The sequence below is a fragment of the Leptolyngbya sp. CCNP1308 genome (assembly GCF_034932455.1).
In the GTDB taxonomy this organism is placed as follows: domain Bacteria; phylum Cyanobacteriota; class Cyanobacteriia; order Phormidesmidales; family Phormidesmidaceae; genus Nodosilinea.
This window is the reverse complement of sequence record NZ_JAYGIH010000080.1, coordinates 1-57,327: the sequence shown is the minus strand read 5'-3', so window position 1 is coordinate 57,327 and position 57,327 is coordinate 1. Positions and strand designations below refer to the sequence as shown.

At 57.5% G+C, this 57,327-nt stretch carries 52 protein-coding genes and 1 tRNA gene (1 of these 53 only partly in view); 30 read left to right on the top strand and 23 right to left on the bottom strand.

What is annotated here, in order from left to right:
- On the bottom strand, positions 1-763 hold the 5' portion of the coding sequence (locus VB780_RS24330) for an SDR family oxidoreductase (protein WP_323353774.1). The gene continues 182 nt to the left of window position 1, outside the view; 763 of the gene's 945 nt are visible here — the first part of the coding sequence; the start codon lies at positions 761-763; its stop codon lies off the left edge, out of view.
- A 79-nt stretch (positions 764-842) separates the two neighbouring features.
- Complete coding sequence (locus tag VB780_RS24325; RefSeq protein WP_323353773.1) at positions 843-2,492, bottom strand: alpha-amylase family glycosyl hydrolase; 1,650 nt, start codon at positions 2,490-2,492, stop codon at positions 843-845.
- Between the two features lie 336 nt (positions 2,493-2,828).
- Between VB780_RS24325 and VB780_RS24320 the strand changes: the two genes are divergently transcribed.
- A complete protein-coding gene (locus VB780_RS24320; protein ID WP_323353772.1) occupies positions 2,829-3,428 on the top strand; it encodes a biotin transporter BioY in 600 nt (199 codons plus the stop codon).
- Positions 3,429-3,432: 4 nt separating this feature from the next.
- Complete coding sequence (gene lspA, locus VB780_RS24315) at positions 3,433-3,912, top strand: signal peptidase II (RefSeq protein ID WP_323353771.1); 480 nt, start codon at positions 3,433-3,435, stop codon at positions 3,910-3,912.
- Positions 3,913-3,972: 60 nt separating this feature from the next.
- On the opposite strand, the gene VB780_RS24310 is transcribed toward lspA, so the two are convergent.
- From VB780_RS24310 to glgA, 6 genes are all read right to left on the bottom strand, one after another.
- Positions 3,973-6,504 carry a glycogen/starch/alpha-glucan phosphorylase gene (locus VB780_RS24310; protein WP_323353770.1) on the bottom strand — a complete coding sequence of 844 codons (2,532 nt, stop codon included), beginning with the start codon at positions 6,502-6,504 and terminating at the stop codon, positions 3,973-3,975.
- Positions 6,505-7,440: 936 nt separating this feature from the next.
- Positions 7,441-8,073: a uracil phosphoribosyltransferase gene (upp, locus tag VB780_RS24305; RefSeq protein WP_323353769.1), complete on the bottom strand. Its 633-nt coding sequence runs from the start codon at positions 8,071-8,073 to the stop codon at positions 7,441-7,443.
- Between the two features lie 106 nt (positions 8,074-8,179).
- Positions 8,180-8,539 carry a BON domain-containing protein gene (locus VB780_RS24300; RefSeq protein WP_323353768.1) on the bottom strand — a complete coding sequence of 120 codons (360 nt, stop codon included), beginning with the start codon at positions 8,537-8,539 and terminating at the stop codon, positions 8,180-8,182.
- Positions 8,540-8,780: 241 nt separating this feature from the next.
- Positions 8,781-10,052, bottom strand: a complete 1,272-nt coding sequence (locus VB780_RS24295; RefSeq protein ID WP_323353767.1) for a URC4/urg3 family protein — start codon at positions 10,050-10,052, stop codon at positions 8,781-8,783.
- 2 nt (positions 10,053-10,054) lie between these two features.
- Complete coding sequence (locus VB780_RS24290; RefSeq protein ID WP_323353766.1) at positions 10,055-11,365, bottom strand: GTP cyclohydrolase II; 1,311 nt, start codon at positions 11,363-11,365, stop codon at positions 10,055-10,057.
- A gap of 105 nt (positions 11,366-11,470) precedes the next feature.
- On the bottom strand, positions 11,471-12,958 hold the full coding sequence (glgA, locus tag VB780_RS24285) for a glycogen synthase GlgA (RefSeq protein WP_323353765.1): 1,488 nt from the start codon (positions 12,956-12,958) through the stop codon (positions 11,471-11,473).
- Positions 12,959-13,077: 119 nt separating this feature from the next.
- Here glgA and VB780_RS24280 point away from each other — a divergent pair, with 119 nt between their 5' ends.
- Positions 13,078-13,653, top strand: coding sequence for a Uma2 family endonuclease (locus tag VB780_RS24280; RefSeq protein ID WP_323353764.1), 576 nt, complete (start codon positions 13,078-13,080; stop codon positions 13,651-13,653).
- Between the two features lie 11 nt (positions 13,654-13,664).
- On the opposite strand, the gene trxA is transcribed toward VB780_RS24280, so the two are convergent.
- Positions 13,665-13,988, bottom strand: coding sequence for a thioredoxin (trxA, locus tag VB780_RS24275; protein ID WP_323353763.1), 324 nt, complete (start codon positions 13,986-13,988; stop codon positions 13,665-13,667).
- A gap of 403 nt (positions 13,989-14,391) precedes the next feature.
- On the opposite strand from trxA, the gene VB780_RS24270 reads away from it, so the two are divergent.
- Complete coding sequence (locus VB780_RS24270; protein ID WP_323353762.1) at positions 14,392-14,718, top strand: RNA-binding protein; 327 nt, start codon at positions 14,392-14,394, stop codon at positions 14,716-14,718.
- A gap of 126 nt (positions 14,719-14,844) precedes the next feature.
- Here VB780_RS24270 and VB780_RS24265 read toward each other — a convergent pair whose 3' ends face one another.
- Positions 14,845-15,915 carry an adenosine deaminase gene (locus VB780_RS24265; protein ID WP_323353761.1) on the bottom strand — a complete coding sequence of 357 codons (1,071 nt, stop codon included), beginning with the start codon at positions 15,913-15,915 and terminating at the stop codon, positions 14,845-14,847.
- Between the two features lie 314 nt (positions 15,916-16,229).
- On the opposite strand from VB780_RS24265, the gene VB780_RS24260 reads away from it, so the two are divergent.
- From VB780_RS24260 to dprA, 5 genes are all read left to right on the top strand, one after another.
- On the top strand, positions 16,230-17,564 hold the full coding sequence (locus VB780_RS24260) for an adenylosuccinate synthase (RefSeq protein ID WP_190631408.1): 1,335 nt from the start codon (positions 16,230-16,232) through the stop codon (positions 17,562-17,564).
- A gap of 49 nt (positions 17,565-17,613) precedes the next feature.
- Complete coding sequence (locus VB780_RS24255) at positions 17,614-18,228, top strand: 50S ribosomal protein L25/general stress protein Ctc (protein WP_323353760.1); 615 nt, start codon at positions 17,614-17,616, stop codon at positions 18,226-18,228.
- Positions 18,229-18,439: 211 nt separating this feature from the next.
- Positions 18,440-19,975 (top strand): AAA family ATPase, encoded by a 1,536-nt coding sequence (locus VB780_RS24250; protein ID WP_323353759.1) that lies wholly within the window; start codon positions 18,440-18,442, stop codon positions 19,973-19,975.
- A gap of 42 nt (positions 19,976-20,017) precedes the next feature.
- Positions 20,018-20,305, top strand: a complete 288-nt coding sequence (locus VB780_RS24245; RefSeq protein WP_323353758.1) for a hypothetical protein — start codon at positions 20,018-20,020, stop codon at positions 20,303-20,305.
- A gap of 54 nt (positions 20,306-20,359) precedes the next feature.
- Positions 20,360-21,499 carry a DNA-processing protein DprA gene (gene dprA, locus VB780_RS24240; RefSeq protein WP_323353757.1) on the top strand — a complete coding sequence of 380 codons (1,140 nt, stop codon included), beginning with the start codon at positions 20,360-20,362 and terminating at the stop codon, positions 21,497-21,499.
- Here the strand turns inward: dprA and VB780_RS24235 are convergent.
- Entirely contained in the window at positions 21,496-22,077 is a 582-nt protein-coding gene (locus VB780_RS24235; protein ID WP_323353756.1) for an FHA domain-containing protein, read from the bottom strand. The two genes, dprA and VB780_RS24235, sit on opposite strands and share 4 nt — an antisense overlap.
- Before the next feature lie 415 nt (positions 22,078-22,492).
- On the opposite strand from VB780_RS24235, the gene VB780_RS24230 reads away from it, so the two are divergent.
- Complete coding sequence (locus VB780_RS24230) at positions 22,493-23,968, top strand: 1-acyl-sn-glycerol-3-phosphate acyltransferase (protein WP_323353755.1); 1,476 nt, start codon at positions 22,493-22,495, stop codon at positions 23,966-23,968.
- On the opposite strand, the gene VB780_RS24225 is transcribed toward VB780_RS24230, so the two are convergent.
- Together VB780_RS24225 and VB780_RS24220 are read right to left on the bottom strand one after the other, a co-directional pair.
- Positions 23,922-24,497, bottom strand: a complete 576-nt coding sequence (locus tag VB780_RS24225; protein WP_323353754.1) for a DUF1802 family protein — start codon at positions 24,495-24,497, stop codon at positions 23,922-23,924. The two genes, VB780_RS24230 and VB780_RS24225, sit on opposite strands and share 47 nt — an antisense overlap.
- 23 nt (positions 24,498-24,520) lie before the next feature.
- Complete coding sequence (locus tag VB780_RS24220; RefSeq protein ID WP_323353753.1) at positions 24,521-25,303, bottom strand: HAD family hydrolase; 783 nt, start codon at positions 25,301-25,303, stop codon at positions 24,521-24,523.
- Between the two features lie 103 nt (positions 25,304-25,406).
- Between VB780_RS24220 and aspS the strand changes: the two genes are divergently transcribed.
- The 3 genes from aspS (at position 25,407) to VB780_RS24205 (ending at position 29,419) form a co-directional block, all read left to right on the top strand.
- Positions 25,407-27,200 carry an aspartate--tRNA ligase gene (aspS, locus tag VB780_RS24215; RefSeq protein WP_323353752.1) on the top strand — a complete coding sequence of 598 codons (1,794 nt, stop codon included), beginning with the start codon at positions 25,407-25,409 and terminating at the stop codon, positions 27,198-27,200.
- Between the two features lie 80 nt (positions 27,201-27,280).
- On the top strand, positions 27,281-27,853 hold the full coding sequence (locus tag VB780_RS24210; RefSeq protein WP_323353751.1) for a Uma2 family endonuclease: 573 nt from the start codon (positions 27,281-27,283) through the stop codon (positions 27,851-27,853).
- 120 nt (positions 27,854-27,973) lie between these two features.
- Complete coding sequence (locus VB780_RS24205; RefSeq protein ID WP_323353750.1) at positions 27,974-29,419, top strand: ammonium transporter; 1,446 nt, start codon at positions 27,974-27,976, stop codon at positions 29,417-29,419.
- Between the two features lie 75 nt (positions 29,420-29,494).
- Here VB780_RS24205 and VB780_RS24200 read toward each other — a convergent pair whose 3' ends face one another.
- From VB780_RS24200 to VB780_RS24180, 5 genes are all read right to left on the bottom strand, one after another.
- On the bottom strand, positions 29,495-30,202 hold the full coding sequence (locus VB780_RS24200; protein ID WP_323353749.1) for a GvpL/GvpF family gas vesicle protein: 708 nt from the start codon (positions 30,200-30,202) through the stop codon (positions 29,495-29,497).
- Positions 30,203-30,353: 151 nt separating this feature from the next.
- Entirely contained in the window at positions 30,354-31,961 is a 1,608-nt protein-coding gene (locus VB780_RS24195; RefSeq protein WP_323353748.1) for a hypothetical protein, read from the bottom strand.
- A gap of 104 nt (positions 31,962-32,065) precedes the next feature.
- Positions 32,066-32,653 carry a 3-isopropylmalate dehydratase small subunit gene (leuD, locus tag VB780_RS24190; RefSeq protein WP_323353747.1) on the bottom strand — a complete coding sequence of 196 codons (588 nt, stop codon included), beginning with the start codon at positions 32,651-32,653 and terminating at the stop codon, positions 32,066-32,068.
- A 727-nt stretch (positions 32,654-33,380) separates the two neighbouring features.
- A complete protein-coding gene (locus VB780_RS24185) occupies positions 33,381-33,611 on the bottom strand; it encodes a hypothetical protein (RefSeq protein WP_323353746.1) in 231 nt (76 codons plus the stop codon).
- A gap of 184 nt (positions 33,612-33,795) precedes the next feature.
- Entirely contained in the window at positions 33,796-36,963 is a 3,168-nt protein-coding gene (locus VB780_RS24180; protein ID WP_323353745.1) for an EAL and GGDEF domain-containing protein, read from the bottom strand.
- Between the two features lie 409 nt (positions 36,964-37,372).
- Here VB780_RS24180 and VB780_RS24175 point away from each other — a divergent pair, with 409 nt between their 5' ends.
- The 7 genes from VB780_RS24175 (at position 37,373) to VB780_RS24145 (ending at position 43,032) form a co-directional block, all read left to right on the top strand.
- Positions 37,373-38,860 carry a tetratricopeptide repeat protein gene (locus VB780_RS24175; protein ID WP_323353744.1) on the top strand — a complete coding sequence of 496 codons (1,488 nt, stop codon included), beginning with the start codon at positions 37,373-37,375 and terminating at the stop codon, positions 38,858-38,860.
- A 108-nt stretch (positions 38,861-38,968) separates the two neighbouring features.
- Entirely contained in the window at positions 38,969-39,520 is a 552-nt protein-coding gene (locus VB780_RS24170; protein WP_323353743.1) for a DUF3122 domain-containing protein, read from the top strand.
- A 499-nt stretch (positions 39,521-40,019) separates the two neighbouring features.
- Positions 40,020-40,334 (top strand): DUF6464 family protein, encoded by a 315-nt coding sequence (locus VB780_RS24165; RefSeq protein ID WP_323353742.1) that lies wholly within the window; start codon positions 40,020-40,022, stop codon positions 40,332-40,334.
- Positions 40,335-40,590: 256 nt separating this feature from the next.
- Positions 40,591-41,226 carry a peroxiredoxin gene (locus VB780_RS24160; protein WP_323353741.1) on the top strand — a complete coding sequence of 212 codons (636 nt, stop codon included), beginning with the start codon at positions 40,591-40,593 and terminating at the stop codon, positions 41,224-41,226.
- Between the two features lie 123 nt (positions 41,227-41,349).
- Entirely contained in the window at positions 41,350-41,832 is a 483-nt protein-coding gene (locus VB780_RS24155; protein WP_323353740.1) for a flavin reductase family protein, read from the top strand.
- 108 nt (positions 41,833-41,940) lie between these two features.
- Positions 41,941-42,294, top strand: coding sequence for a phenylpyruvate tautomerase MIF-related protein (locus tag VB780_RS24150; RefSeq protein ID WP_323353739.1), 354 nt, complete (start codon positions 41,941-41,943; stop codon positions 42,292-42,294).
- Positions 42,295-42,441: 147 nt separating this feature from the next.
- The gene (locus tag VB780_RS24145) at positions 42,442-43,032 is read left to right on the top strand and encodes a hypothetical protein (protein ID WP_323353738.1); all 591 of its coding nucleotides are present in this window, start codon (positions 42,442-42,444) and stop codon (positions 43,030-43,032) included.
- Positions 43,033-43,083: 51 nt separating this feature from the next.
- Here VB780_RS24145 and VB780_RS24140 read toward each other — a convergent pair whose 3' ends face one another.
- Both VB780_RS24140 and VB780_RS24135 read right to left on the bottom strand, forming a co-directional pair.
- Positions 43,084-45,054 carry a DNA polymerase III subunit gamma/tau gene (locus VB780_RS24140; RefSeq protein WP_323353737.1) on the bottom strand — a complete coding sequence of 657 codons (1,971 nt, stop codon included), beginning with the start codon at positions 45,052-45,054 and terminating at the stop codon, positions 43,084-43,086.
- Positions 45,055-45,137: 83 nt separating this feature from the next.
- Complete coding sequence (locus tag VB780_RS24135) at positions 45,138-45,569, bottom strand: hypothetical protein (RefSeq protein ID WP_323353736.1); 432 nt, start codon at positions 45,567-45,569, stop codon at positions 45,138-45,140.
- Positions 45,570-45,838: 269 nt separating this feature from the next.
- Between VB780_RS24135 and rnhA the strand changes: the two genes are divergently transcribed.
- The 6 genes from rnhA (at position 45,839) to VB780_RS24105 (ending at position 52,810) form a co-directional block, all read left to right on the top strand.
- A complete protein-coding gene (rnhA, locus tag VB780_RS24130) occupies positions 45,839-46,333 on the top strand; it encodes a ribonuclease HI (RefSeq protein WP_323353735.1) in 495 nt (164 codons plus the stop codon).
- 129 nt (positions 46,334-46,462) lie between these two features.
- Positions 46,463-47,614, top strand: a complete 1,152-nt coding sequence (gene gshA, locus VB780_RS24125) for a glutamate--cysteine ligase (RefSeq protein ID WP_323353734.1) — start codon at positions 46,463-46,465, stop codon at positions 47,612-47,614.
- A gap of 220 nt (positions 47,615-47,834) precedes the next feature.
- Positions 47,835-48,326: a tRNA (cytidine(34)-2'-O)-methyltransferase gene (locus VB780_RS24120; protein ID WP_323353733.1), complete on the top strand. Its 492-nt coding sequence runs from the start codon at positions 47,835-47,837 to the stop codon at positions 48,324-48,326.
- Positions 48,327-49,139: 813 nt separating this feature from the next.
- A complete protein-coding gene (locus VB780_RS24115; RefSeq protein WP_323353732.1) occupies positions 49,140-51,317 on the top strand; it encodes a peptidoglycan DD-metalloendopeptidase family protein in 2,178 nt (725 codons plus the stop codon).
- A gap of 195 nt (positions 51,318-51,512) precedes the next feature.
- Positions 51,513-51,584: transfer RNA gene (locus tag VB780_RS24110), tRNA-Met, on the top strand.
- 194 nt (positions 51,585-51,778) lie between these two features.
- Positions 51,779-52,810 (top strand): site-specific integrase, encoded by a 1,032-nt coding sequence (locus VB780_RS24105; protein WP_323353731.1) that lies wholly within the window; start codon positions 51,779-51,781, stop codon positions 52,808-52,810.
- Between the two features lie 81 nt (positions 52,811-52,891).
- On the opposite strand, the gene VB780_RS24100 is transcribed toward VB780_RS24105, so the two are convergent.
- Positions 52,892-53,113, bottom strand: a complete 222-nt coding sequence (locus tag VB780_RS24100) for a hypothetical protein (RefSeq protein WP_323353730.1) — start codon at positions 53,111-53,113, stop codon at positions 52,892-52,894.
- 52 nt (positions 53,114-53,165) lie between these two features.
- On the opposite strand from VB780_RS24100, the gene VB780_RS24095 reads away from it, so the two are divergent.
- Together VB780_RS24095 and VB780_RS24090 are read left to right on the top strand one after the other, a co-directional pair.
- Positions 53,166-53,486, top strand: a complete 321-nt coding sequence (locus VB780_RS24095) for a hypothetical protein (protein WP_323353729.1) — start codon at positions 53,166-53,168, stop codon at positions 53,484-53,486.
- Complete coding sequence (locus VB780_RS24090; protein WP_323353728.1) at positions 53,479-53,709, top strand: type II toxin-antitoxin system HicB family antitoxin; 231 nt, start codon at positions 53,479-53,481, stop codon at positions 53,707-53,709. The genes VB780_RS24095 and VB780_RS24090 overlap by 8 nt, the downstream gene beginning before the upstream one ends.
- Here the strand turns inward: VB780_RS24090 and VB780_RS24085 are convergent.
- Positions 53,706-53,990 (bottom strand): hypothetical protein, encoded by a 285-nt coding sequence (locus VB780_RS24085; protein ID WP_323353727.1) that lies wholly within the window; start codon positions 53,988-53,990, stop codon positions 53,706-53,708. The two genes, VB780_RS24090 and VB780_RS24085, sit on opposite strands and share 4 nt — an antisense overlap.
- A 37-nt stretch (positions 53,991-54,027) precedes the next feature.
- A complete protein-coding gene (locus VB780_RS24080) occupies positions 54,028-56,469 on the bottom strand; it encodes an AAA family ATPase (RefSeq protein WP_323353726.1) in 2,442 nt (813 codons plus the stop codon).
- A 319-nt stretch (positions 56,470-56,788) separates the two neighbouring features.
- Here VB780_RS24080 and VB780_RS24075 point away from each other — a divergent pair, with 319 nt between their 5' ends.
- Both VB780_RS24075 and VB780_RS24070 read left to right on the top strand, forming a co-directional pair.
- Positions 56,789-57,028, top strand: coding sequence for a helix-turn-helix transcriptional regulator (locus VB780_RS24075; RefSeq protein WP_323353725.1), 240 nt, complete (start codon positions 56,789-56,791; stop codon positions 57,026-57,028).
- Positions 57,029-57,098: 70 nt separating this feature from the next.
- A partial coding sequence (locus VB780_RS24070) for a hypothetical protein (protein ID WP_323353724.1) occupies positions 57,099-57,327 on the top strand: 229 nt, incomplete at its 3' end.

Below are 57,327 nucleotides of genomic sequence, written 5' to 3'. Positions count from 1 at the left end.
CTAGCCCCGGTGACAGCCGCTGACTCCAGTCCAGCAGTCGTCCCACGTCCCCCACGATAAAGTCTCGAACCGGGTGCTCGGCGGTATAGAGAATAGCCTCGGTGACCAGGCGAGCGTCATAGTAAGGGGGAATGCCCGAGGGCTTAACGCCTATCTTGCTGCGGGCGTGGTTATAAAACGGGGTGTTGATCACCGCTGGCTTAATACTGGTGACATTGATGGCGTAGCCCTCATGCTCAAGCTCCACCCGCAGAGATTCAAGAAACCCCTCTAGGCCATGCTTAGCGGTTGAGTAGGCACTCTGTAGGGGCAATGCCCGCCGCCCCTCCATTGAAGAAATCGCAATTAGGGATCCGCCCCCCGCCTGTTTGAGGTGAGGCAGGGCTACCTTCGCCCCGTAGATTTGGCCCATAAGCGTGACATCAATTACCCGCCGAAACTCCTCTATGGTGACGGTTTCAAAGGGGGCGACCATGCCAGCGGCGGCACAGTGAACCCAGGTGTCGATGCGGCCAAAGGTGGTAATGGCAGTATCTGCGATCGCCTTTACCTGATCAAACTCGGCCACGTCGGCCACAACGGCGATCGCCTCTCCCCCCATCTGCTTAATCTGCTCCACCAGCGACGCCAGCCCATCCTGACTGCGCGCTGCCACTACCACCTGAGCACCCCGCTCGCCCAGCGCCAGTGCGGCATCGCGACCAATGCCGCTTGAAGCCCCTACCATCACCACTACCTGCTGATCAATTGGCTTAAGCTGCATGAAAAATCTCTGTTATTGGGATGTTATTAAATGACTGCCCGACGAATTTTCACGACCCATGCAGGATTGCCACAGCCGCTTAAACAACCAGCACTTTGGCCTCGTATTCCGGTAAATCTGTAGTCCAAACCCCATCATTGACCTCAACATCGTAGTCATTCGTCCATTCGTGCCAGGTGCCGTTGTGGGGAAAGTTGCGAACGTTGTAATCAGCCAAATACTGCCCTGAAAAGTTGACTACCACCACCACTCGCGATCCTTCATCGGTCCAGCGAATATAGGCCAGTACCTTAGCCTCTGCGTCTTCGTAGAAAAACTCGACGTCTTCGGTGCGCAGAGCACGGTTGTTTTTGCGCAGATGAATCAGACCTCGGTAGTACTTCATCAGGTCATAGTTGCGATCGTTGTCTAGCAGTGACCAGTCGATCTTGGCTGGCTCCAAGGTTTTGGGGTTATAGGCTCCAAACTCCTCCCCCATCCAGATTAGAGGAACGCCCATAGCGGTCATCACCAGCACGGCCCCCAGTTTGGCTCGTTTAAAAGCAGCTTCATCAAAAATTTCGTGGTTGGCAAGCTGCACCATAAGGCGATCGTGATCATGGTTGCTAAGATAGTTGATGGCGTTGACTGCGCCTAAATAGCCCGACCGCTTAGCATCAACCAACTCTTTGATAGTCTCTATATCACCCTCATTCTCTAACAGCAGGGGGCGAATCTGATGGAGGAAACCATCGCGCCAGCAGGCATCTAAAGGGCCTTCTAAATTAGTGGCATCGGGCGATTCTGGAATCAGTTCACCGATGTTATAAAATGGCTTAGGCTGAGCTAGTTGAGTAGTCTCTTGGGTCAGCTGGCCGATAAAGTCAAAGTGGCCCATCTGGCTGACAGCATCGAACCGAAAGCCATCGATGTGATACTCCGAGATCCAAAAGCGCAGAATGTCTTTAACAAACTCCTGGGCGGGGTACAGGTCTAGGTGTTCGTCGTAGTGGTCATAGTCAAATTCCGGTCCCCAGTTTTGTTCAGGATCCTTAGGTTCGCGCCTGTACCAATAGCTATAGTCAATTTTAGTCAGCGGAGCCTCAGAGCCCGAGTGGTTTAGAATAATATCTAAAATAATGCGAATGCCTCTGCTGTGACACTCATCCACCAGGTGTTTAAAGTCTTTAGATTTACCGTAGGTCGACTCAGGAGAAAAGTAGTGGTGCGTATTGTATCCCCATCCATGCTCGCCTGGGAATTCCTGAATTGGCATTAGCTCAATAGCGTTGATCCCTAGTTCGCAAAGGTAGTCGAGTTTTTCGATGATGTGCTCAAACTTCCCGCGTGGGTAGGAGTCATCTTCTCCCCCCGAAAAGTCACTCACTAAAATTTCGTAAATGATCAGTTCATCGTTTTGCGGTAACCCTTTTTCGTCGTGGTGCCAAACATAACTGTCGACAATGGGTTCACCACCTTTGATCTGCACAATGCCAAACTGGTGGCCCTCATCCACATGCTTAGCCTTAGGATCGATGACATCAATCCACTCATTGACTTCTAGGAAAAAGCTTTTAGATTGAACTCGAAATTTGTAGTTATAGTCACCATCGTCTAAATCCACCGAGACACGAAAATAGCCATCTTTTCCTTTCTCCATGGATACATCTTTCCAGTCAGTGAAGGAGCCGATTAAAACTGCACCCTCGCTGTAGGGAGCAAACAGCTCAAACTCAATAGAGTTGGCCATGGACTGTGCCTTTTTCTTTTTAATGTGAGGGTAAACCTGTTTTTTTTCACCTATCCCTGGGCAGAAACAATCGACAAGCTTCCTTGAAGCTCACTGATTTGAGGTGCCGTCACTTCCCAGACTGCAGCTGTAGGAGACACCATTACCCGGCATGGTGTGCCAAGGTTAACTGGGCCATTGGTATCTTCTTCAGCAACTAGGTACAGCGTCTCGAACAGGTCTAGCAATGGGTGTGCGACGACAGAGAAAATTCTTTCGGTTGACTCGTGCCCAGGCTGGCAAACCCTGCTAAGGTGATTGTCTAAATTCTGCTGCCAATCGGTGAAGACATCGCTAGTGCTAGCACCCTTTGAACTACTGTGGGCCTTAATCGGGTTGGTTCTCACCATTGTGGCCACCTGGATGGAAGCCTTTACCCTCAACGCCCCCTGGACTTGGGGGCAGTCTGGCATTGGGCTGCTGTCGCTGGGGGTGAGTTTTCAGGTGGGGGCGGTGCTGCTCACCGGCTGTGTAGGGGGCAAAAATGCGGCGGCGCTATCACAGATTGCCTACCTGGTGCTGGGGCTGGCCCTGTTTCGGGTTTTTGAGTTTCCGGTGTTCACCCAGGGGGGCGGACTAAGCTACGTGCGCGAGCCGGGTTTTGGCTACCTAATTGGCTTTGTGCCCGCTGGGTGGGTGTGCGGCTACCTGGCCTTTCAAAACCCACCCAAGCTGGAGACGCTAGCCCTTAGCAGTCTCAGCGGGCTGGGCATTATCCACGGGCTGGGCATTCTTTACCTGACTCTGGCCTCCCTGCTAGGCTGGTTGCAGACCGTATCGGCCTCCTACTGGGAGCTGCTGCTGGGCTACTCGATTTTGCCGCTGCCGGGCCATCTGGTGGTAGTGTGTGCGGTGGCGGTGCTGTCGCTGGTGCTGCGGCAGCTGTTGTTTTACTAGGCCCATGAGATTGCGAAATCGTTGGTTTTGGATCGCCGCTGGGATTGGGCTGGCCCTCGATCAGCTGACTAAGTTTTGGGTGGCCCAAACCTTTGAACTCACCACCCCGCCCGACTCGCTACCGATCTGGCCAGGGGTGTTTTACTTCACCTATGTGACCAACAGCGGCGCGGCTTTCAGTCTATTTAGCGACAATGGCGAGTGGCTTAAGTGGCTGTCGATGGCCGTCAGCCTGGGATTAATTGCCCTGGGCCTCAAAGCCCGATTGCCCAACCGCTGGGAGCAGGTGGGCTACGGGTTTATTCTCAGCGGAGCGTTGGGCAACGGCATCGATCGCCTGCTGTCGGGCGAAGTCATTGACTTCCTAGACTTTCGCCTGATTCGCTTCCCGATTTTTAATGTGGCCGATGTCTGCATCAATATCGGCATTGTCTGCTTGCTGGTGGCGGCGCTGCGGGAACCACCGAAGCGGGGAGAGGCATAGAGAGTGGGTGGTGAGGTGAGTGGGTGGGTGACACTTACCCCCGCCTACCCCCTCACTCATCTACTCCCCAGCCACCGGCACCGCCTTCACTTTCCAGATCTCGCGGGCGTAGTCGGCGATCGTGCGATCGGCGGAGAATTTGCCAATGCGAGCAGTGTTGAGAATGGCCATGCGTACCCAGCGATCGCGGTCTTCGTAGGTGCGGCTGACATGTTCTTGGCACTGCACGTAGGCGGCGAAGTCGGCCATCACCATGTAGGGGTCATCCACCAGCAGCGAGTCGAGAATGGGCAGGAACAGGTCGGGGTTCTCGGGGGAGAACAGGCCGGATGCGATCGCATCCAGGGTGCGCTTCAGCTCGGGGTTGGTGTCGTAGTAGTACCAGGGGTTGTGGCCCACGGTCTTACAGGCGGCGACCTGCTCTGTGGTCAGACCAAACAAGAAGAAGTTGTCGGCCCCGACTTCCTCGCGGATCTCTACGTTAGCGCCGTCGAGGGTGCCGATGGTGAGCGCCCCGTTGAGGGCAAACTTCATGTTGCCGGTGCCCGAAGCCTCCATGCCAGCGGTTGAGATTTGCTCTGAGAGGTCAGAGGCCGGGAACAGGCGCTGGGCCTGGGAGACGTTGTAGTTAGGCAAAAATACCACCTTCAGCCGCCCAGCCACAACTGGGTCATTGTTGACCACATCGGCCACGGCGTTGATCAGCTTCACTACCAGCTTGGCCATGGCGTAGCCGGGGGCCGCCTTGCCGCCAAAGATCACCGTGCGCGGCACGACGTGATCCCCAGGGTTTTGCACCATGCGGTTGTAGAGGGTGACCACGTGCAGCACGTTCATCAGCTGCCGCTTGTACTCATGGATGCGTTTGATCTGCACATCAAACATTGAGTCGGGGTTGACCTCTATGCCCACGGTGTCGTGGATGTAGCGGGCCAGGCTCCACTTGTTTTCTTGCTTTATGGCCTGCCAGGCGCGGCGAAAGGCCTCGTCGTCGAGATGCGCTTCTAGCTGCTTGAGGTCGTCGAGGTTGGTGATCCAGCTGTCGCCAATGGTTTCAGAGATCAGCTGGGCCAGGCGGGGGTTGCACTGCAACAGCCAGCGGCGGGGGGTAATGCCGTTGGTCTTGTTGCTAAACTTATCGGGCCACAGCTCGTAAAAGTCTTGCAGCACCTCCTGCTTGAGCAGCTCGGTGTGTAGGGCGGCAACTCCATTGATGGCGTGGCTGCCGACGCAGGCCAGGTTGGCCATGCGCACCCGGCGCTCGCCGCCTTCTTCGATCAGCGAGAGGCGCTCGAGGCGATCGGGGTCGTTCGGGTAGCGCAGCTTCACCTGAGCCAAAAAGCGGTGGTTGATTTCGTAGATGATCTCGAGGTGGCGGGGCAGCAGCTTGCCAAACAAGTCCACCGACCACTTTTCTAGCGCCTCGGGCATCAGGGTATGGTTGGTGTAGCCAAAGGTGCGCTGGGTGATTTTCCAGGCGGCGGCCCACTCAAAATTGTGCTCGTCGATCAGCAGACGCATGAGTTCGGCGACGCCGATGGCTGGGTGAGTGTCGTTGAGCTGAATGGCGGCAAATTCGGCCAGGTTTTCGAGATTGCTGTGATCGCGCAGATGCAGACGAATGATGTCTTGCAGCGAGCAGGCCACGAAGAAATACTGCTGTTGTAGACGCAGCTCTTTGCCCTGGCGGGTTTCATCGTTGGGGTAGAGCACCTTGGTGATGTTCTCGGAGATCATCTTGTTGGCTACGGCCCCAAAGTAGTCGCCAGCGTTAAAGGCATCGAGGTCGAAGGCTTCGCCAGCTTCGGCTTTCCACAGGCGCAGCAGGTTGACGTTGTCGGTGCCGTAGCCGGGCACGGGCACATCGTGGGGAATGCCAATCACGGTCTGAGCCGGAATCCACCGCACCTGGTAGTCGTCGTCACCGTCTTTTTTGTAGACCTCGGTGTGGCCACCAAACTTGATCTCAACCCGATAGTCGGGACGGGCAATTTCCCAGGGGTTGCCGTAGCTGAGCCATTTGTCGGGGGCTTCGACCTGGTGGCCCTGGCGAATCAGCTGGGTAAAGATACCAAACTCATAGCGAATGCCGTAGCCGATCGCCGGCAGATTCAGTGTCGTGAGCGAGTCCATAAAGCAGGCGGCGAGGCGACCTAGCCCGCCGTTGCCCAGGCCCGGCTCCGCTTCGCGCTCCAGCAGCTCGTCTAGGTCGAGGCCGCAGTCGGCCAGGGCGTGGCGCATGGTGTCATACAGGCCCAGGTTGATCAGGCCATTGCCGAGCTGGCGGCCCATGAGAAATTCTGCCGACAGGTAATAGACATTTTTGGCCTGGGCCTGAGCGTAGGTCTTGGCCGTACGAATACGCTTTTTCAGCAGCTGGTTACGTACGCTGTGGGCCAGGGCGGTGTAGTAGTCGTGGGCGTTGGCAAACTGCTCGTCTTTGCCCTGCACCCAGTGCAGGTTGTTGACCAACGCCTGCTGAATTTGACTGACCTGCGCTTCAGCATCGAGCGCCACATCTGCCGTCCCCAGCGACAGAGGCACCTCTGTCGTCGTAGTTGATTCGGGCAGACGAATTGATTGCTTAGCCATAGGAACCCTTAATACTGTAGTGATTCACACAAGAATTCGCTGGCAGCCCGTAGGCTCGAAGCAGGTGCCGCGATGGCCATAGCCCCTGGGGGCGATCGCATTGCCTGGGCAAATTAACCCAGGGCAAGCAGCGGCCATTACGTTAACAACTTAAGTCTCAATGACTTGAGACATTTACACCACATTTTTACCAACAAACCCAAACATGGATTGGTTCACTCACCAGCGCTGGGCCAACGAATTGACCCCTCACCTGACGGGAGTGAACTCATTTTAACTGGCCGCGAATAAAACTCTGTTGCCTAGCCAACACAGACCAAGTGCTGGACGAAAGAAAAAAGCCCGCTGCCCGCCACACAAGTTTCTTAAATTGGCAGCACAGTTCTCGGCAGACTATGTTGGCGATCGCCCCAATGCCACTAGCCACGGCATTCGCAGAGTCCTTAAAAGAATGTTAAGGACAGCATTATGAGTGGCTGATTTAGAAGTATTAAGTTAGGTGAATTAGTGCGTCAGAGAACATATTTTGCGACGGCAAAATTCTGTATCCCTTGCCCCGAGGTGATTTCGTCTGTAAAGAAAATGTTATGAAGAATTCTAAATATTGCTAGAACCGCTTCACGTTGCTTAACGCTATGCTTTCACGGCCTTAGAGATGGTCATCGGCTAATGAACAGCATACCTGTGATTATCTTAACCAATTTATTAACTAAGTAAATTTCAGATTAAACAGTTCAATTAATAATGTCAGCATTTTCAGATAATAAATACTGATTCATTTAAGATAAAGTCCACCTCAAAACCTGCGCCCAAAAGCGTGGCTTTACGGAAGCAACACAAACAGTTATTTCAACGCAAGGGAAAGCGGGAATTCGGCTGCATCAGTCAAGTCAGGTTCAAGGGCACGCTGGTCTTGCCAGCGCGTTTGGGTTGCGGTTACTTGGTGCCAAATAGGCGATCACCCGCATCCCCCAGTCCCGGCAAAATGTAGCCGTGCTCATCTAGCTTTTCATCGACGGCGGCGGCGTAGAGGGGCACGTCGGGGTGCTCGCGGTGAAAGTGGGCCACGCCTTCTGGCGCAGCCAGTAAACAGAGGAAGCGGAGCGATCGCGGCCTAGCCTGCTTAAGGGGGTACAGCGCCGCCACCGCCGTATTGCCCGTGGCGATCATGGGGTCTACGACGAGAACATCCCTGTCCGATAAATCGTCTGGCACCTTGAAGAAGTACTCAATCACCCGCAGGGTTTGGGGATCGCGGTAGAGGCCAATGTGCCCCACCCGCGCCGAGGGCATGAGTTCTAAAATGCCGTCGAGAATGCCCTGCCCCGCCCGCATGATTGAAACCACCACCAGCTTTTTCTCGGGAGCCAGTACCGGAGCTGCCATGGTGGCCATGGGCGTTTGAATCGTCTCCAACTTCAACGGCAGATCTCGTGTGACCTCGTAGGCCATCAGCAGGCTGATCTCCTTTAGCAGGGTGCGAAATTTTGCGGTGCTGGTCTCGGCCCGCCGCATCAGGGTGAGCTTGTGCTGAATCAGCGGGTGATCGATCAGGTGGAGGTCGGGCATGGGGAGTGGGGGTAGACAGATACAACTGAGCCTCGGCAGTGGAGCGCGATCGCCCTCTCACCGCCGAGGCTAGACTAACAGCTACTGCGTTTGAGCAGGCGTCAGATTATCGAACGTTGATACGGTTGACGATGGTAAAGTCTGGAGCCGTTTGCCGAGCTACGTCTTCTGCCAGGGTGCTTTGCTCGGCTTGATCGACCGTGCCTTCCAACACAATCGTTTCGCCTTCGTCATCGGCGTCTAGGTCAAACGATCCCAGGGTTTCATGGTTGTCCAGCGCATCTTCTACCCGATCTGCAGTGTCATCGGCGCTTAGGGTTTGGTTGGCCGGGGCATCTTGGGCTGCTGGTGCGCCAGGGGTTGTTGGCTCAGTTTGAGCAGTATTGGGTTGGTTGCAAGCGGCTAACCCAAAAAGGGCGATCGCAAAAAGAGCAGAACCCTTAGCCAGTAAATTCAAAGATTTCATCGTCAACCTCAATACGCTTTCAATAGTAAGCAGAGCGTCCGAGTGAATCTTCCAAAAAATGGAATTAACACTGCAAACCCCGCTTCTCTTCCCATAGTTAGCGATCGCCAAACTTTTAGTAGGTCGCTAGAGGCTGACTTTAAGTTTCTTTTTCCTATACCTTTAGACCGATTAAACCCGCCTAGGCGGGCCGCAACAGATGCATCTACATCGCAAGCAAGAATAGCGTCACCGCCCACCATTAAAACACTGTGCCGTCGCTGACCAGGTGCATCGGTGGAGCACCGCCGGGACGTTTTTCTGCGGCAATCTTCCGTCCCGCCGTCCAAGTGCCGCCCTGGAGAATTTTGGCCAGCGGTAGCGTCTCGGCATCCATCCTCAAAATCTGGCGGGTATGGGCGGCGAGGTCATCGAGCAGACAGAGGGTGAGGGCGCGCCATTCGACAATCAGGGGCGAACCTGGGGCATGGGCTGTTTCAGCGGCGGCGGGCTCCTTCAGGCTCAGCACGCCGCAATCTATGAACAATCCACCATTGCGGTATTCTGCCAGGCCAGTGAGCTGATCGAGGTCAGTGATCGTGAGGCCCAGGTCTTGCAGGGGTTCCAATAGCGAATAGGTGAGCCACTGAGAAAGCTTGTGGAAGGGCACCAGGTTACTGCCGGGGCCGGTATCCAACAGTTGGGGATGGGGCCACACGTCGCCCAAGTTCACCCCCGCCAGCTCCACCCGACCCGGCCAGATTGGGCCTAAGCCCTGGAGAATTGTGTGCAAAAGAGTGGTGGCTGAGAGCCGGTTGTCCATCACTTGGGTCAGCCAGTAATCGACCAAATGTCCGGGGCGGGGCAGGGCTGTACCAAACAACTCTGGCTGTTGTTGTAGGGTGTGGCCAAGCTTTTGCAGCAGCGAGACTCGTCCTTCCAGCCCTAATAATAGATTGTCGTCATTAACCTGAAACGCTCGGGCCAGGAGAGCCGCGGTGCATTCCGTCAGTCCATGGGCGTCGGCCTGCCAGGGATGCTTAGTCTGACTGGAGAAAAGACCCGAGGTGAAGCTGTGGAAGCTGGCGATCGCCAACCCCTCTGACCTCGCGAACTCCAGCCCCGTCCCCGGCTCCACGTATCGCCATCGACTGCCCGCCCCCGCATCCAGCAGTACGCTGGTAATGGCCAGATCCACCTTCAGCCGCGCCTGCTCTAGTGAATCCAGCCCTGATAACTCGGGTTCTAGGAGATCTAAGCGCGATCGCCCCGCCACCTCAAAATGCCGCCAGCGCGAGTGGAACGGTATCTCGCCATCGGGATACTGCTGCCGCATCACGTCGAGAACGTAAGCGGCCGTAGCAGGCATCGCTTCGGGGTGATAGTGCCAGTGCTGGAGCTGATCTTGCTCGGCCAGGGCAACGAGGGCGCGGGTGCGATCGCGAATCGCCTGCGGACTGTGTAGGTAAGCGATCGCGGCCTCCGCCGTAGGGTGGGCACCGCCCACCATCCCATCCCCGCCTAAAGTCACCATCCCTACTCCAAACCCCGCCCTTTGATCTGGGCCAAATCCTCTTCTGTCGGCGCAACCTTGTTGGTGTAGTAGCCCGCCGCCTTCTTTGCCTCAATCTCTACCCGCGCATCGGGCGGCACGAGGTCGTCGGGAATCGGCACCCGCTCGACAATCTCAATGCCCGATCGCACCAGGGCGTTGTACTTCATGTCGCTCATCGACACGAAGCGATCGATGCGGGTCACCCCCAGCCAGTGCAGCACGTCGGGCATCAGCTCTTGGAAGCGCACGTCTTGCACCCCGGCGACGCACTCGGTACGGGCAAAGTAGGCATCGGCGCGATCGCCCCCCTCCTGGCGCTTGCGCGCGTTATACACCAAGAATTTTGTCACTTCCCCCAGGGCGCGCCCCTCCTTGCGGAAGTAGACGATCAGCCCCGCGCCCCCGGCTTGGGCCGTAGCAATACATTCTTCCAGACCGTGCACCAGGTAGGGGCGACAGGTGCAGATGTCAGAACCAAACACGTCCGAGCCGTTGCACTCGTCGTGGACGCGCACGGTCAGAGGGCGATCGGGGGCAGTAATTGCTGCTAGATCGCCAACGATGTAGACCGTAATGCCGCCGATGGGGGGCAAAAACACCTTCACATCAAACCGCGTCACCAGCTCAGGAAACATGCCCCCGGTCTGCTCAAATAGGGCGTAGCGCAGATCTTCTTCACTGACGCCCAGGCGCTGGGCCACCCCCGGCAGATACCACACCGGCTCCACCGCCGCCTTGGTAACTACCAGGTCACCCCCCGGTTTCACGATCGCGCCATCTTCTTTAATACGTCCCTGGCGCACCGCCTCCAGCAGCTCGGGCATTTGAATGTGGGCGCGGGTAACGGCGATACTAGGGCGCAGGTCGATGCCTTCGGTCAAAAGCGATTCATAGACCTCTCCCACCAGTGCCCCAAAGGGATCCAGCGAGACAATCTTCTCGGGGTCGGCCCAGCTGGGGTGGGGGCCAATAGGAATAGTAGGCGCTGTATTGGTAAAGTCGGGCTTGTGGTCAGGATCCAGCACACCGCTGGCCACCGCCAGAGCGCGATACACCGCGTAGGATCCCGAGTGGGTGCCAATGGCGTTGCGGTGGTTGGGATCGGTAACCGTCGCCACGATCGCCCCGCGTTGGAGGGGATCCCCGTGGCCCCACTGTACTGGGCTGCCCTTCAGCCCCGACCGATTGGAATGAGAGGTGAGCACAATGTGGCGGCGTTTGGGCAAGTCTCCCACCCAGGGTCGGCTGGGTTGGGCCAGGTTTCCTGCCGCCGAACCGTTACCATCGCTCATAGGTGCCTCGTGGAACAGAAGTCACTAATCTGCCACACTTTTCTCCCTGTAAACCGCTCACGAGTGACAGACAGCAATGCCGTCCGTCCCTTTTGCCTCGCCAAACTATTTTGGCAGGGAAGATTTGTTGGGTAAAGGCGCACTCACCGTCGCCGCTGGTGCCTCTTGGGGAGAAGGTGCGACCGGGGTTAGCTCAGGCTTAGGTAGCTGGTCTTTAAAGTCTAGCCCCAGCATTTCGCTGTAGAGCTTGACATAATCGACCGCTGATTTGTCCCAGCTAAAGTCTTGCCCCATGGCCCGCTGTTGCAGTTCCCGCCAGGCATCTTTGTGGCGATAGCCCTCCCAGGCGCGAATCAGACAGGTAAATAGATCCAGCGGCTCGTAGCGATCAAAGCAGTAGCCAGTGCCCGTATGGTTTTCTGGGTCGTTGTGCTGCACCGTGTCCACTAGGCCGCCCGTGCGCCGCACGACTGGGATGCAGCCGTAGCGCATGGCGATCATCTGGCTAATACCGCAGGGTTCAAACCGCGAGGGCATGAGAAAGGCATCGGCCCCGGCGTAGATGCGGCGACCCAGCCCCTCGCTGTAGAGCAGGTAGGTGGCCATGCGGCCCCGGTAGCGGCTGGCCATCTGCCAGAGCTGGGTTTCGTAGTAGCGATCGCCCGTGCCCAGCAAAATAAACTGCGCATCGGTGTACGACAAAAACCGATCCAAAATTTGCAGAATTAAATCCAGCCCCTTCTGTTCCACCAGGCGGCCCACCAGGCCCACCAGAAAGGCCTTCGAGTTGACCTCTAGGCCCAGCTCTTCTTGAATCGCCACCTTATTGGTGCGGCGGTTTTCGAGGCTGTCGGCGGTGAAGGTTTTGGTGATGTAGCGATCGGTGGCGGGGTCGTACGACTCGTCGTCAATGCCGTTGAGCACGCCGGTCAGCTTGCCGCTAATAAACGACAGCAGCCCCTCCAGCTCTTCGCCGTAGGCCGGGGTTTTGATCTGCTCGGCGTAGGTGGGCGACACGGTGTTGACGCGATCGGCAGACTGCACCGCCGCCGCCATGGTGTTGTGCCCCTGCATGTACCACGGGCACCAGGTAATGCGCTCTAGCTCCCAGCGCCACGGCCCCTGGTAGGCCAGGTTGTGGATGGTAAACACCGTGCCAATATCGGGTGACTGCTGCATCCACACCGGAATCATGCCCGTGTGCCAGTCGTGGCAGTGAATAATTTGGGGCTTCCAGTAGTTCCAGGCAAACTCGGCCGCGCCGTTGGCAAAGAAGGTAAACCGCCAGGCTTCATCGTCGCCGCCATAGACTTTACGGGGGTCAAAGGCCGGGTGGCCAAACAGATACACCGGCACGTCCGACTCGGGCAGGGTGGTTTCGTACACCGCAAAGTCGTTAAACATGGCGGTGCCTTTCCACACCGGCTCTTCAGGAATATCGACCTTATCCGGCAAAAAGCCGTAGTAGGGCATGAAGATGCGCACGTCGTGCCCCATCTTGCGCAGCACTTTGGGCAGGGAACCCACGACGTCACCCATACCGCCGACCTTAGCCAGGGGTGCCGCTTCCGCTGCTACAAAAAGAATTTCCATATCGCCCGCCCTGCTGTTGGATCAATCGGTTGTCCTCAGTCTACGGGGGTGTGGGCGTTATGCCTAGATCTTTGACCCTTGGCAATACTCCATAATGAGGTATGCGTTCAGCCCTGCCGATGACTGCCCTTACCCTCGATCTCAGCTCGGTCATTCGTCTTACCCACGAGCAGTTTGAGCAGCTAGCTCTGGCCAATCGCGATCTGCGTCTAGAACTCACCGCCGCCGGAGAACTGGTGCTCATGCCCCCCACGGGAGGAAATACGGGCCGCCGCAATAGCGACCTAACTACAGACATCACCCTTTGGAACCGTCGCAGCAGGCTGGGGGTAGTGTTTGATTCATCGACGACCTTTCGCCTGCTCAACGGGGCAGAGCGCTCCCCTGATGTGGCTTGGGTCAGCCTAGCCCACTGGAACGCGCTCACCCCAGCAGAGCAAGACTCGTTTCCGCCCCTGTGTCCTGACTTTGTAATTGAGCTGCGCTCTAAGAGCGATCGCCTCCAGCCGCTTCAGGCCAAGCTAGCAGAATACCTAGCCAATGGCTGCCGTCTAGGCTGGCTGATCAACATTCAGGATCGTCAGGTCGAAATTTATCGACCTGGCATGGATCGAGAAATTCTCAACGCTCCTCAAACCCTCTCTGGGGAAGGGGTGCTGCCAGAACTAACGGTGGCGATCGCAGAGCTTTGGTAGGGGTAAACGCCCTAGCCCAGATACTTAGTTAGGGTTTCACTATATTCGTCGTACTTTTTCGCCCCTACCAGGGTCTCGGCCACATCGCCCTGCTGAAAGAACATCACGGCGGGAATGCTGCGAATGCCGTAGCGTTTCGCCACCGCCTGATTGGCATCTAGATCGAGCTTGAGGACTTTGACGCGATCGCCGTATTCGTCAGCCAGCTGATCCATCAGCGGGGCCACTAGCTTGCAGGGGCCACACCAGGCGGCGGTGCAGTCGACCACAAACAGTGATTCCGCAGTCAAAAGCGCATCGAACTCAGTTTCGTTTTCAATGTAGGCGGCGGGCATAGATGAAATCTCAGTTAAAGGCCCATTCTCCCATGGGGATGGTTCAGGAAACGAGTTGGTACCCACTGCCCTTCCCCGAGGCAAGGTGGGTTAACGCGGTTATATAGCTGACCTGGAACCGGAATTTACCCAGAGTCGTCGCCACCAAAATAATACAAAACTTTACAAGTAAAACGCTAGATATACGGTCGTACGGTGCTTTCCAACCCACAGCTAGTTTTCATTGGGCGATTTGACGTTCTGAGGCTCCACCAGCTTTTCAAACGTGCTAGGGTATCTCCAGAGATATAGAGATCGGTTAGCAGCATTTGTTTCTAGTACTAACGAATTTTCCCGTTTTTCCATTGACAGACTCCTCTCCGAAATTTTGCTCTGCACATCCTTTAATTTTTGGAGACAAGATATGTCAATCTACGTAGGCAACCTGTCCTATGACGCTACCAGCGAAGACCTCACCTCTGTGTTTGCAGAGTATGGGTCTGTCAAGCGGGTTCAGCTTCCCACCGATCGTGAAACCGGGCGCATGCGCGGCTTCGCGTTTGTAGAGATGGCTGCCGATTCTGAAGAAAACGCCGCCATTGAAGCCCTAGATGGTGCTGAGTGGATGGGCCGTGACCTCAAAGTTAACAAGGCCAAGCCCCGCGAAGATCGTGGCGGCGGCGGCAACTTTGGCGGCGGCGGCGGCGGTCGTCGTGGCGGCGGCGACAGCTTCTCCCGTGGCGGTTACTAAATTTAAGCTTGTGGTCTGGTTCTAGTAATTAGACTGTTTGCAACGAAGGGGTTCAGGCATGTATGTCTGAACCCCTTTTGATTATCTATTTTCCGGCTTTGGATCATCCCTTAACTTCAGTTGGCCCTAGGACAGCGCCAGCACCTCTTGGCTAAATTCGTTATCGGCAGGATGCTCACGGGGTGGCACCTGTAGCATATCGGTCAACAGCGTGGCGGGAGGCTGGCGGTGGGGCCAGGCAAAGGCATGGCGAAAAGCCGCTTCCTGGCAGGCTTGTAACTCCTCAAAGCCAATGACATCGTGGGTAAGCAGATTTTCGTACTCAAAGGGCAGGCGCACGTTGTGCAGCCCGGCGTTGTCGGTGCAGATGGCGATATCGACCCCGGCTTCAAAGCAGCGATCGAACACGGTCTTGAGCTGATAAATTTCGTCCAGAGTGCCGGTTTTGAGGTAGGTCGTGGGGCACACCTCCAGGCACTGTCCGCGGGCCGCCACCTCAGGCAGCAAATCCGGGTGCCGCAGCGGAATTTGAATGCCGTGGCCAATCCGCATCAGGTAGGGCAACAGCTTGGGGTGATCGCCATCGACGGTCTCGTAGAGATGGCCGGTGGTTTTGAGGCCTAGATCCTGGGCGCGCTGGTAGAGTTGGGTAAACTCGTCGATGCGATCGCCGTACTTCGCATCACCGCCTGCCACATCCACCGCACACACGTACTGGGGATATTGCCCCGCCAGTTCCACAATGGCCTGGTTCACCTCGTGGGGCAGCCGCGAGTGCATACAGAGAATCTGCCTGGTCACAATGGGGTACTCAGGCTGCTGGCTGGCTCGGCCCACAATTTCCACAATCTCGGCCATCGCTTCAATGCGCTGGTTCTGGGTCAAGTGTTCGGGGGTGCGCAGGTAGGGGGTGTAGCGCAGTTCTAAGTAGGCCAGATTCTCAAAAATGTAGGCTCCCCGAATCAGGCGATAGATAAAGTAGGGCAAGGCCTCGTGGGTTTGCACGCTTTCCACTAGGGTGTGCAGCTCTAAATATTCTGCGAGGGTGTTGCGGGGTCGAGTATAGAACTGTTCAAACGCCGGATAATCGGCAAACTGGCCCGAGAGATCGGGGCGATTGCGCTCAAAATAGCGCCACAGCACTCGGGGTACGACAGAACCGCCCAGGTGGCGGTGTAGTTCAGCATATAGACTCACGGCAACCTCCGCCTTGGTTAAGATTTATGGGTGGGCTACTAGCCCGTGACGGGTGCTGGCCGCCTTTCTCCAGAGAGTGAGAACGTCAACAACCATCGCAAATCTGTAGAAAATCTAAAGAAATGTAAACTGAATATGCTTATGTTCTATCGCATATTTCACTCATTGGGTATACGGTTAAACACATTTAATTTGCTGGAGGTTTGAGCTTTAGATCAAAATGCCCCTAACTCAGACCACGAATTTTGAGTTGACACAATGACATTTACCTAGTGATAATGGGAATTTGTGTGAACTTTAGAGCCTGAATTCCCTTGGCAAACGTTGTAGTGATTGGGGCCCAGTGGGGCGACGAAGGTAAGGGCAAAATTACCGATTTGCTGAGTCGTTCGGCAGACGTAGTTGTGCGCTACCAGGGTGGGGTAAACGCCGGTCACACCGTCGTTGTTAAAGATCAAACCTTCAAGCTGCACCTAATTCCTTCCGGCATTCTCTATCCCGACACCGAGTGCGTCATTGGCAGCGGCACCGTTATTGACCCCAAGGCTTTAATCGGCGAACTCGACAAGCTGGTCGAGCTAGGAATTTCCACCAAAAACCTCTTCATTTCCAATGCGGCCCACGTCACCATGCCCTACCACCGCCTGATCGATCAGGCATCGGAAGAGCGTCGGGGCAACCACAAAATTGGCACCACCAAGCGCGGTATTGGCCCAACCTACGCCGACAAGTCTGAGCGCATCGGCATTCGCATCATTGACCTGATGGACTACGCCCGCCTGCGCAAACAGCTAGAGTGGACGATTCAGTACAAAAACGGCATTCTCGAAAAGCTGTACGACCTCGCCCCCCTCGATCCAGCGGCGGTAATCGACGAATATATTGAGTATGCGGAGCGGCTGCGGCCCCACATAATTGACAGCTCGCTCCACGTCTACCAGGCCATTCGCCAGCGCAAAAACGTGCTGTTTGAAGGGGCTCAGGGCACTCTGCTCGATCTCGACCACGGCACCTATCCCTACGTCACCTCCTCTAACCCGGTGGCGGGCGGAGCCTGCATCGGCACCGGCATTGGCCCCACGGTAATCGATCGGGTGATTGGGGTGGCCAAGGCCTACACTACTCGCGTTGGGGAAGGCCCCTTCCCCACCGAGCTGACCGGTGACATGGGTGAGTTGCTCTGCGATCGCGGTGCTGAGTTTGGCACCACCACCGGTCGCCGTCGCCGCTGCGGCTGGTTTGACGCCGTAATTGGCCGCTACGCGGTGCGTATCAACGGCCTCGACTGCCTTGCTGTCACCAAGCTCGACGTGCTCGACGATGTGGATGAGATCGAGGTGTGCGTGGCCTACGAGCTAGACGGGGAGCGCTGCGAAGAGCTACCGGCCAGTGCTGAGGCCTTTGGCCGTTGCAAGCCGATCTACAAAACCATGCCCGGCTGGAAACAGCCCACTGACCACTGCCGATCGCTCAGCGACCTGCCCAAAGCCGCCCTAGACTACCTCAAGTTTTTGGCGGAGCTGATGGAGGTGCCGATCGCGATCGTGTCGCTCGGGGCCAGCCGCGACCAGACTATCATCGTAGAAGACCCCATCCATGGGCCGAAGCGCGCACTGCTCTACGAGAATGGTGAGTCCCAGGTGGCCTAGGGCTTGGCAGCGTTTGTTTTCTGAATTTATTTTTAACGGGGGATTTTCCATGCAACTGACTATTGAGTGCAAATCGCGCGATCCAAAAGCTAAGCCCAACGCCCTGCGCCGCGAGGGGCTGCTGCCAGTGGTGCTGTATGGCCACCAAGGCACCGAGTCGGTGTCGCTGACTGTCGACCAAAAAGATGCTGACCTGCTGCTGCGCAAGGCCGCCGTCAACAACACCATGATTGACCTGGCCATTCCAGACATGCCCTGGAACGGTAAAGCCCTGCTGCGGGAAGTCCAGGCTCACCCCTGGAAAAACACCGTCTACCACCTCAGTTTCTTTGCCGTTAAGGCCCAGGACGAAGTGGAAGTTGGTGTGGTGCTGAACTTTGTGGGCGAGCCCACGGGCGTAAAAAATGACGGTGGCGTGCTCAATACCGAACTCAACGAAGTTACCGTTAAATGTAAGGCCATCGACATTCCCGAGGCAATTGAGGTGGATGTGTCTGGGCTAGCAGTGGGTGACTCACTTACCGTGGCTGACTTGATACTACCCGAGGGCGCTGTGGTAGCTGGCGACCAAACTCAAACCATTGCTACGGTTCTCCAGGGGCGCATGGCTGAGGCTGGAAGCGAGGGTGAGGGCGAGACTGAGGTGGTGATAGCGGCAGAATAGGCTGGTTAGCACGAGCTTTCCATCACGAGGGGCTAGGAAGCGGATTCCTTGCCCCTTTTATAGTGTTCATACCAAATCCCGAATGAATACCCTCGAGTTGTAGGGGTGTAGCATGCTACACCCCTACGGGGGTCCTGATTATGAATCGGGGTTTATCAAATCGGATTTCGTATTAGACGGTACTGTTTAGACAGTTTTTGGCAGGTAGGATATGGCCGATTTCACCCTCCCCGAGTTGATTCAGCAGATGTGTCAGCCGGAGTTTTATTCCCACTCGGTGGTTGAGCCGATTCGGCTGCTGCAAACCCACGTATCCTACGTGCTGCTGACCGGCGACTACGCCTACAAGGTGAAAAAGCCGGTGAATTTCGGCTTTCTAGACTATTCCACCTTGGAAAAGCGGCACCACTTTTGTGAAGAGGAACTGCGGCTTAACCAGCGGGGAGCCGGGGCGCTGTATTTAGAGGTGGTTGCCCTGGGCCAAACCGGAGACACCTATCACCTGGGCAGCGGCACAGCTGTGGAATATGCCGTCAAAATGGTTCAGTTCCCGCAGGATGCGCTGCTCAGCGCCCTATACGATCGCAGTGAACTCACCGAATCCCTAATGGTAGAACTCGCGGCGGCCGTAGCCGACTTTCACCTGGGGGCCGAAACCAACGACCACATTCGCACCTTTGGCGCGGTGGAACAGATTCGCCAGGCCTTTGACGAAAACTATGAGCAGACCACTGGCTTTATCGGCGGCCCCCAGACCCAGGCTCAATTTGACGAGACCAAGGCCTATACCGACTCTTTCTTCGCGGCCCACAGCGGTTTGTTTGAACGGCGGGTCGAACAAAACTGGATTCGCGCCTGCCATGGCGATTTGCACCTCAACAACATCTGCCTCTGGCAAAATCAGCTCTACCTATTTGACTGCATTGAGTTCAACGAGCCCTTTCGCTACGTCGATGTCATGTACGACGTGGGCTTTGTGGTGATGGATCTGCTCTCTAAAAACTGTGCTGCTCTGGCCACGGTGTTTTTGAATCACTACGTGGAGCGCACGGGCGACTGGGAAGGGGTGCAGTTGCTGCCTCTTTACATTAGCCGCCAGGCCTACGTGCGGGCCAAGGTGACCTCATTCTTGCTCGGCGATCCGTCGGTGGATGAGGAGACTAAGCGCAAGGCGGCTGAGACGGCAGCTGGCTATTACCGGTTGGCCTGGTCGGTATGCCAACCCCGCAGCGGGGCTGTTTACCTAATGGCTGGGCTATCCGGGTCGGGCAAGTCTACTACCGCTCGGCAGCTGGCGAGCCACATCAATGCCATTCACCTGCGCAGCGATGCGGTGCGCAAGCACCTGGCCGGGGTGCCCCTAGACCAGCGGGGTGACGAAAGCCTCTACACCCCAGCGATGACCGAGAAAACCTACGATCGCCTCCTCACCCTGGGCATTGCCCTGGCCCAGGCGGGGTACCCGGTAATTCTCGATGCCAAGTACGATCGCCAGACTTTGCGCCAGACCGCGCTCGAGACTATTCAACAAGTCGGACTGCCCCTGACAATTCTGCACTGCACGGCTCCCCCGGAGGTATTGGAGCAGCGGGTGCGCGATCGCGCCGGGGACATCGCCGATGCCACCGTGGCGGTGCTCCAGCGCCAGCACATGGAGCCCTTTACCGAGGTAGAGCAGCCGCTGGTGCGGGCGATCGACACCACCCAGGCGGTGCCCCAGCAAATAGCCGCTATAGTAGGGGCTTAGGCGCTTGCCTAGCCTCACTAGCGCCCCAAAAAGGAGGTACCGGTGGCCGACAAAATTATTCCACCAGCGCTAAAAATTTGGCTGGCCTTTTTATTTTTATTCTTGCTACTGGGCTATGGGGTGGTACCCAGTATTTTGCTGGGCGCGGTGGCTGGGTTTGCCGGGGGCACCATCAACGCCTGGTGGATGACCCCCGGTGGTGAACCCACTACCCCCCTAGAACTGCCGGCCCCCCTGCGCCAGCTCAACCCGAGACGGCTGCCCTTGGGCAACCTCTTGAGGCGCGGTGGCACCCAGCGGTTGCCTCGGTTGCCTCGGGCGCGTCGGTAGGGCGAGCAGGGCAATACGGGCATACTGAGCGGGAGATTCTTATTCCCGTCCGGCATGGCAGAAAGAGCGTATTGGCTGGCCTGGGCTCAGGCCTATGGGCTTGGCCCAATTTTGTTGAAGCGGCTGTGCAGTCACTTTGGCACCTTATCTATCGCCTGGCAGGCTGACGGAGCTGACCTGCTGGAGGTTGAGGGCATTGGTTTAGGGCTGGGCTCCAAACTGCTGGAGTATCGGCAGACGGTTTCCCCGATAGAACTGCTGGCCAGCTACGAACAGCAGCACCCCAACTTTTGGACTCCGGCAGATGCTGAGTACCCGGCTCTGCTCTACGAAATCACTGACCCGCCGCCGCTGCTGTTTTACCGGGGTCAGGCGGAGTTGATTAGTGCGCTGCCCATGAGGCCTTCGGTGGGGGTGGTGGGCACACGCAACCCGTCAGACTACGGTCAGCGCTGGACCCGCCGCCTCACCCAACAACTGGCAGCCCACGACGTGATTGTGATCTCGGGGCTGGCCAAGGGGGTCGATCGCTATGCCCACCACCAAGCCCTAGAGAGTGGTGGCCTCACTATTGCGGTGCTGGGGACGGGGGTTGATCAGGTTTATCCCTTGGGCAACCGTGACCTTCACGATCGCATTGCCCGCCACGGGCTGCTGCTGAGTGAGCACCCCAACGGCACCCCGCCCGATCGCGCCCACTTTCCCCGCCGCAACCGCATCATTGCCGGGCTCAGCCGAGCGGTGGTGGTGGCCGAAGCCCCGGCGCGATCGGGGGCACTCATCACGGCCCAATTGGCCAATGACTATGGCCGCGATGTGTTTGCCCTGCCGGGGTCGCTCGATAACCTCAACAGTGAGGGCTGCCTGGAGCTGATTAACCAGGGTGCCCAGATGGTTTTAAATGACATGACGCTGATCGTCGCCCTCGGACAGATGCCCCAGATTGGTGGTGAACCGGCGGGCGATGTCTCGCCTGGAAAGAGCGATCGCCCGCCGGTCAGTCCTCCGGTGCTGCCGCCCTTATCGCCAGCCATGGCCCAGGTGTTGGCCACCATTACCGACGAACCCACGGCCCTCGACAGTCTGGTGCAGCAGCTGGCCCAGCCCACCGGAGAGGTGCTGGCCACCCTCGTCCAGCTAGAGCTGATGGGTCTGGTCATCCAGCTGCCGGGCATGCGCTACCAGCGCTGTTAGACGTCATCCCACACCGATTGGTCGCAGCGCTGCTGCAAAAACTCAAACCGCAGGCTGCCCAGCTTCACCAGGTCGCCGTCTTGCAGGTAGTGGCGCTGGGCCGGGGCTAGGCGGCGGCCATTGACCCAGGTACCCCCATCGCTGCCCAGGTCGGCGAGGAAGAATCCATGCAGTGGGTCAAAGTTGAGGGCCGCATGGCAGTCGGCAATTCCCGGTTGGGGCAGGGCCACGGCGCAGCGGCGACCCTGCCCCAGCAGCCAGCGGGTGCCGCACAGCGTGACCTGAATGGCGCGATCGGCGTTGATATTGGTGCTGAGAAAGGCGCGATCGTCGGCCACAATGCCCTGCACGTACCATGTGGTGCGGTAGCAGTGATTTTGGGCCGTCAGAATTGGGTCAATAATGTCGGCGACCTGCTCTAGGTCGTAGCTCAAGTTGCGAAAGAGAGTGTCTAAGAGCCAGGGGGGAGAGGCGATTTCCGTTGGGCTCGCTTCGCGAATCGCGCTGTCACCTGGGCTTTTAGGCGCAGTACTAGACCGCTGCTCTGAGTCGGCAGAAAAGAAGGGGGAGGAAACCATAAAAAACCGTCGTTTTACCGCTAACTACGTCTCTAGAACAGGTCATCCACTAACCGCAGCAGCCTGGGCCGTAGCCTCGACTGTAGGGGACAGGGTTGGTGGTGTACCTGGCTTGTGCACCCGCACCAAAGCTCCAATGAACCTTGCAGCTTTGGGCGTTATAGAGAAACTCCTTAGGGACTGTGAGAATCACACGTGACGATTTTCCTCAAGCGCCTGACCCGGTCGGGTTTGGCTGCTGCCATTAAACTGGGTTTCTACAGCAGGCACAATGCTAGAGCTAGGGTTGCTTATAAAAGCTTTATGATTTATCCGCAAATTCACTGAGGGGCTTTAATCGCCTCACAAAGGCGCAGGGTTTTTCACGCCGCTGCTATATCATCGGGGTGTTCTCACCGTCCTCGGGGATGAATTTGTGGTTAACCCCTCCCCCCGCGCCCAGCCCCCCCTGAGCTTCATTCCCCCCGCGTTGGATACTCGGGTGCTGGCCCTAATTCGCCTGGCGCTGCCCTACTGGATGCGGTGGCGCGAGCAGATTCAGCAGGTGGAGGTGGTCAACCCCGACGGGCTGGTGCATCTACTAAAAGCGTTTAATTCTGGGGAAACCCGCTTTCTGCTGGCCTTTCGCCACCCTAGCCCGCTCGATCCCTACTGTTTGGCCCATTTGATGTGGCGCGCGGTACCTCAGCGGGCCAGGGAGTTGGGCATTGAGCTCAAGCGCCCGGTACATGCCCACTTTATCTACGATCGCGGCATCCCGCTATGGGCCGGTGGCTGGGTGGGGTGGGTCTATAGCCGCCTGGGGGGCACCCCCATTCAGCGGGGCAAGGTCGATCGCCAGGGGCTGCGCTCAGCCCGTAACCTCTTGGCCAATGGCACCCTGCCCCTGGCAGCGGCCCCCGAGGGAGGCAATAACGGCCATACGGAAATCGTTAGCCCCCTGGAGCCGGGCATTGCCCAGATGGGCTTTTGGTGCGCCGAAGATATGCTCAGCCAGGGCCGGGCAGAGCGGGTCGTCATTTTACCCTTGGGCATTTCCTACCGCTACCTCACCCCACCGTGGAAGGAACTCGATCGCTGGCTAGACCGCCTAGAGCGCGAAAATGGCCTGGAATCTCTCACAACGGTCTATGCCCTAGGCGATACTGCCGCAGCGGCCACAGAGCAACGCTATGGACGGCTTTACAGCCTGGGTGAACACCTACTCACGCTCATGGAAAGCTACTACAACCGGGTTTATGGCTCGGCGCTGTCACCGACTAATCCCAATGATGACCCTAGACCCGAGGGCGATTCGCAGAGCGTTGGAGACCCAACTCAGAACGAATACTCGTTCCGAAACCGCCTTGAAGCTCTCATGAATGCCGCCCTTGAGGTCGTTGAAACCTACTTCAAGCTGCCGCCTCGGGGCAGCTTGATCGATCGCTGTCGCCGCATTGAGCAAGCCGGGTGGGAGCGCATCTATCGCCAAGACCTTGTAGGCGACCCACCGTTGTCAGCGGTGGAGCTGGGGCTGGCCGACCGCGAAGCCGAAGAAGCTGCCCTTCGCATGTGGCACATGCGCCTGGTCGAAAATTTTGTCGCCGTTACCGGACAGTATGTGCGGCAGCGCCCCTCCGCCGAGCGCTTTGCCGAGACCGTGATGATTCTGCGGGATACCGTCTGTTTAATTCAGGGCAAAAACCCGTTTCCCCGGCCCAAGCTGGGGCCACAGCAGGCGGTGCTCACGGTGGGGGAACCGATCTCAGTGAGCGATCGCTGGCCCGATTACAAAGCCAACCGCAAACAGGCCGTTGCCCAGCTTACCGCCGACCTACAAGCATCGCTAGAAGCCATGATTATCCCTAATCCGCCAGGTTCGGAGTCACCGCAGGCAACTGCGCCAAAATAGCCGCGACCTGCTGCTGATAGTTCGCTTCCGCCAGGGCTGGGACGCTGTGATCCACTCCCACTTCCTGGCCGATCTCCACCCACGATCGGCAGCCGCTGTAGCCTCTGTGCCGGGGCAACAGCAGAGGTTGCTGAAAGCGATATGCTCTGAGCAACAGCCCATAGAGGGGGCGATCGGGTTGCCAGTTGAGCCGTTCTGCCACAAATTGCTCATTCCACACCAGGTAGGGCAGCAGGGACGCCACCTCAGCTTCTGCGCCGAGGGGCAGGGCGTGGGTAATGGTCGCCCACCCGTCAAACCGCACCTGGTCATCGTGTGCGATTTCCCCGGTCACCAGGGGCCGAAAGGCATCCTTCAGCAGGGCCGCTTTTTGATGCTCTGTGGTGGGCAGCAGCAGCACCTGGCGAGCTGCCAGCGAAAACTGCCCCTTGGCTTCGCGAATGCCGCCCTTACGTAGCAGCAGAATGGTTTCGCCTTGCAATAGAGCCGTAACCGCAGCCTGCCATTCCTTTAGAACCCACGACACCATATTTGCTCTCCATCGTTATCGGGTCAATCAAACTCAGTCTCGACCGCTAAATCATCCCACTGGCTTAAAACTAGGGTGGCACCGGGCACGGGCGATCGCCCCCAGGGCTCAGATACCGACACAAACCCTGCGGCTTTGGCCTGCTTTGCCAAGGCTAGATCAGCCCAGCTATCGCCGACAACTAGGGTGCGCGCGACCGAAACCTGGAGGCGATCGCACAATACCCCTAGCAGAGTCGGATCCGGCTTCGGCGGATCCTCTGGCCCTGTCCCCTGCCACTCATCTACCCAGGACAAAAGATCGTAGTAGGTCAAAAATTCTTCGACGAAGGCTGGGCTATCGGACGACAGCACGCCAATTTTGAGAGGGCTTTGACTGAGCCGCTTCAGCATGGCCGCCGTACCTTCAAAGGGTGGGGTATAGGCCGCCTTGCCGTTGCGGGCTGCATTCACCGCTGCAAAGCAGTCTGCCACCCACTCCGTAGCCTGCTCTAGGGGATGCCCCGCCTTCACCAGCACCGTTACTGCCCCTTGCTTATTGGCCTCGCGGGTGCCCGCTGCCATCAGCCCGTCAGGGTCTATGCTGTGGGCAGAGACGCCAAAACAGTCTAAAAGGGCTTGAATCAGGTCATCCCCCGCCCCCGCTGCCGCTGCACAGGCCTCTGCCCGTGCCAGAGCTGTGCGCTGCAACAAATGGTGAGAGTTGGCCAAGGTGCCGTCTTTGTCGAATACGATCGCCTCCACGTTGGCGATCTGCTGCTGCCCGCACTGCACCCCCACCATTCCTTCATCCTCAAGCACTGACATCACAGAGTTCCGTTAGAAATTCGCCCAAAAAAATAGCTTTCAAGCTCACCCACTATCCTAGATAATGGGAAGGTTTTGAAATTTCAACTATAAGCAGTTCACTATGCGCACCCACTACTGCGGCACCCTGCGGGCCAGCGACATTGGCAGCACCGTTACCCTGTTCGGCTGGGTCGATCGCCGCCGCGACCATGGGGGCGTTATTTTTATTGATTTGCGCGATCGCACCGGAGTCGTGCAGATCGTCAGCGACCCTGAGCGCACCCCGGCCTCCTATCCCCAGGCCGACCCGCTGCGCAACGAGTACGTGGTCAAAATCCAGGGCCGGGTCAGCCAGCGCCAGGAGGGTTCCATTAACCCCAAGCTGCCCACCGGGGAGGTGGAGATCTTTGCCGACACCATCGAGCTGCTGAACGCGGTGCGTAAGCCGTTGCCCTTCCAGGTCTCCACCGCCGATTCTGAAAGCGTGCGCGAAGACCTGCGGCTGAAGTATCGCTATCTGGATTTGCGACGGGAACGCATGGCCCAGAACCTGCGCATTCGCCACGAAGTCACCAAAGCCATCCGCCGCTTTTTAGAAGATCAAGAGGGCTTCTACGAAGTCGAAACCCCTATCCTCACTCGCTCGACCCCAGAAGGGGCGCGCGATTACTTGGTGCCCTCGCGGGTCAACCCTGGCGAATTTTACGCCCTGCCGCAGTCGCCCCAGCTCTTTAAGCAGCTGCTAATGGTGTCGGGGGTCGATCGCTACTACCAGATCGCCCGCTGCTTCCGCGATGAGGATTTGCGGGCCGATCGCCAGCCCGAGTTCACCCAGCTCGACATGGAAATGAGCTTCATGACCCAGGACGAGATCCTGGCGCTAAATGAAGCCCTGGTGGCCCACATTTTCAAAGAAGTGAAAGGCGTTGAAATCCCTCTTCCCTTCCCTCGGCTAACCTACGCTGAAGCGATGGATCGCTACGGCAGCGACAAGCCCGACACCCGCTACGGCCTGGAGCTGGTGGATGTGTCTGACCTGGTGAAGGGCTGCGGCTTTAAGGTGTTTTCGGGCGCGATCGCCGACGGCGGCATCGTCAAGGTGCTGCCCATTCCCAACGGCAACGACCAAATTTCCAACGTGCGGATTAAGCCGGGCGGTGATGTGTTCAAAATCGCGGCGGAGGCCGGAGCCAAGGGGCTGGCCTACGTGCGGGTGCGGGCCAATGGCGAAGTAGACACCATCGGCGCAATTAAAGACAACCTGAATGCCGATCAAATGGCAGAACTGCTGCGCCGCACCGGGGCCACCGAGGGCACGCTGCTGCTGTTTGGGGCGGGGCCAACCGATATTGTCAATGCCACGCTGGATCGAGTGCGGCAGGCGATCGCCCGCGAAATGAACCTGATCCCCGAGGGCACCTACAACCTGCTGTGGGTCACCGACTTCCCCATGTTTGAGTGGAACGCCGATCAGCAGCGCCTTGAAGCCCTGCACCACCCCTTCACCGCGCCCAACCCTGAGGATATTGACGACCTCAAGACGGCCCGGGCGATCGCCTACGACATCGTGCTCAACGGCTACGAGATCGGCGGCGGCAGCCTGCGCATCTACCAGCCCGAGGTGCAGAGCCAGGTGTTTGAAACCATCGGCCTATCTGAGTCAGAAGCCCGTGACAAGTTTGGCTTTTTGCTCGAAGCTTTTGAGTATGGCACCCCGCCCCACGGCGGTATCGCCTACGGGCTCGATCGCATCGTCATGCTGCTGGCCGGGGAGGAGTCAATTAGGGATGCGATCGCCTTCCCCAAAACCCAGCAGGCCCGTTGCCTGCTCACCCAGGCTCCCTCGGGCGTAGACGAGGCTCAGTTGAAGGAACTTGCGATCGCCTCTACCTACGACCCCGAAGCCGACGAGTAGAATTGTAGGTAAGGGGATGGTTCACAAATGAATCCCCTACTGGTGGGCATTGCCCACCCTACGGTTGTTTGAGGTTGTTGATGGTTGCCACTAAGCTCTCTCTGGCCGATTTCCTGAGTCTGGAAACAGACTCAGATGCTCTTTGTGAGTTTGTGGATGGGGAAGTGATCGAGATGCCGCCAGAGAGTCCGCGAAACGTTTTGGTCTCATTATTTCTATTGCAACAATTCTTGCAAATCCTGCCCTTGCACTGGTTGCGCCGAATGGATACCGAAATCGTGGTATCTGGACGAGTGCGGTATCCAGATTTGCTGGTGTTGGGCGAAGACTTAGCGGCACTGTTAGAAGACACGGACCGCAGCACCATTACCGAAGACATGCCAGCACCGCTGTTGGTGGTAGAGGTGGTTTCGCCCGGCAAAGCCAACGAAGCTCGCGACTACCGCTACAAGCGATCGGAGTACGCAGCACGGGGCATTTCAGAATATTGGATTGTTGACCCGGCTAAGGCCAAGGTGACGGTGTTGACACTAGTGGATGGCTTATACGAAGTTCAGGAGTTGCAGGGGAAGGCCCTGTTGTGTTCTCCTCAATTTCCAGGGTTGAGTTTGACGACAGCCAAGGTGCTATCGCCAAAAGGCACGGCGCTTTGAGTCAGGCTTATATTTCTGCGAGCAAAGCTGGCAGCGGTATAAAAACTTGCACCATGAACCGTAATTCGTGGCAACCTATGGGCTTATTAGAGAGAGCCGATTGGGAGACACGTGGTCGTTATGTTGCAGCAATCAGACAGAGCCTCGAAGCAATCTGTGCATCCTTTAGGAAGGCCGGGGGGGCGATGGCGCTATGTGCCCTGGGTAACCCTAGGTAGTTTAGCTATCTTCTGCCCCGCTGCCCTGGCCCAAAGCTCTAGCACCGCCGATCTTCAAGTGGCCCTAGATACCGTGTGGGTGCTGGTGGCCGGATTTCTGGTGTTCTTTATGAACGCCGGATTTTGCATGCTTGAAACTGGCTTTTGCCGCAGCAAAAACGCCGTCAACCTACTGGCCAAAAACCTGATTGTATTTGGCCTTTCGACTCTAGCGTTTTGGGTGGTGGGCTTTGGCCTCATGTTTGGCGATGGCAACCCGCTGTTTGGTTTCTCGGGGTTCTTGCTGCAAGCTGCCGACAACAGCCCGGCCACCGGGGCAGACTATCAAGGCACCTTTAGCTCCCTGGCCTGGGCCGGGGTGCCGTTAAACGCTAAATTTTTCTTTCAGCTGGCCTTTGCGGGGACGGCGGCTACCATTGTCTCTGGGGCAGTGGCCGAGCGCATTAAATTCTTGGCATTTTTTATCTTTAGCCTGCTGCTAGTGGGGCTGTCGTATCCGATCACCGGTCACTGGGTATGGGGCGGCGGCATGCTCTCTAACCTAGGCTTCTACGATTTTGCTGGGTCTACAGTGGTGCACTCCGTCGGCGGTTGGTCGGCATTGATTGGGGCGATTGTGCTAGGGCCACGGCTGGGGCGCTTTCAGGCGCGTCCGGTGGCCATGCCGGGGCATAATTTGAGCATCTCGGCGCTGGGCTGTCTGATTCTGTGGTTGGGCTGGTTTGGTTTTAACCCCGGCTCAACTATGGCCGCTGACCCCTTTGCCATTAGCCACATTGTAGTTACCACCAACATTGCTGCTGCCCTCGGCGGTCTAGCCGCCACCGTGACCTCTTGGATTTACCTGAGCAAGCCCGACCTGTCGATGATTATCAATGGGGTGCTGGCGGGGTTGGTAGCGATAACGGCCTCCTGCGCCTACGTCAATTTGGGCAGCGCGGCGCTTATCGGCCTAGTCGGCGGGGTCATTGTGGTCTTCTCGGTCACGCTGCTTGACGCGCTCAAAATTGATGACCCGGTGGGGGCTGTTTCGGTACACCTGGTGTGTGGCGTCTGGGGCACTTTGGCTCTGGGGCTGTTTAGCGCTACTCCGGGCGTCTATTCATGGTATGACGAAACATCTGGCCCCCTGGCTGGGTTGCTGATGGGGGGTGGCATTCAGCAACTGCTCATTCAGCTCTTGGGCGTTGCGGCGGTGGGGGCGTTTACCGTGGCCTTTAGCCTGGTATGCTGGCTGACGCTGCGGGCCACGGTAGGCATTCGCGTATCTGAGACCGAAGAAATCCAGGGTCTCGACCTGGGCGAGCACGCCATGGAGGCCTATCCGGAGTTTCAGGTGGGGCCGTGACGAGTTTGGATTTGCGCTTTGCGATTTTGGATTGGGGTGAGCCAACGAAAATCCAAAATCTAAAATCCAAAATTGCTAGACAAAGTGGTACGGGGGAAGGGCTTCGCTGAGCATGATGCTCCAGTGGGCGGTCTGCGATCGCCACTCTTCTACCCGCTGCTCTAGACCCTCAGCAGCAGCGCGATCGATCAGCAGGTACACCCGTGCTTCTCCGGCGGGGCTCTCGGTCTCAATGTAGTTTTCGTAGAGGGTATGGAGGTGATCGAGAACCTGATCGAGCTCTAGGCGCTGCTGCTCTTGGGCGGCAGTTTGATCTTGAAGGCGCTGCTTTTTCGCCAAAAAGTAGTCGCGCCCGGTCAGTCCTGCAGCCAGGGGAGGCAGCTCGACGGCTTGGGCAATTAGTTTGAGCTGGTACTCAACTTGGTGGCCTAGGATGGCGAGCTTGGCGGCATAGTCGGCCCCTTGGCTGGCTAGGTGGGCCTTGAGATGCTCGATGGAGGCAATCTGGGTGCCAAACCGCAGGGGCAGCAGGGGGGTGTGCTGAAATAGCTCACAGATGACGCGATCGTGGCTGAGCACCGCATTGAGCAGCCGGGGTTCGTCGGTTTGCAGGGTCTGGAGATCGACGCCGGTTTCAACTAGGGCAGCGACATTGTCTACAGCAATCAGCTGGGTGGGTGCGGCCAGCCCGAGGGGGAGGGGCAGAGGTTGCAGGGGGCGGGGGCAAATGCTGTAGAGATAGATGGGCTCTTGGGTTAGCCCTGGGGTCAGCTCTGGAGACACGATATCTAAGGCCTTTGGGATGCGCCACAGTTCGATCTCACTCTAGGCGATCTGCTTGAACATTTTTAGATTTTGAATTTTAGAGAGGCAGCTGTAATGGCTGTAGCTAGGCTGGTTGAAGTATTTCCCAAATCCAAAATCCCAAATAGCCCTACAGCGTGGTTTGCAGAGTAAAGCACCAGTCGAGGGTCAGGATCCCTGCCTGGCAACCGGCTTCGGCATCGAGCCGGTGTAGGTTAATTGGAGTACCCTGGCCCAGAGCGGCGATCGCAGGGCTATGCGTACTCAGATCGCAATCCACTAAGGCGTTTAGATCGGCCACGGTGAGCGGTGAGCCCCAGGGGTCATCAGCCACATCCACCACCGCCTCGGCGGGCAGCGCCTGGGGAGTGGTGGGTAGGAGTCGTCCCCGGCTGAGATCCACAATCCAGCTGCGGTTCGAGGTGGCGAGCTGCAGCAGCGGGCGCAGGTAGAGACTGCCCTGCTGCCAGCTCAGCCCCGGCGGCAGCACCTGGGCAGACACGCCACCCATGAGCTGCATTACCCGTTCTGAACTTTGGGCCAGGTGCCAGCGCAGCCGGGGCCACACATCGGCCACAAGCACCGGCTCATGGACAAAGGTGTGCTTAAATAAGCCGCTGGCTCCCTGAACCAGGTTGGTGGCGGCATAGGTGACGCGGTTACAAAGGGCTTCCTGGTCGCCCTGGGGGCTTGGCAGCATCTGGGGTAGATGCTGTGCCACCACTTGTTCTACATAGGTGCTCAAAAAGATTTGAATCCAGCGTTCATCGGTAAAGGTGAGCCAGTCACCCAGCACGCCAGCGGTGGCACTGTCTGGGCCATCGACCAGGGTGCTGGCAAAGTCGTCAAGGGTAAAGCCCGAGGCAGTTGATCCTGTGCTTGGCTTACCCCCCGGCGGCAGATACAGCGCATCGGGCATTGCCTCGTTATGACCGGCATGGGGCTGAGGCGGCCCCTGGGCCTCCATTTTGGCCAGGTGCAGGTGCAGGTGCAGGGTGCCAGTCTGCCAGGGCTGAAAAGGGCGCAGGGCGTCAGCCTCGCAGCCGTCGCCCAGGAGGGCGCTGAGTCCAGGTTGGGTATAGCCGATTTGCTCAGCCGTCTGGGCCAGCAGATCGCCACAGGATACGGTCTGGCTGGCTAGGTCATTATCGAGTAGCTGAACTGCGGTGGCCTCTGTCAAATAGAGCGGCGGCAGTGGGTCGGTTTGGGTCACCAAGTCGAGGGCATAGCTGGTCTCTTCGACGGTGAGGGTGAGTACCGGCACCAGGCGCACAACATGTATTCCCCCCTGGGAGCTGGGGCTAAAGATGCGGGCCTGTACGCCCTCGATCAGCCGCATAACTTCGTAGCCGCTGCTGGCGAGCATCCACAGCAGGTGGGGGACTAGGGTGGGTATCGGTATTAGGGTGCTGGTAGAAGACGGTGCTGGTGCGGTTGATGGAATTAGTAGATCCAGCAGTTCCCCGGTTTCTTCAGCTAGGTAGGGGGCCAGGCTCTCGGGGGTCTGGGGCAAGTCGGTGGGCCAGCCGCCCAGGGGCGATCGCAGCCTCAGGCTTTGGGCCACCAACTGCTTCACCGCCGCCGCGATCGCAGGCATTTGCCCTATGGACGGGCGCTCGATGGCCAAGGGAGCCATGCGGCACACCGTATTGCCCAGGGTTGCGGCTGTAGAGCCTTGCAGTGGGGCCGTATCGGCCTGCAACCAGGGGGTCAGCGATCGCACAGCGGAGGAAACCATAGCAACAGCCCACATGGGGGGGGTGAGGGATCTCCCTAGAGAGTGCCTATTTCTGCGGCAAAAGCCACAGGGCGTTGCAAATCTATGGGTAGGGGCACAGCGTGCTACCACGCCACGTAGGGCAGCGTGGCCGCCGTGGCTCGAATGGCCTCAGCGTTGGCGACGAGTTGGCCACAGGCATCCCAGGTGCCCGCCAAGAATGCCTGGCGCACGCCCTCGGGCATCGCCACAGCTCCAGCCTCGGCCCCAAAGGTCACGGTTTGGGTCGCCAGATCGAGCGTTACAACAGTTGTTGGATCGGCTTCTAGCGCGGCCTGCACCTGGCCCACCACCTCAGAGGTGGCCGTTAGGCAGGGGATGCCGATCGCCACGCAGTTGCCAAAGAAAATTTCTGCAAAGCTCTCGCCCAGCACGGCTTTAATGCCCCAGCGGGCGATCGCCTGGGGGGCGTGCTCCCGCGATGAACCACAGCCAAAGTTGCGGTTCACTACCAAAATTGTGGCCCCCTGGTACTGGGGCTGGTCAAAGGGATGACGGCTCTCTAAGGCGGCGCGATCGTCGGCAAACACCTGCTCGCCCAGCCCGTCAAAGGTCACGCACTTGAGAAACCGAGCCGGAATAATGCGATCGGTGTCGATGTCATTGCCGGTGAGGGGAATGCCGGTGCCGGTGATTTGTTGTATTTGCGTCACTGCGATCGCTCCTTACCCTTGCGCCTCTGGCTTAAATCAGCAGGCCACCCCCAATAGAGACAGCCGCTTATCAATAGTAACGTCTGGGCGCCTCTGCAAGAACCCCGAGGATCCTGTCTTAGGGGCGTTCCCGTCGATCTAAGTTCAGGGCTGAGCCCTAGCTTTTTAACAGGATGATAGCAACGGTTAACCCAACCATAAACTTTAGTATCATCCCTAGGCATCCGCAAATCAGGGGAGTATCTTAATAGATAAGGAAGTGAATCGCCTGACACAAAAACCGATTTCTTCCCCGACCGATCGAATAGTTCAGTCCTGTTAAATAGGAGGTACGTTATCGATTTAACGTCTGAATCTATCTCGTCAAATACCAGCAGCACTTTACTCGGTTGTTGATATTTCCTCTCTGTAGCTGATAGAGAGCTCTGTTGAGAAATGCCCAGAGACGCTATAAACCCCACGCGATGGTTTCTTTACGACGGCATTTAAACATCTCTATTTAATCGGAACTTTCTTGAGGAAAACTCTCAAGTAAATCAGTCAAAGTGCTGCTGTCTCCGACATACTTAGAATTGCTTAAACAACATCCTGTCTGGAGGAAAATAATCCAGTCCATTGTGTCTAGTTACAGGCTATAAGGTTTAAGTTTAGAAGCCCCCGACAGTTCATCTGTCGGGGGCTTCCCACTATTATTGGTCTGCTTTAGTTGGACGGTCTAAAGTCGAGTCTATCCCTCAACCTGCATGCCCTGGGGTCCGTGGATGAGTTCTGACAGTTCTGGCATCACTATATCGGCCTGGGCCGTCGGCATCGATCCCATTGCCGATATGGGCTCTTCGATCGGGGCGGGGGCCATCATATCGCTGGGCAGAAAGATGCGGGCACTCACCGCCAGCATCGCGACTGCAAAAATCAGCACAATTAGCAGGGGGGCAATGTAAGACCGAAAAAACGACATAGGGCGATCGCGTGTAGAGGCGCGTGTGAAGGGATGTAACCGTTGCTCTCATCTTACACGGAAGGCGGGGTAGAGGGGATGAGCAAAATGGAGGAGATTAAGGAAGGCAACAGGCGGTGAGATGATTATTAAAGAAGGAATTCAAGCGTCACAGTTCAGCAATATTTCTCACCCCCTCACCCCCTCATCCGGCCAAACAGCTCGCTTTAGAAGAGGTGCCCTTGGTCAGCAGGGCTTCGACCCGGTGGGCCGGCATGGGCTGATAAAAGAAAAACCCCTGGCCGTAGCGGCAGCCGTTGGCCTGCAAAAATTCCAGCTGTTTTTCGGTTTCAATGCCCTCGGCAATGGGGTCGAGCTTGAGGCTGTCAGCCAGGGCCAAAATCGACTTCACCAAGACTGGGTTCTCAGCCTCGGTGCCCAAGTGGGTGACAAAGCTGCGATCGACCTTGAGACCGCTGAAGGGAAACCGCTGAAGATAGCTGAGGGATGAAAAACCAGTGCCGAAGTCGTCAATGCTTAGCCTGATGCCATGGCCTCTAATCTGTTCGAGTATAGCCAAGTTGTGGTCAACGTTCTCAATCAACAGGCTTTCGGTAATTTCTAGGGTAAGGCAGTCGCTGGGTAGCCCAAGATCACTCAACAGGGTGGTGATGTCGTCCACCACGGCGGCATCGCGCAGTTGTACGGCTGAGAGGTTGACGCTCAGCCCCATGGCCCGCACCGCCGGAAACTGCTGTCGCCACTGGCTAAACTGGCGACAGGCTGACCTCAGCACCCACCGCCCTAAGGGAATGATCAATCCGGTCTCTTCGGCAATGGGGATAAACTCTGCCGGAGAAATCATGCCGTACTCGCTGTGGGGCCAGCGAGCCAGCACCTCAAACCCTTTGATTTGGCCATTGCTGAGGTTGACAATGGGCTGATAGTGCAGGGCTAGCTCCTGGTGCTCAATGGCGCGGCGCAGGGCTTCTTCCAGGTGCATTTCGCGCAAGACTTGCAGGTGCATTTGGGGGTCAAAGAGGGCATAGCGCCCCTTGCCGCTAGCCTTGGCACGGTACATGGCAATGTCGGCGTCGCGCAGTAGATCCACACCGGTCTGGTGGCGAGCAGTGCAGAGGGCAATGCCAATGCTGGCGCTGACAAAGACGTCGCGGTCTTTGAGCGCAAAGGGCTGACGGATCTCGGCCAGCAGCCGCTCAGCCACCTGAATCACCTGCTCTATGCCCGCGATGCCGTTGAGCAGCACCACAAACTCGTCGCCGCTCAGCCGGGCCGCCAAATCTTCTGGACGGGTGGCCGCGACTAGCTTTTGGGCAATAGCCATCAGCAGTTCGTCGCCGATGTGGTGCCCGAGGCTATCGTTGATTAACTTGAAGCGATCGAGGTCGATGAACAACACCGCTGCGGGCTGTCGCCGCTGGAGACCAATGGCGGTATCGAGCCGCTGGAGCAGCAGGGTGCGGTTGGGCAGCCCGGTGAGGGCATCGTGACCGGCGTCGTATTCGAGCTGGGCCTGAATTTCGACTTTGTCGGTGACGTTGCGGGACGTGGTTTGAATGCCGATCACCTGACCGGATTCGTTAAAGATGGGTTTGGTGAGGGTTTCGAGCCAGATGTAGTCTCCCGATTGTTTTTGCATGCGGTAGGCAGCGGGCAATACCGTACCCCCTAAGACATCCTGGTGGGCACCTTGCCGAATTTGGTCGGCGTCGTCTGGGTGAAAGAACCGATAGGGGCTTTGGCCCAGCATTTCGTCTGGGGTGTAGCCCAAAATTGCCTGGCATGAGGGGCTGACGTAGATCAGCGTGCCGTCGGGCTCGTGCAGGCAGACGAGGTCGCTCATGTTTTCGGTAATCAGCCGCAGCTGGGCTTCGCTTTCTCGCAGCGCCATCTCTGACTGAATTTGGTCGGTAATGTCGCTGACGGTAAATACTAGGCTGACAATTTGGTCGTCAGAATCTTTGACGGGGGCACCGTTAATGGAGAGCACGCGCCGCTGGCCGTTGGACCATTCGATCGCATGGCGAATGTCGTACACGGGTTCCCCCGTGGCCATCACGATGTTGAAGGGCTGTTGGTCGTCGCACCAGGGGCTGCCATCAAGGTTTGTGGCGCGCCAGTCGGGGGAGTTGTAGGTGCGCTGGGTGAGGCTGTTGAGGGTGAGGCCCAAGACGGTTTCGGCGCGGCTGTTGGCAAACAGAATGCGCCCGTCGGGGGCCAGTACGGTAATGGCGGCGACGCTTGTACTCATAACGCTGTTGAGCAGGTCGCGCTCGGTTCTGAGGGCCAGATTGGCGGATTTGCGCTCAGCCTCTAGCCGGGCGGCGGCGCTGATATCAAACAGCAGACCGTCCCACACCGTAGTGCCGTCGGGCTGCTGCTCGGGGTTGGCAATGGCCTGAATCCATTTCATGGTGCCGCTGGGGAGGATAAACCGCCCCTGCCAGTGAAAGGGGCTCAGGGTTTGGGCCGACTGGGCGATCGCCGCCGTCAGCGCCGGGACATCGTCTGGGTAGATCACCCGCCACGCCAGGGTGACATCGTTGAGAATTGCCTCGGGTTCTAGCTCGTAGAGTGTGCGGGTGCCGGGGCTCATGTAGGTAAAGGCCTGGTGCCCAGTGGCGGCGTTTTGTTCGTAGCGGTAGATCACCCCCGGCAAATTGGCGGCTAGACTCCTGAACCGGGCTTCGCTGGCGCGGAGTTCTAGCTCGGTCTGCTTGGTTTCGGTGATGTCTCGGCTAACGATGACGACAATCCAGCAGTCGCTGCCATCATCGCGCCGCGATGAGTAGTGTTGAGATATGTACCGCCACGAATTGTCTTGGTGCTGAAAGCGAATCTCAACGGTAGTGGTCTGAGCCGGGAAGAGCACCTCCTCCATTAGGGGCTGAATGACCGACTCTAAATCCTCGGGGTGGACGCGGCTGCACCAAAGGGTGGGGTCGGCCAAAAAATCGCTGTCTGCAAAGCCGTAGACCCGTTGATGTCCCGCTGAGAAGTAGGTGTATTGCCAGCGGCGATCGCAGAAGACCAGCAGCTGCGACAGGGCCACACTGTCTAGGTCAATGTCCCAGCGGGGGAGGGGGTTGTCTGCTGCGGGGGAGGGTTGCTCGCTGTGACGGGGCCGTTGGTTCAGCCGTTGCCTTCCTAGCACTGCGGGGAGGCCAACAATTGCCCCTAGCCCCAGAACCCCTAGCCCCAGCCAGCCGGGGTTAAGGGTCGGGGCGGCGATCTCAGCCTCGGTGCTGAGCGGCGATCGCCGTTCAGCACCCTCCCCAGGAGCCCCGATATCACTCGCTCCAGTCAGGAGTAAACAGACGGCTGCGATCGCAGCCGTCCGTGAGGCGTTCATTGTGGTGCAAATTAGTGCTGGCCAAAAACCCATACCTAATCCTCAACCCGCCTGCCCGTTGCCCAGGAATCGCCCAAAGGCGACCGATCTTCCTCGGGGGCAGTGGATTTTAGCGGCAGTTACACAGCTGGTGCCAAGGTGTCGTACCTAAATTACCCAAACCTTAGGCAAAGCTCGCAGGCCGACCCCTCCGTTCCCCCGTTTATCAACAACGGATAGCAGCCGGAGGATAGGGGAAGCTTCCTGACGGGTCGGGCACCGGCCAAAACTTCAGAAATCGGGATTGCAACCCACAAAAGCTGACCTATCATTAGCGCCAGGGGCGTGGGTGGGTATGCTGACAAAACGAGCTCACTGGGGGCCGCACCAGCCTACTGAATCTGCAAACACCGTCGGTGGAGGGGAAGTTATGAAACTGCGTTACGCCATTTTGCTGCTGGGTCTAGGCCTGATGATTGGGGCCACTCCGGGGAGAGGCTATGCCCAAACTCCCGCTGAACCTGAGCTGATGGAGCCCGAGGTAGCTGAACCTGAGGATTTGGATCTCGAAGGCCTTGAGCCTGCCCCCGCCGAGCCGGAAATGCCTGAGACTGAGGCGGCTGAGCCCGGCCTATCGGCCATTGGAGCCTACAATTTGGGGGTTGAACGCTACAACAGCGGTGACTATACCGCCGCCCTCGAAGCCTTTGATACGGCGATCGCCAAGGATCCTGGTCTAGCCAACGCCTACCTGTACCGGGGTCTGATCTACTCAGAGCAGGGCGACTACGATCGCGCCCTCATCGACCTCAACCAGGCCCTTAGCCTTGACCCCAGCAACGCCAACGCCCTCTTCGCCCGAGGCAGCGTTTACTACCGCCAGGGCGAGTCTAGCCAAGCCCAGGCCGACTTCAACGCGGCCCTAGAGCTCAACCCCGACTCCGTAGGAGCCTACCTCTATCGCGGCCTGATTGACACCCAGCAGGGTCGCCACGACCTCGCCATCGAAGATTTCTCCACCGCCATTGAGCTCACCCCCGACAATCCGACCGCCTACGTGCTGCGGGGCTTTGCCCTTGAGCGGGTGAATAACTACACCGCAGCGGTAGCCGACTTTAGCCGCGCTATAGAGCTGAACGGCGATCTGCCCCGGGCCTACATGGGCCGCGGGGTATCTTACTACCACCTGGGCCTGTTTGACGCCGCTCTTAGCGATCTCAACGAGGCCGTCAGCCGCGACCCCGAACTGGCGCGGGCCTACCTCAACCGCAGCCACGTCTACTTTCGCCAGGGTCGGCCCAGCCGGGCTTTAGAAGATTTAGACCGCGCCATTGAGCTCAGCCCTGAACTGGCCGAGGCCTACATGAGCCGGGGCACCATTCGCGCTGACCAGGGCAATCTGCGCGGCGCTCAGCAAGACTTTGCTCGAGTGCTCCAGCTCAACCCCGACTCGGCTATGGCCTATAAGCAAAAGGGCGATGCCCTCCTGCAAGCGGGAGATCCAACAGCGGCGATCGCAGACTACACCGAGGCGCTGTTCCTCGACCCTGCCTACGCCGCTGCTTTCAAAGCCCGGGGCGATGCCCGCCTGTCCACCGGGGATGTCTTTGGGGCGATCGATGACTATAGCCAGGCCCTCGCGGCTCAGCCCAGCTACTTAGAGGCCTACTCGGCTCGCGGCTCGGCCTATCTCCAGGTCAACCAGCCCCAAAACGCCTACCAAGACCTCACCCAGGCCATTGTCAGCTCATCCAACAGCGCCGACCCCAGGCTGTTCTACAACCGGGGTGTGGTGCGCGCCCGGTTGGGCGACGATGCCGGTGCCCGCCGCGACTTTGAACAAGCCGCCCAGCTGTTTTTGCAGCAGGGCGAAGCCGCAGGCTATCGGCAAACGCTAAACCAGATGAGCCAGTTGTAGAGGGTCAGTGGATGAGGAAGATGCGGATCTGGGAGAGATAATGGCTACAGCCGCTGAAAACGTGGCTGCCCTTCTTCTCTTCAACTTCCCTACCTCCCCCATCTCCCCATGCATCACCTCTGGCGTGCCCTGCGGCTGATCGTTCTGGCCCTAATCTTGGGCTGTTTGTTGCTGTTGGCCCTGGCAGAACCAGCCGTGGCCTCTGTGCACACCTACCATGAGCAACCGGGACAAACCACCTACCGCTCGCGCCAGAGCCTGCGTGACCAGACTGACTTAGCCTGGCAGGTCACAATGTTTAAGCGTTACACCGGGGGAATGTTTCAGGGCACCTATCTGCGGTTAGTCGGGTTTCCAGGGCAGAGCGTCACCGATTCTAACTGTGACTTGGTGATTGAAACCGGCACCAGCGCCCAGTGGCAAGCCCCGCGCCAGCTCGATCCTCAAACCCAGGTGCTGCCCGATGGGGTTGCCCAGTACCAGATGGATGCTGTACTGACAGACCTCCAGCGCCCGATTCCGCTGACGCTGCGGGTGCCGCTGCGGGGTGGTGGCACCGCTCGACTGGTGGCGGCCCCCTACGTGGTGGAAGAATGGCTGCAACTCTACGCCATACCGGAGGGTAACGCTGGCCACAGCTCTAGAACGGCTGGATTTTAAAAATAAAAAGCCGGGTAAGGCGCTATCACTGAGGAGCGAACACTCCACAATGTCCTGTGGCCCTACCCGGTCTTAGCTTTGGAGCACACGCGAGTCTACAGGATGTTTTGATAATCGTTCATAGACCAGAATTCGCCAATACATGAAAGTTCTGATAAGTTCAGGATCTTGTTCAGGTGATGGGAAAACGAGGCGATTTTGGGCAAGAACCGGGACAAAAAACGTTTCTTCTTCAATCCTAACCATAAATTGCTGAAAGAGTATCTAGGGCCGGGAACTTTCTGGGCGTGGGGTCGTCTGTGTGGGGCTACGAAGCGATTGAGCCATGGCTGAGGTTGACCCACGCTATGACATCCAGCCCCGGGGTGGGTAGGGGGTCTGTCGGCAATATTGCGAAAGGCTAAGTAACGCAACGGTACGTACCAATCCTCAGCGGCACTGGGCCGGTCGGCCAATTCATCGGGTTAGGATGACTTTGCTAGTTTGGGATTACAGGTTCATGCTCGTCATTATTCTAATTTTTGTTGTCGGTCTTACCCCAGCTCTGGTGTCGGCATACCTCACCGTGCGGGCTGACCGAGATGAAAAGTGCAGCAGTGCTTCAGCGATGCCTACGGCCCTAGGCCAGGGCATGCTCCAGCTGCTCGATGGCAATGCCGACATGCACTATGTCGAGGGTATGGGCTACATGATTGGCGACATTACCTGTGACTTAAACGCGCGATCGCCCTACCTGCGCTGCGCGACTAATCCCATGGGGCCCTGTGATGGATGCAGTACCTATGCTCCCAAGGTCTTTGACCGCCAGGTTTAGCGCCAGTCAAGCCCCAAGGCAACAGTGAGTAATGAGGCACCTAGGGCTTGTCCCTAGGTGTTTCGTTTGTGAGCGATCGGGGTTGGTTCGAGGTTGTGGGTAAGGCGATCGCCACAGTCTAAACAGCCTGCGATACAATCCTTAAGATAATCCTCTAAACTCCGACCGGAATACCGGGGTTTATGGGAGAATAGCGAAAGTGAACGCTAAGCAACTTATTTATTTGCACCCTGTCGAGATTAAACGGAGATTTGAGATGGCGCTTCAACTTGGCGATCAGGTACCTAACTTCACCCAGCAAACCAGCGAGGGTGAGATTGACTTTTACAGCTGGGCTGGCGATAGCTGGGTGGTGCTGTTTTCGCACCCCGCTGACTACACCCCCGTATGCACCACTGAGCTGGGCAGCGTGGCCAGGCTCAAGCCCGAGTTTGACAAGCGCAATGTCAAAGTCATTGCCCTCAGCGTAGACAGCGCCGATTCCCACCAGGGCTGGATTGGCGACATCAACGAAACCCAGAGCGTGACCGTTAACTACCCCATCATTGCCGACGACGACAAAAAGGTCTCCGACCTCTACGGCATGATTCACCCCAACGCCAACGCCAAAGTGACCGTGCGCAGCGTGTTTGTCATTGACCCCAGCAAAAAGCTGCGGCTGACCATCACCTATCCGCCGAGCACCGGACGCAACTTTGCCGAGATTCTGCGGGTGATTGACTCGCTACAGCTCACCGATAACTACAGCGTCGCCACCCCCGTCGACTGGCAAGACGGCGAAGACGTGGTAGTGTCTCCCGCTATTCCTACCGAAGAAGCTAAGCAGCGCTTTCCTAAGGGCGTTACCGAAATCAAGCCCTACCTGCGCATGACTCCCCAGCCCAACAAGTAGGGGCAGGTCATCACCAACCACGCTAGGCGCACTGCGGTGCGCCTTTTTTACGACTAATTGGGGAGTGTTGGGGGGTAACGGCTGTATTACACTGCCCCTAGCACTGAATTCTGTAGGTATCGCGTGTTAGACGAGCAAGCTAAGAAAACCCTTTTACGCAAAATTCCCCACGGGCTCTATGTCTGTGGGGTCAAAGATGGGGACGAGGTGAACGGCTTTACCGCGAGTTGGGTGATGCAGGCATCCTTTCAGCCTCCCTTGGTGGTCAACTGCGTCAAAAACGACTCCACCTCCCACGCCATGGTCAAAGCGAGTGGTGTGTTTGCCCTCAGCTTTTTAGAAGCTGGGCAGAAGGAAATGGCCCAAAACTTCTTCAAGCCCCTGCGCCGGGAGGGTAACAAGTTTGAAAACATCGAGTTCTACCCGGGCCCTGAAACCGGCTGCCCCATCATTAAAGACACCTTGGGCTATGTGGAATGTCGAGTGATCGGCGCTGTCGAGCATGGCGACCATACCGTATTTGTGGGTGAAGTGGTCGGTGCTGCCATTCACCGCGAAGGCGAACCCCTCCTACTCGAAAGCACCGGCTGGAACTATGGGGGGTAGGTAAGGGTTAAGTTCTCAGGTTTGAAGGTTGAGTTTTACCAGTCAGGCTTTGATTCAAAACTCAACATTCAACATTTTTCTCGCTCCCCATCCATTTCCCTATCTCCCATGCCCCTGATAAAAATCCAAACCTCCATCCCCACCCCAGACAAAGCCCAGGTTGAAGGGCTGCTCAAAGATCTCTCCGCCAGCTTGGCCAGCCACTTGGGCAAGCCCGAATCCTACGTAATGACTGCTTTTGAGGCCAACGTGCCGATGACCTTTGGCGGTACCACCGATCCCGTGTGCTATGTCGAAATTAAAAGTGTTGGCACCATGGGCGGCACCAAAACTCGGGCCATGAGCCAGGAGTTTTGCACCCAACTCGAAACCGCCCTGGGGGTGCCAAAAAACCGTACCTACATTGAGTTTGCCGATGCCCCTGGGGCCATGTGGGGCTGGAACGGCGGCACCTTTGGCTAAAGAAATCGTCTTAAGTTTCTAGAGAAGAAGACCCTGCTGACGAGTAAAGGGCTGCCTCCGGTGCTCTGTTGCGGCCATTAATGGGTTTGCCAGCAGGCCTTCTCCAGTACAAAATCCTAGCGGTTAAGATAAGCCAAAATCACTACTATGGGACACCCTCTCCTTCGTACTCTGGCCCTCGGTATTGCTGGCGCGCAAACCATTATTGGGCTTAGTCTGTTCTCAGATCTGCTGCCAGGTCTATGGCCTGACGGTATGGCCTATGCCAACCAGAGTTACCCTACCCAAGCCGACTTCGAGTTTCAGGAGGAGGATCTAGCACTCGCCGCAGAAGGTTTCCAGACAATTTACGTCGATGCCCTGGGGAATGTGCTGGGTACGTTTGTTACCGTTCCTGGGGCTCGCCTTAAGGTCTATGCCAACGGCCAAATTGCGATCGATCGGCGCGACTTCACCACAGAAGTTACCACCTTTAGCGATGGCCGCATTCGTGCCGTTGGCGAGGCTCGATTTGAGTACTTCAGCAATGGTCGCGTTAGCAATATAAACGGCATTCGCTTTAGCTACTTCAACAGTGGTCGCCTGCAATCTATCGGCGATGTGAGGTTCAGCTACTTTAGCCGAGGCCAGCTCCAGAGCATTGACGATGTGTTCTTTGACTATGAGCGCAGCGGTGTGATCAGGAGCATTAGTCAAATTCAAACCAGCGATGGCATCCGCATCGTTGTAGTGCAGTAAAGCCTTTAGGTGTATCCATAGGTTGCGATTCTACCGATCGCATTTGGCGCTCTAAAACGGGACGTCTTTGTCGGCGTGGGAAGGTTGCTTAGCTGCGGCCTCAGAGGGCTTGAGCCCAGTGGTATCGGGTTCTGGGTTGAGATCGTCGTCTAAATCGACCACCTGGCCGTTGAAGAAGTGGGCAAAGTTTTTCACAGCTCGGTCGAAGTCGCTGGCGATCGCAGGCAGTGACGTCGCGGCAGGTGTGGAAGAGCTTGCCTCTGCCGGGAGCGGCGGATCGGGACTTGGAACCGTTGGCGAGTCAGCGGCAGGTGCTGGGGCAGGTGGCGGAGTCGGAAGAACCACCGGGGCTGGGGGGCTGGCGGTTTGTTGCCCCGGCGCCTGGGAAATGTTTGGGGCTGGGGCTTCAGGCTTTGGGTCGGGCAGCACCTCTAAAGAAACCTGCACTTTGTGGTTGAGTACCAGCTGAAAGGCGGCTTCCACATTCTCGACTCGGCCCTGGGCCATCTTAAACAGTGGCCTAGAGCTAATGCCCACCCGAGCCACCACGCCGTCGAAAAAGAGCAGGCTGCCCTGCTGTTGCATCAGTGCGCGGGTGCCTAGGGGCTCTAGCACAGCTATCACCTGAAGCCACAGCTGCCCCAGGTTAGGGGATGGGGTGGCCTCAGCGGCGGGCAGCGCTTCTTGACCATTGTTGGGGGGAGAATTTGATGCGGCGGCAGGCGCGGGGGTGGGCGAAGGCGCTGCCCCATTGGCAGTTTCCGGCGGCAGTGCTAGGTCTGCAGGGGCGGGCGGTGGCACTGACAACGGTGGACTGACGATTGGCGGTGCTGGCTGAGGCGGGGGGCTGGGTGCGATCGTTGGGGTGATCGGAGGTGCGATCGCACCTCCAGCCCGCCCAGCGCTCATGGCACCACTGGCCTGCCCTGCCAGTGTCGAGGGCAGCAGCCCTAGCAGCGTCACCTCTAGCCACAGCCGGGGCTGGGTGGTGTTTTTGATCTGCACCTCAGCACTGCGCAGGTGCTGTTGCCCCAGCAGCAGCACAATTGGATCCAATTGTTGCACCAGGGTTTGCATGTCGGCCCAGGTGGGGGGAGTGATGGCGACTAGATCGTGGCGATCGCCCGCCGTCTTCGCAATCAGCAGATCGCGGTAGAACCCAGCCAGGTTTTGCAGCACAATCAGCGGCTCCCGGCCCCGATCCATCAGCTTGCGGGCTCCGTCGAGCACGGCGGTGCTGTCGTCGCTGAGAATGGCCTGCACCAGGGTTAGCAGATCGCGCTCTGGCACCGCCCCCACCAGATCCCACACTGAATCAGCTTCTACTGGGGGCTCTAGCAGACTGAGCTGGTCGAGCAAACTCTGGGCATCGCGCAGCCCCCCTTGGGAAACCTGGGCCACCAGCCGCAGGGCTGCGTCGTTGATAACGATGTTTTCCTGATCAGCAATTTTTCGCAGGTGAGCGATCATCGGCTCTAGGGGAATGCGCCGATAGTCGAACCGCTGACAGCGAGAAATAATTGTCGGCAGCACCCGCTGAGGATCCGTCGTAGCTAAGATAAATACCACATTGCTCGGTGGCTCTTCCAGAGTTTTCAGCAAAGCATTGAACGCCGCCGTGCTGAGCATATGGCACTCGTCCACGACGTAAACTTTATACCGACACTGCACCGGGGCAAACTGGGCGCGCTCGATCAGTTCGCGGATGTTATCGACCCCGGTGTTGCTGGCGGCGTCGATTTCAATAAAGTCGAGGGCCGAGCCGTTGGTGATCGAGCGACAGGTGTCGCAGACACCGCATGGGTTTGGGGTGGGGTGATCTTGGGCAATGCAGTTGAGTGACTTGGCCAAAATCCGGGCGCTGGAGGTCTTGCCCGTGCCTCGGGGGCCGCAAAACAGGTAGGCCGGGGCAATGCGCCGCTGGTTGAGGGCGCTGGTGAGGGTAGTTGCGATCGCATCTTGCCCGACCAGAGCGCCAAAGGTCTGGGGGCGATACTTGTGGTGCAGCGGTTCGTAGGCCATAGCACTAAGATACCGTGCTCGCTCCTATCTCTGGAGGGTTAAGCTGACTCTTCTAACTAGGCCAGGGCTGGCTTGAGGCCAGCTTAGTCGGAAAATTCGATAATTAGGGTTTCCATATCCGAGGTGGCGCACTGGGCGACCTGTCCCCGAGCGGCACATATGCGGGACTGGGTCTGCTGGGCCAGGGCTTTGACTCGTTCGACCGCCGCTGAAATATCTTGCCGCCGCTGGCGATCGCTCTGGGGACAGGGCTGGGGAATCGGCAGGGGGACTACGGTTGCCGCCACCTGCCCTTCAGCAGCAGAGTAGCCCTGAAAATAAGCCAGCGCCAGCCGTCGAAACAGCCCCTGCAAATGGTTCGGCAGGTCTTGCTCAATCTGGTTGGGCTTCGCTAGGCAATCGACTAGCTGACCCATGGCGTGGGCAATTTCCATATTGTCTTGGCCGCTGGTGGGATAAACATCCTTAAGATCTAGCCAGCAAGCCTCAAAAGCTTTTAGTTCTCGTAGCATCATGGGGTTACTTCACCGTTGAGACAACCGTGACGATAGTAGGTGCACCCTGCCCATGACCTGAATGGAGGTTGTCCGGGGAGGACATCCGGTCTTAGAGTGTTCCAGCTAGATACTTATCCAGAGTTTTCGGCAATAGGCCCAACGGGCCGAGGTTGCGACCTCAAAGGGGACGTTTATGGAGATGGAATACTCTTAGCTTTAGAATGCCCCCCGGTCAGGTAAAGCCCCCACGGCTGAATTAACGATTTTTTAAGGACGGGATCGAAACCATGGCAATCATTCAGCGAATTTACACCGACGGTGCCTGCTCCGGTAATCCTGGCCCCGGCGGCTGGGGTACGGTGCTGTATCTGGTCGATGGCGGTGTTCACGAGATCGGGGGAGGCGAGGCCCCAACCACCAATAACCGCATGGAAATGCAGGCGGCGATCGCCGGGCTGACCCTGCTGCGCGACAGCGGCCAAACTGACCCCGTCACCATTCACACCGACAGCGAATACGTTCTTAAAGGCATCACCCAGTGGATCGCCGGCTGGAAGCGGCGCGGCTGGGTCAACTCGGCCAAAAAGCCCGTGCTCAACCGCGACCTGTGGGAGGCCCTAGACAGCGTTACCACCGAGGTCAACCAGACCCTCGATCGCCCCCTGCAGTGGATCTACGTGCGAGGCCACTCCGGCGACCCCGGCAACGAGCGCTGCGACACCATTGCCCGCGCCTATGCCGCCAAACGCGCGATCGCCCTAACGACGGTGACCCTCCCCTAGCGGTCCTCCCTTAACGGTCTATAACCCTCCTCCCCCGGCACCTGAACGGGGGACGGGGTTGCCGATAGTATGAGAACAGCGATCAACTGACTGAATATATATAGAGTGCCGTCTCTAGCGAGGAATGCCGTGCTGCTGTCTAAAGGGTTTGAAATTGAGATGTATACCGGCACCCCGGCGGGGGAGGTAGTCGGTCTCTCCGATCGCATTGTGGCGGATCTCAATGGTTTCGTGCGCGAGCCCGACAGCCGCAACGTCGAGTACACCACCCCGCCCCTGTGCCAGTACGAAAAACTGCTGTGCGAACTGGTGCGCCCCCGCCACGAGCTGCGCCAGTACCTCAGGGGGCTGGGCAACTACACTCTGGTGCCCGGCAGCACCCTGGCCCTGGGGGATACCGATCGCTTCTATCGCTCTGACCCCAACAACCCCTACCACGCCTACATTGAGCAGACCTACGGCACCACCGTGGTCACCGCCAGCGTTCATATCAACATTGGTATCTCAGATCCAGAAATCCTGATGCGGGCCTGTCGCCTAGTGCGGGTCGAAGCGCCCCTGTACCTGGCTCTGACCGCCTCATCGCCGTTTTTGGGCGGCAAAGCCACGGGTTCTCACTCCAGCCGCTGGCAGGTATTTCCCAAAACCCCGGCCCACGTGCCCCTGTTCACCAGCCATGCCCACCACATTCAGTGGATGGAAGCCCAACTGGCGGCAGGCACCATGCAAAACGTGCGCCACCTGTGGTCGTCGGTGCGGCCCAATGGCGATCGCCGCCCCTACAACCTCAACCGCCTAGAACTGCGCATCTGCGATCTGATCAGCGACCCCGTGGCGCTGCTGGCGGTGGCGGCCCTGCTCGAAGCCCGCCTGATTCAGCTGATCCAAAATCCAGATTTAGACCCGCTGATCCTGAGCGAGCTGTCGGAAGCCAGCCGCAACGACGATCTGGTGGCCCTCACCGATGCCAACGAAATGGCTGCTGCCCGTGATAGCCTAAGCGCCGAACTGCGTCACTGGCAGGACGGCCGCCCAATTCTAGCTAGCGATTGGATCCAATCACTTTACGAAGAGGTGTGGCCGATTGCCAAAGCCAACGGCCTCAGCTGCTTCCTCAGCCCGGTGAAAAAAATTCTGCGGGAAGGCAACGAGGCCCAGCGGTGGCTGCGCCAGCACGAAGCCGGGCAGTCAGTGCAGCAGGTGATACAAAATGCGATCGCTGAGGTAGCGGCCAGCGAGGGCAGCTTGGCCCGCGATCTGTGCGAACCCTGCGCCGCCTAGGGGCGATCGCGGGCTGCCATGGGTAAACATTTACTTATAGGCGCCATAAGGAAAGCTTTCCTCAGTAGAACCCGATCCCTCCTTTTGGGGTCAATTTTCGAACAGGGCAAAACTACCGAGGAAAGTATTAATAAAATCTATATCCCCTAGACATTTCCACCTTTGTCATAAATAGCCCCCTCGTCCTCCGATCTAGCCCGTTGTTTTGGTTTTGCTGTCCATGCCCGTCATTGTTTTAGTTACGCCCCAAATCCCCCCCAATACTGGGAATATCGCCCGTACCTGTGCTGCTACGACCACTCCCCTACACCTGGTTGGCCCCCTGGGGTTTGACCTCAGCGATCGCGCCCTCAAGCGGGCCGGTCTCGACTATTGGCCCCAGGTTGACCTCACCCTACACCCTGACTGGGCTGCCTTCTCCGCCCAGCAGCGTCAGCGGGGCGGGCGAACCATCGGCTTTAGTACCTCGGGGCGATGTAGCTATACAGAATTGACCTATCGCCCCGACGACTGGCTTTTGTTTGGTAGCGAAACCGCAGGCCTTCCCAAAACAGTGCTGGCTACCTGTGACGAAACTGCCTATATCCCTATGGATCGCAGCGTTGTGCGCAGCCTTAATCTGTCGGTAAGTGCTGCCATCGCTCTCTACGAGACGCTACGTCAACTCCATCTCTTCCACCCCGGCCCCACCATTGATGAGGCCGGGGCATGAGGCGAGCCAGACCCCAAGCATCAAGACTCTCCTAGCCGGTCGGGGGTTGAGAAAGGACATCTCGAGTCGCCTACTGCTGAAGCGACAATGATTAATGACCATAAAGTAATGCCTGAACCAGCGTCCTGTTTCTGGTCGCGCAGCCTTGAAAACGAGCCTCAATTGCTGAATTTGAAAACGTGAAACCCCCAGTACAGGCCATGCCCAGGGCAAAACGGAGCAAAAAAGCTAGCAACAAAAATAAGCGGTTTTCAAGGATACAAAATTAGAGCAGAGAAGATAAGAAATTCGTATAGCCTATCTTTGGGGTCTCGGCCTCGGCATCTGTCATAGGTAGTAGAGGCCTCATTCTATGCTTTGCCAGGTCTGTGATCCGGCCTGGGGGTCAAGGGTTGCGGCCTTAGCCACAGCAGTTCATGGCTCTAAAACCCGGGCAGGCGCTACACAAGCGCTACTGTTGATCGGCTTGGTCAAGCCCCAAACAATACGCTTGCCAAATACTTTTTTTTAGGGTTAAACGTTTATGTTGTGCTCATCAATTCCCGGTCACGAGCCTAGTGTTCAGGGAAGTGACGTAGAACGCCTAGGTATTGATTTTCGGGTTAAGTCATGTAAACTTGCCTAGGTTGCCGAAAGCAGGGTATTGTTACCTAGCTAAGGCGTTAATCTGTCGATCCGTTGTTGTTCTTCTGCTAACAGCTTGCCTTGTCACTCTGTTCCTCGGTTGAGTCCCTGCCTCTGGCACGACCTCTGTCGATGGAGTTTTAAGGATTTTCCTAGGTTGTTAAGCGCTGGTTTACAGGAGGTCGTTCCTTGAAACGCGTAGTTCCCCAAGAGTCTGAAGTTGATTGCCTGCCCTCTAGTTTGAGCAGTGCTCAATCGGAGACTTCAGGAGGTTATCGTCGAGTGCAAACCTCGGCAGCCATGTTAGGCATAGCCCTATCTTTCGGAGCATCTGCTTCGCTGCTCACAGAGCCAGAACTGGCTCTGGCGGCCGATGGCCCCAACCTGACTGTCTTGCCTGCGGTCAGTCGAGATAGTTCTCAAACGCCCAAGTCACTGCCTGCCGAGACAGCTTCATCCTCGGCATATCACACCGTCGAAGCAGGTGAAAGCCTCTGGCAGATTGCTGCTCAGCACGAAGCCGATGTCCAGGCCATTAAAGCGGCTAACGGTATTGCCAGTGATGACGTACTGCGGGCTGGGCAGGTTATTCGGGTTCCTGCCGTAGGAATGACCAATCTCACCGCCAGTGCTGATATTTCTCGTTTGGCCCTTAAATCCGGTGTCGCAGGGGGCGTCGGCGGTGATTTGGCTGCATCTGCTAGCGGTCTCCTGCCCTCCCAAGATGTTCCTTCCGTAGATGAGCTAGAGAAAGCTTGGCAGCTGGAAGATGCTCTATCTCTTGAGGGCGAAGATGAGCTGTCTGAGGAAGACCTCGCTCTGGCTGAACTGTCTGAAGAAGAACTCGCTGACGCCGAGCTAGAGGAGCTCTCCTCCAAGATCTCGACGGGGAATAGTGGTGGCAGCCCTGACTCTCTTCCTCTGGCTGCGCTCCCCACTCTTGAGCAAGAAATTGTTCAGCAGCCTGTTTTACCGGATGCCGCTGTCCAGTCAACCCCTTCTCCTAGCCCGCAGGTGGCGCGAGTCAGTGAGGTATCTCGTCAGCAAGTTAGTGATGCGTCTGAGCCAGTTGAGGCAGTTGCTAGTTTGCCTCTCTATCAGGAAGGTGAGCGGCCTGTTGCTGCTACCCAGCCGTCGCCATCTGTCGTAACTAACGCCACTTCAACGGTAGTGGCTAAGAAAGATTTCACCGCGGCGGCGCTTCCCCCCAGGGCGACGGCTGCTCCCACGGGTGAGATCGGTACGGTACGCTCCTATCAGGTCAAGCCAGGCGACACCCTGTGGTCGATTGCTTCTCGCAATGGCCTTACCCTGGATGAGCTTCTCAGCCACAACAACAGTGTCAACCAGCCCGAAGCTCTTTCAGTCGGCGACAGTCTGACTATTCCTCTGGCTTCGGCTACGGAAGAACCGGTTAGTTTGCCCCCTAATGGCTTAGCTGCTGCTCCGAGAACCCGCGAGCAGGCTATTCGGGATCACTTGGCTCGCATTCGTGAATCCAATAGCACCCTGGTAGATCGCAATGCCCTGAATGCGCGTATTCGTGAGGCTCGCCAGGAGCTTGAACGATCTCGTGCCGCCAGCTCGTCCCCAGAAGCTGTGTCTCTGGAGTATCACAGTCCTGAGCCGGTAGCGACTGCCTCTACCGCCGTAGGTGGCCCTGAACTTGCTAGCGAGACGGCCCTAGCCGTCAGGGAAGGTGCTCAAACTCTAGCTACTCCCACAGTTTCGTCTGATTGGACGGTTACCGATGCTGCCGTAGATCAGGCGCAGCCGATCGCGGCCCTGAGCCCAGCCGTTGAGGCTGTGGTTGAGGAGCCTGCTCAGGTGGATGCTACAGCTCCTCCTAGTCAGCTGCTAGCGGCTGCTCCCCTAGGGGCCGATGCCTATCGGGTCGCGCCGAGCATGCCTGTGGGGCAGACCGTATCTCCCAGCATGCCGATGATGCCAGGTGCCAGCGAGTTTTTGCCCGAGGCACCTCGTCTTTCTAACGGCTATATCTGGCCTACCCGTGGCACTCTGACCTCTGGCTATGGCTGGCGCTGGGGCCGCATGCACCGCGGTGTTGACATTGCTGGCCCAGTGGGAACCCCTGTTGTGGCGGCGGCGCCGGGTGTTGTTGCGCGATCGGGTTGGAATTCCGGTGGCTATGGCAACCTGGTAGATATTCGTCACGCCGACGGCAGCATGACCCGCTACGCCCACAACAGCCGTTTGCTGGTGCGTGAGGGTGAGCAGGTGCGCCAGGGCCAGCAAATCGCTGAGATGGGCAGCACCGGTTACAGCACTGGGCCTCACCTTCATTTTGAGGTGCACTTGCCCAGCAGCGGTACTGTTAACCCCATGGCTTACCTTCCCGATCGCTAGTTGATTTGATTTAGCAAAGCGGGCTGGCATTGCTGCTGGCCCGCTTTTTGTTGACTATGCCCAGGGCAGTAGAGCCCGCTGCTGACCGAAAAATTACTGAATACAGCTTGGTATGTTGACTAATTCTGTGATAGATTCATTAACTGTTGGTTGACTGATAGGGCAATGCCCTGGCCGACAAAAAAACGATGCTACGGCTCAGTAGCTCAGTGGTAGAGCAGGGGACTCATAAGCCCTTGGTCGCGTGTTCAAATCACGCCTGAGCCATATTTTTGTGAACTGAATACCCCTCAGAAGCCCCGCACCACGGGAGTTCTGAGGGGTTTAACTTTTGTTAACCCGCCTCAATACTCCCTAACCATCCCTAACACCCCTAGATTTTTAGGACGAATTTTAGGCGCATGAATTTTGAGGGCAGATTGAAGCAGGCGAACAGCCGCCTTCGGCTGGGTCGTTGTGGAGTGAGCATTGAGGTGGCCGGTAAGCGGCTATGTTTGCGGGCCACATTTCCGCCGAAGCCGGGCAGCTCGAAGGGGGCACACCAGCAGCGGCTGTTTATCGGGCACCATGCCAACCCAGCAGGGTTAAAGCTGGCAGAGCAGGAAGCTAAGCGGGTGGGCCTGCTGCTGGATGCGAGGGAGTTTGATTGGGCCGACTATGGGGCCACTGGCGAGACTCGCACGGTTACCGATTGGATTACAGCGTTTGAGGCCGACTACTTCACCCGCCGCCGTCGATCGCCAAAATCTGAGACGACCTGGCGCGATGACTATCTCAAGGCGTTTGCCAAGCTGCCTCAGGGCGAGCCGCTGACTGTGCAGCTGCTGCTGGCCACCATTGAGACCACCACGCCAGACACCAGAACGCGAAAGCGGGTGTGTGACTGTCTGGGGCGGCTGGCCACGTTTGCGGGCCTGGAGGTTGATTTTAAGCCGCTGAAGGGTCATTACTCGACGATGACTACGGAGGTGCGCGAGGTGCCACCTGACGGACTAATAGCCGAATGGTGGGGCAAGATACCCAACCCGGCTTGGCAGGCGGCCTATGGGCTGATGGCCGCCTATGGGCTGCGTAACCATGAGCTGTTCTATCTCGACTTCTCAAAAATGCCGGTGCTGATGGTGCTCGACGGCAGCAAAACCAACTTTCACCGGGTTTATCCGCTGTACCCAGAGTGGGTTGAGCAGTTTGGGCTCAATTGTCCCCAGTTGCCCCAGTGCACGGGGGGCAACAATAGCGCCCTGGGCCACCGGGTAACGCGGCAGTTTGAGCGCTATGGGGTGCCGTTTAACCCCTACGATTTGCGCCACGCCTGGGCGGTGCGGTCGCTAGAGTTTGGCATGCCGGTGGAGTTGGCGGCCCAGCAGATGGGCCACGGGGTAGACGTTCATTGCCGCACGTACCACCGGTGGATTAGCGAGGAGGTTCACGATCGGGCGTATCGGGTGTTGATGGCGAGAGCAGAGAGGCCTCAACCGCCTGTATGGCAGTAATAGCAAGACAATAGCCAGCAATTCTAACCAGGCGGTCTTCACACATCGTCCCTGGCAATTCAATTTCACGTTTAAAGTAGGTCATGCTCCTCTTTCCTCCTGAGGACAGCTTAGCAGTGCTTCAATGCGGGCCAGGTGCCAGCGGTAGGTGGGGCGGGCCGCGTGGGGGCGGGCGATGTTGCGGTAGTGGGTGCCCTGCTTAAACAGTTCTGTACGAAACCCCCAGAGCTGTTTGGCACTGATGCCCAGGGCATCGCAGGCCACGCCGGTGGTGACCCAGTTGCTGTTGAGTTTGTTAGGCATGGTTAGGGTGTATCAGGGATAATTGAGTGAGTGGTAATTGGTGGGCAAGGCTATGACTAATGAGGCTTACGAGAGTCGGTTAGACCGCATTGAGGCGCTGGTGGAGCGCAACAGTGAGCAGATTCAGGCGAACTCTCAGCAGATTCAGGCAAACTCTCAACAACTCGGGGCTTTGACTGGTAAATCTGATGCCTTTCAGCGGGCGCTCAACGGTGTGATTGAGATTGTTGGCTTGACGGCTGGGCAGCTCAACGAATTAACCGATCGCCTCGATAGCCTTACTGAGCGGGTAGATAGCTTGGCGGCGTCTGCCGAGCAGCACGATCGCATTCTTGATTACCTGCTTCGTCGTGATGGTGGGACTCTTGAATAGGCCGCAATACAGCATGGTGATCGTCTGGTCTGAGGAGGATGGGGCCTATTTGGTGCACCTTCCAGATTTCGACTTTCAGAAGTTCCACACGCACGGCGAGACCTATGGAGAGGCGGCGGCCAAGGGGCAGGAGGTGATTGAGTCGCTGATTGGTTGGTATCAGGAGGAGGGTAAACCTCTGCCATCGCCCAAGCGCTCTGTTGCTTTGGAGGTGGCTGCTTAGTCATCGACCTGCACCCCCATCTCTTCGACTAGGCGGGCCACCAGCAGCAGCCGATCGCGTTCCGAAAGCTCGTCGAGCACCTGATCGCAGTACTCGCCGATCGCATGCTCCATCAGCGGGGAAAGGTCGCGGGGCGGATTGAGAAATAGGCGATAGGTGCCACATTGGCCCTCGCTGGTGAGCAGATAGGGGCCTGTGGGGTTTTGTACGTTATTCGCTGGCTCGGGGTTGTCGAGCTGGCGGGCGATGTCGATCAGGTGCTGGGCTAGGTGCTCTGGCACTCTGATCGCAGTTGTGGGCCCGCTCCAATTAGATGGTCTACCCATTGGTATCCACCTCCGATTCAACAGCGTTCAACTCCAATTCAACAGAGGGGGTTTCGAGGGGGGTGAGGAATTCGTTGTTGAATTGCTGCGTGCCCATGCCGGGGACGTAGACCGTAGAGGCGTGAATGCCTTTCTTATCAAGCCTTACAGCGGTTTCGAGTTCGGTGCAGTAGACCCACTGTTGATCACTTTTGCTAAGTTGTGTTGAATCCGTGTTGAATTGCTGTTGAATTCGTAAACCCTTGCCCTGTATAGGTTTGGCCGTTTGATTCAACAAGTCTGTGGGTGTGGGGGGTACCCCTTCTTCAGAAAAGTGATCATTTTTCTGATCACTTTTCTCCGAAATGATCACTTTTTCCGGAGAAGTGGCGCTTAGGGATTTTTGTTGAATTACCCTTCTATCCTTTACGCTGTCTGGATTTGAGCCATTCAACAAGGATTCAACATGTTGAATCTGTTGAATTGGTTCTTTAGGGTCAAAAGTGATCATTTTTGGATCATCTGGAGGGGGCTGTTGAATTGGGTCGTCGTCGAGGGCTAACGCCTCCTCTAGCAGCGGTATTTGGGTGGCCCCGCAGCGCACGTAGACGGCCTGCATGCGCTCGCCACGCTTTTCGATGATGTCTTCGGCCTGGAGGCGCTTTAACACTTCGTAGAGGGATTTTTTGGGGAGGTTGGTGGCTTCGGCTATTTGGTCGATGCTGGCGCTGGCGACCTGGTTCATGTAGGCCAGCACGCGGTCTTTTTGGTTGAGGTCTACGTTTGGCCCCATCCAGTTGCCGAGCAGTCGCCATTCGAGGGTGTTGGCGTCGAGGATGATCTGAAGGTCGAGTTTGCCCCAGCCGTTTTCGACGGCCAGGCGGTAGTTGCGCTCGTCGGCGGCGAGGATGAGGGTGCCCCTGCAGGTGGCCCTGATGGCGCTGCTGCCTCGGATGGTGTCGAAGACATCGACGTCGCCAGCGTTGTTTAGATTCACCTTGCCGGTGTGGTGCACCAGCAGCCCGGCGCAGCGCTGGCGCTTGCACATCTCTTGCAGGGGCTCTAGCAGCTGGCTCATTTCTGCTGATGACTCGCTGATCGCGCTGTCTCGGATGCGGCTGAGGGTGTCGAGCACCACCAGGCGAACGCCGAGTTCTTCTACCAGCTCCTCTAAATGGTTCAGCTCTGAAAGTTTGAATTTGTCGAGCCAGTAGACGGGTAGACCGGCCTCCCAGCCCTGTTTGATCTCCCGCTCTTTGGTTTTGGTCTCGGAGTCTTCACAGCGAATGTAGAGCACGGCCCCTTTGCTGACGGGGCGGCCCAGGAAACGGCCGCCGGTGGCGACGGCCTTGGCCAGCGTCATGGCCATGAGCGATTTACCGGCCCTGGGGCTGGCAGCCAGTAGAAACAGCTCGTCGGCGGTGAGCAGGTCGTCTACCAGCCAGTCGGTGTAGTCGGGGGCGCGCTTCAGCAGCTCGTCGTTGCTGATGAGGCGAGACCGCAACGGGTTGTTGCCCTTGGGGGCTTCCCAGGAGGTGGCGTTGGTGGCCGCCGTGGTGACCTGGTCAAACAGCCCGGCTGATAAGGCGTTGCTGATGTCCCAACCTTCAGGAATGTCCTCGCCGGTGGCGGGGACGGTGGCCACCCGGCAGCGATCCTTTAAACGGGCGGCGACTTTTGCGGCTCCTTTCTTACCGGGTTCGTCGTGGTCGTAGAACACCACCACGTCACCGGACAGGCGCTCTAGCTCGGGTTCGGGGGGCACGTTGCCAGCGCCGCAGGTGAAGCAGCTGACCTGTATGTCATTTTTGAGGGCGGAATGACGTACAGCCCATCCCAGGGTGATCGCATCCCATTCGCCTTCACACAGCCAGGTTTCGCTGGGCTGCTCAGGCTGGTGGGTGGTGTAGACCATCTGGGGAATGCCGAACTGGCTCCAGGCCTTGTAGCCATCGGGGCGATCGGCTTCGTCGAGCCAGGGGGCCACGCGCTTCTTTTGGAAATAGGCGGTGCCGTCGGCGTTGGGGATGGGAATGGCAATGGCGGGCAGATGGCAGGATTTGCTGGGCTTGGTGCTGTCGCCAGTTTTGCAGCGGGTGATGCCCAATCGGTAGTGCTCTATCATCTCGGCATCGATGCCCCGCATTATTAGCCAGCTCAGGGCGTGAGTGCTCTGGGTTCGTAGCTTTTCGGTGGCTTCTTTGACCTTCTGAGGGTTGACCAGCACTTTTGCCGCTGGTGCTGATGGCTGGGTCTGCGGCGGTGGTGAGCTGGGCTTTTCTGCACCAATGGCCCCTCTAATTTGGTCGGGGGTGCAACCGCGATGGCATTTGTAAGCGCCGGTCTCTAGTACAGAGAGGTTTTTCTTGGTGGTTTTGCCATCTAGGGCGCAGCTGGGGCAGACTGCTCTACTGCTAGTGTCGAACTCGACAAAATCTCTGATGTTGAATGTCATAATGTTCTTTCGGGTCGCATTGAAGTACTACTTGGCATAAAAAAGGGGGCGAGGCCCCCAAACGACAAACGGCGATCGCTCTGTGGGGGCGATCGCCGTTTTTTAGTGCCTATACGGATGGAGGGCCGCTGGTGCTGTAGGTGTCATGGTCACGGGTGTCTTAAGGGCAAAACAGCTTTACCTCAACTGAGATAATGGAACGTCTACAGGGGAACGGATTGAGCCCCAGTGCCCCTGTAGATGATTTCCCCCCTAGCTGATTAGAGGTTAAAGCGATCTTACCTCAACTTCAGCGAGGGTCAACTGGAGTTGAGGTATAATGGCACAAAGAGACACCCCAAACATGGAGTCGAAGTTAGTGGCTTTACGTCTTGAGGCTGGTCTTACTCAGAAGGCGCTTGCAGATGCCTTTGGCGTAAGTGAGCAGGCTGTAAGGAATTGGGAGCACGGCAAGGTGGAGCCAAAATTCACCCTTGCCGACACCAAAAAGCTTTGCAAGCTGCTCAACAAAACGTTAGAGGAGCTACCAGATAGTTTTTCTGATAAGAGCCCTGCATAAAAGCGGGGGCCGCCGTCCAAAGCTAGCCCCCTTTGTTCACTGTCTAATAAGCAACAGGAACTAAACGATTATGAATCAACCGCCCGCCCCTACCTCGGGGGCTACTTTTTCGCGCCCATGCGATCTCACCTCCATTAAGCCCAGCTTGCAGGCCCTGGCCTGCAAAGCCAATGCCCAGGGGGGCAGCCTAACGCCGACTCAAGCCCAGCTCTACTTGCAGCTCTATCAAGGGTGGCAGTATTACCGGGCCTCTCAGCCCGCCCGCTTTAGGGGCGAGGTTGACGGGTTGTGTGATGCGA

What these genes read in the sequence shown, in the direction of transcription:
- VB780_RS24325 (WP_323353773.1), bottom strand. Translation starts at nt 2,492, where the DNA reads ATGGCCAACTCTATTGAGTTTGAGCTGTTTGCTCCCTACAGCGAGGGT.
- lspA (WP_323353771.1), top strand. Translation starts at nt 3,433, where the DNA reads ATGAGATTGCGAAATCGTTGGTTTTGGATCGCCGCTGGGATTGGGCTG.
- VB780_RS24310 (WP_323353770.1), bottom strand. Translation starts at nt 6,504, where the DNA reads ATGGCTAAGCAATCAATTCGTCTGCCCGAATCAACTACGACGACAGAG.
- upp (WP_323353769.1), bottom strand. Translation starts at nt 8,073, where the DNA reads ATGCCCGACCTCCACCTGATCGATCACCCGCTGATTCAGCACAAGCTC.
- VB780_RS24300 (WP_323353768.1), bottom strand. Translation starts at nt 8,539, where the DNA reads ATGAAATCTTTGAATTTACTGGCTAAGGGTTCTGCTCTTTTTGCGATC.
- VB780_RS24295 (WP_323353767.1), bottom strand. Translation starts at nt 10,052, where the DNA reads ATGGTGACTTTAGGCGGGGATGGGATGGTGGGCGGTGCCCACCCTACG.
- VB780_RS24290 (WP_323353766.1), bottom strand. Translation starts at nt 11,365, where the DNA reads ATGAGCGATGGTAACGGTTCGGCGGCAGGAAACCTGGCCCAACCCAGC.
- glgA (WP_323353765.1), bottom strand. Translation starts at nt 12,958, where the DNA reads ATGGAAATTCTTTTTGTAGCAGCGGAAGCGGCACCCCTGGCTAAGGTC.
- VB780_RS24280 (WP_323353764.1), top strand. Translation starts at nt 13,078, where the DNA reads ATGACTGCCCTTACCCTCGATCTCAGCTCGGTCATTCGTCTTACCCAC.
- trxA (WP_323353763.1), bottom strand. Translation starts at nt 13,988, where the DNA reads ATGCCCGCCGCCTACATTGAAAACGAAACTGAGTTCGATGCGCTTTTG.
- VB780_RS24270 (WP_323353762.1), top strand. Translation starts at nt 14,392, where the DNA reads ATGTCAATCTACGTAGGCAACCTGTCCTATGACGCTACCAGCGAAGAC.
- VB780_RS24255 (WP_323353760.1), top strand. Translation starts at nt 17,614, where the DNA reads ATGCAACTGACTATTGAGTGCAAATCGCGCGATCCAAAAGCTAAGCCC.
- VB780_RS24250 (WP_323353759.1), top strand. Translation starts at nt 18,440, where the DNA reads ATGGCCGATTTCACCCTCCCCGAGTTGATTCAGCAGATGTGTCAGCCG.
- dprA (WP_323353757.1), top strand. Translation starts at nt 20,360, where the DNA reads ATGGCAGAAAGAGCGTATTGGCTGGCCTGGGCTCAGGCCTATGGGCTT.
- VB780_RS24235 (WP_323353756.1), bottom strand. Translation starts at nt 22,077, where the DNA reads ATGGTTTCCTCCCCCTTCTTTTCTGCCGACTCAGAGCAGCGGTCTAGT.
- VB780_RS24225 (WP_323353754.1), bottom strand. Translation starts at nt 24,497, where the DNA reads ATGGTGTCGTGGGTTCTAAAGGAATGGCAGGCTGCGGTTACGGCTCTA.
- VB780_RS24220 (WP_323353753.1), bottom strand. Translation starts at nt 25,303, where the DNA reads ATGTCAGTGCTTGAGGATGAAGGAATGGTGGGGGTGCAGTGCGGGCAG.
- aspS (WP_323353752.1), top strand. Translation starts at nt 25,407, where the DNA reads ATGCGCACCCACTACTGCGGCACCCTGCGGGCCAGCGACATTGGCAGC.
- VB780_RS24210 (WP_323353751.1), top strand. Translation starts at nt 27,281, where the DNA reads ATGGTTGCCACTAAGCTCTCTCTGGCCGATTTCCTGAGTCTGGAAACA.
- VB780_RS24205 (WP_323353750.1), top strand. Translation starts at nt 27,974, where the DNA reads ATGTTGCAGCAATCAGACAGAGCCTCGAAGCAATCTGTGCATCCTTTA.
- VB780_RS24195 (WP_323353748.1), bottom strand. Translation starts at nt 31,961, where the DNA reads ATGGTTTCCTCCGCTGTGCGATCGCTGACCCCCTGGTTGCAGGCCGAT.
- VB780_RS24185 (WP_323353746.1), bottom strand. Translation starts at nt 33,611, where the DNA reads ATGTCGTTTTTTCGGTCTTACATTGCCCCCCTGCTAATTGTGCTGATT.
- VB780_RS24180 (WP_323353745.1), bottom strand. Translation starts at nt 36,963, where the DNA reads ATGAACGCCTCACGGACGGCTGCGATCGCAGCCGTCTGTTTACTCCTG.
- VB780_RS24175 (WP_323353744.1), top strand. Translation starts at nt 37,373, where the DNA reads ATGAAACTGCGTTACGCCATTTTGCTGCTGGGTCTAGGCCTGATGATT.
- VB780_RS24170 (WP_323353743.1), top strand. Translation starts at nt 38,969, where the DNA reads ATGCATCACCTCTGGCGTGCCCTGCGGCTGATCGTTCTGGCCCTAATC.
- VB780_RS24165 (WP_323353742.1), top strand. Translation starts at nt 40,020, where the DNA reads ATGCTCGTCATTATTCTAATTTTTGTTGTCGGTCTTACCCCAGCTCTG.
- VB780_RS24160 (WP_323353741.1), top strand. Translation starts at nt 40,591, where the DNA reads ATGGCGCTTCAACTTGGCGATCAGGTACCTAACTTCACCCAGCAAACC.
- VB780_RS24150 (WP_323353739.1), top strand. Translation starts at nt 41,941, where the DNA reads ATGCCCCTGATAAAAATCCAAACCTCCATCCCCACCCCAGACAAAGCC.
- VB780_RS24145 (WP_323353738.1), top strand. Translation starts at nt 42,442, where the DNA reads ATGGGACACCCTCTCCTTCGTACTCTGGCCCTCGGTATTGCTGGCGCG.
- VB780_RS24140 (WP_323353737.1), bottom strand. Translation starts at nt 45,054, where the DNA reads ATGGCCTACGAACCGCTGCACCACAAGTATCGCCCCCAGACCTTTGGC.
- VB780_RS24135 (WP_323353736.1), bottom strand. Translation starts at nt 45,569, where the DNA reads ATGATGCTACGAGAACTAAAAGCTTTTGAGGCTTGCTGGCTAGATCTT.
- rnhA (WP_323353735.1), top strand. Translation starts at nt 45,839, where the DNA reads ATGGCAATCATTCAGCGAATTTACACCGACGGTGCCTGCTCCGGTAAT.
- VB780_RS24120 (WP_323353733.1), top strand. Translation starts at nt 47,835, where the DNA reads ATGCCCGTCATTGTTTTAGTTACGCCCCAAATCCCCCCCAATACTGGG.
- VB780_RS24100 (WP_323353730.1), bottom strand. Translation starts at nt 53,113, where the DNA reads ATGCCTAACAAACTCAACAGCAACTGGGTCACCACCGGCGTGGCCTGC.
- VB780_RS24095 (WP_323353729.1), top strand. Translation starts at nt 53,166, where the DNA reads ATGACTAATGAGGCTTACGAGAGTCGGTTAGACCGCATTGAGGCGCTG.
- VB780_RS24080 (WP_323353726.1), bottom strand. Translation starts at nt 56,469, where the DNA reads ATGACATTCAACATCAGAGATTTTGTCGAGTTCGACACTAGCAGTAGA.
- VB780_RS24075 (WP_323353725.1), top strand. Translation starts at nt 56,789, where the DNA reads ATGGCACAAAGAGACACCCCAAACATGGAGTCGAAGTTAGTGGCTTTA.